This window comes from Anaerocolumna xylanovorans DSM 12503, from assembly GCF_900143645.1.
GTDB classification, from domain to species: domain Bacteria; phylum Bacillota; class Clostridia; order Lachnospirales; family Lachnospiraceae; genus Anaerocolumna; species Anaerocolumna xylanovorans.
Genome location: NZ_FRFD01000015.1, coordinates 1 through 57,671 on the forward strand (window position 1 = coordinate 1; position 57,671 = coordinate 57,671).

The following is a 57,671-nucleotide window of genomic DNA, read 5'->3' on the forward strand; positions in this document are numbered from 1 at the left end:
CACTAAGTTAAAAGCTTCCATCCGAAAACTTCTACTTTTAACTCCGTTCGACTTGCATGTGTTAAGCACGCCGCCAGCGTTCATCCTGAGCCAGGATCAAACTCTCAAATTAAAGTTTAATCATTTCAGAATTAACATTGGCTATTTAGAAGCTTTGGTTTATAACATAAACCAAGCTTTAAACAATCGTTAATTTCCGTTAGTCTGTGATGCAAATCACACACTACTTTACTGTTTTTTTAGGTCGTATCATTTCTGATACTGTTCTTTTTCAAAATTTAAAGCCGAAGCTTTCTATTTTGAATGAAATTTTAAAGAAAATTTCAGGGTTGTTTCACTGTTCAGTTATCAAGGTTCTTATGCATCAGCGCTATCAATTATGCCTCATTTTTATGTCCTTTAGCGCGTCAGCAAAATGTATTATAGCACTATTATTAACCAGTGTCAACACTTTTTTCTAGAATTTCTATTTTTTATGATACTTATTAATACTCTTTCGTTTCTGTACTTTTAACTGGCTTTTTAGCTGCCTTTTTGATTAAACCTTGTTATCATTATTGCCCGCTTTCCCTGCAAATACGTAAAAATCATAAGCTGTCCTTCGCTTTTTACTTCTGCAGAAGATGTACGGCAAAGCCTCCTATCTCATCCTTAAGGTATATGGCTGTTCTTCTATCCATCTTATCATATTTCGCTGTTGCCTCATCAAAACAAAAACCACAGCTTTCGAGATGATAGATTGCCCTTTCAAGATAATTGGTCGCAATTGCGATATGCCCATGATTTCCAAGGTAAGGTGTTTTCATGACTTCGATTCCAAGGCCGGCAAAAATCGAAGCGTCTCCCGCATTTTTAGCAAAGCCAAAAAGTTTCTCAAAGGAAGTTGCTATAGAATCAGCCTCTGTCTCATCCTTGGCATTTATACCAATATGGCGTAACTCAAAGCCCAGCATCTTCATTACTGCTTCCCTTGTAAGCTCTTTTATCTTATCAAATTCTCCATTGTGAATCAGTTCTTCCTTTACCATCCAGCTTCCCCCGCAAGCGATAATTTGGGAGAAATCCAAATAGGATAACAGGTTCTTTTCCGTTATACCTCCAGTGGGCATGAATTTTATGCTGCCATAGGGTGCTGACATGGCTTTTATCATGTTCAATCCGCCTGCTGCCTCTGCCGGGAAGAACTTTACAACCTTTAACCCTAATTCTATGGCCTGCTCAATATCACTTGGATTAGCGCAGCCCGGTACTACAGGTATTCCTTTTTCCACACAGTACCTTACTACCTTGGGGTTTAGTCCGGGGCTTACGATAAATCTGGCACCGGCATTTACCGCTCTGTCTACCTGGTCAATCGTTAATACTGTCCCTGCCCCTATTAGCATGTCAGGGAATTCAGAGGCAATAATATGTATTGCTTCCTCTGCTTCCTCTGTTCGAAAGGTCACCTCTGCACAGGGAAGCCCGCCTTCGATTAATGCCGCTGCCAGCGGTCTGGCATCCTCCAAGGATTCTATCTTTACTACAGGTACAATTCCAAGCTTTTGGATTTGCTCAAGTATTTCTTGCATCTTTTACATTGTCCTTTCTCTATGAGTTTTTTATTTTCTTACATTTTATCCTCTTTCAGGAATATCAAATCTCTGATTTGATATTCCTGAATACGTAGTTGAAAAATTTATTTTTCAACCTGTCCGCATCATAAGGATATTGTAACCTACTCCCTGTTTTATTTCTCCTACGATGCTGAACAATTTCTTGTTTTTTTGTACTTTCTTTTTCTTATGGAAAGCTGCTGTACAGATATATATTAATTACGGCAAACACATAATGGACTTTTCCAATCCTTTATATGTTTGCCGTTCTCTTTCAAATGACTGCTTTTTCTTATGCCAGCAGTATCTGTCCCAAATTCATAACAAACTTAAGAAGCATATTATTATTATACAGCACACTTAAGAAGGTATTGTTATTTATTAATTCAAAGGCGCTCTGCCCAACCTTTGTCCCCGCAAATGCCGTAAGGATAAGAAATCCTATCCATACTACCACGATTCCCTGAATAAGTCCTGCCAGCAGGCCGGCTGTTTTATTGAGACCGTTGATTACCGGAAGCTTACTTATTATATTAAGGGCTATACAGATTATACCGAGTGCTATGCTGATTATAAGAAAAACACAAATAAATACCCCCGAATTGATTATCATTCTGCTGACCGATTCGCTGACGTATTCTTTAAAATTCTTCACCGACATTGTCTTATATACTTCTTTGTTGTTATTCTCAATTAAGGATTCTCTCATAGCCTTGGGCATGGGAAGTTTATTGATAAAGCTTACCTGATCCGTCACCTTATTCCCTGTATCTTTAAAATCTATGATTTGAGAAATCTTTTTCTCAACATAGTTCATAACCTTTTCATTTTGCTGCACTTCTTTGTTTATGACAGGACTAACCCATACTGTGAGCATAATCGCAATAACGGTAGAAAAAAGGGTAAAGACTGTGCGAATAAAGCCTATCCGCCTTCCATTTACCGTAAATCCAATCAAAATAGCTGCTACTACAATTAATAGCCAGTTTGCAGATCCTCCCGCTGTAATCACTGTCATTTTAGTTTCACCTCATCAATTGTTTGTTCATTCACCATTATGTATCCGTTTCTTCCTGACTCCGGTAATATGTCTGCAATTTCTTTATCAAAATGGCAGCTCATCTTTACTTTTCCATTCATCTTATATATCAGCCAGTCACGACTGGATGCCAGTACTATTTCTTTACCGTTTAAGCGGATACTGCTATAGTCAAAATCAGTATTTTCCCTGAATTTAACTTTCCCATTTAAATCATACACTACAACCTGGTTATTGTTGCCGGCTTCTTCATTTTTCAACACAAAGCCTATGTAATTCTCACTATAGAAAACTGTCTTCACCTTGTCCTTAAAAGTATCTTCAAATACCGGTTCCGGCGTTTTTTCCATAGAATATATGCTGTATTTGTCATCTCCGAAAGCACAAACCGTGTTATTATTAATAAACTCCACATCTGGAACCAAAGTTTGTCCAAAATCATAGGCACCAACGATGTTATCCGTATAATTTTTCCCTAATCTTCCCAGATTAAAAAATGTGATTTTGTTGGACAGTTTCCCTTTGTTAAAATACACATAGCTTGTAACTAATTTCGTTCCATCCGACGATATGCTAAAATCCATGGGAAAACCATCATCCTTTTCTAAAGTTCTCCTCTCGGCCAGGCGCTTACCTTCTTTGGAATAATACCTTATATAATCTTCATTTTTTCCGCTAAGCAATACGGCCGTTGCCCCCTGGGACGCAATAACACTTTTTATTATCGGATATTCTGTCTGCAGAGAGGATTCTGCCCCCTTGGGACCGTATATTTGTAAGAGCTTACTGCCTCTGTCACTGACACATGCATACTCACCCTTAATTGCTATTTGGGGATCTTTCATCTGATAGGTGTCATTCCACACCTGGTGTCCGCTTTCATCCACCGCCATTATTCCATCCCTGCTTACACGAATATATCCTCCGCCATAGGAATAGTATTTTGCTGACCCCGTATCGCTTTTTGAAGTAGAATTAAGAACCTCATAGCCTGTATATTTTTTATTGCTTATTATATAGAATATTCCGCCAATTAATATGGCTGTAATCAGCAGAGAAAGTAACAGTAAAATAATCACCATTTTGCGGTGCTGCTGTTTTCTGATCTCATAAACTCTAAGTTCCGGTTTTTCCAATATAACTGCCATGCCCTTGTACCTTTCCCCATGCCGCTTTCTTGCTTTTGTTTGTATTATAACTTATTTTTTGAAGAATGACATCTATTTTTTTCTACTGAGGACAGGAATAGGACTAATAACTCTACGGCACTCTAAGCTTTTGACCGACCAGGATTTTGTTTTCATCTTCTATCTTATTTAATTTTTTTATTTCGTCCATATAGGTATATGTCTTGTATAATTTGTAACTGATACTTGCCAGAGAATCTCCCGCTTTGACGGTATAATATTTTACTGTTGCAGAAGCAGGTTTTGTGTCCTTCGTATCTTTAGGTGTTTCTGCTGCTTTTGTTGGCTCCGGCGTACTTTCTGCCGCTTTCGTCGGTTCCTCGCTCACTTCTGCCTCTGCCTGCTTTGTAGTCTGCGGCTCCGGTGTCACGTTTCCCTCTACCTTATCTACCGGTACAGCCTGTGAGTCTCCCCCTGTTCCATTCTCTGCCTCTTTAACATCATCTTCCTTATTTGCATCTGCCTGATTGACCGGATTTTTGCCGCTCTTATCCGTGGTACCATCCGATGCCACATCCTGATCTTTATTGTCTCCTGCCACATTAAGATTTTGTGAGATCGTACTTAGGGCCGACTCCATCTTCTTCATTTTATCGTAACTGTCAAGCATTGTGGCTGCTATCACAAGGACTATTATGGCAAGAAGGGAACTGGCGGCATATAAGAGCCTGACAACGCTCCTGTCATCTTTTACTTCTTTTTTATCCTGGATAACACTTCTGATTCTTTTTGTCGTCTGGTCATTGTAAACAGCTTCTTCCCTTACTATCTTTTCTTCTTTGTACTCTACCATGTAGTTTTGCATTTCTTCATTTTTTTCATAATACAGGTAATATCCCGGCTGCTTTATGAGCTGGCTGTTTTCACAAAAATAGAAAGCCTCTTCTCTTTCCATGCTGTCCATTTTAAGCAGGGCTTTATCGCTCCCCGAAAAGTTATCGCTATGTATTTTTCTTATCTTATCATTGCTTTCCAGATAAAACCCCGGCCCAATGAGTGCCCAGCCTACGATCTCCACATCCGTAAAATATTTCTTTATATTTTCGTAAACACTTGTCCACCCATCATCTGTCAATGTCATACTGGTGCCGAAATCAACATTCCTCATTTCTACTGCACCCTTGATGAAGATATTTTTCGCTTCTTCTGTTTTTACACTATACCCCAAAAATACAGCAACTCTTAACTCTCCCGGATCAATATCCGCCAATTGCTTCACGAAAGTCATCACATAGTCTTCTACATAAATAACCCTCCCATGATATAAAACACTTCCTACCTGTCTTATATTCTTGGGCATCTTTATGTTTACGGCGCTGCCGTTTGACTGTCCTTTTTGGTATGTATTTTCCATTATTCAATCCTCCTGACATTGGCTATTCTTTATTTTTTTACTTTTTATGGTAGCACAGGAGAATTAATAATTATGTCAAAACACACCCGGTAATTTATAAATATTACCTTTTTTATTAGTTTTATTTCTATGATTTTTTATCTCTTATCCGATTGTCCACCCAAACTTTACACATATTTGCAGCTTTTGCAAGGGGCTTGTTGAAAATTGGTCTGTTAATTATTTCTAATTCCTGACTAAATACTATTTTTACGGTAATACTTTTGTTAAGCAAGAATAAGGTATATTGTGCAAGTGACAATAGGAGGTTCGGATGAACAAAGAATTAGATATAGAGCGGAAATTATATTATTTTAACACCAAAGAACGATATTCGGTTTATGAATTCAGCAGCCGGCTGCAGAGCATGATACAGGGTAAACCCAACCAAAACCGCCCCCTGGTTTTTCTTTGTATAGGTTCCGACCGGGCAACCGGTGACTGTCTGGGGCCGATCGTAGGCTACAAGCTGTCAAAAATGAAGCAATATGACATGACATTGTATGGAACTTTGGAACAGCCTGTGCATGCAAAGAATTTAAGCGATACCATGGATCATATCCGGATTCATCATCCGAATGCTTTTGTAATTGCGGTAGATGCCTCTTTGGGAAAATCCAGCCATATCGGCTACATTACTCTTGGGGAAGGTCCTCTGCTTCCCGGTGCCGGTGTTGACAAAGAGCTTCCTCCTGTCGGTGACATTTTTATAACCGGTATCGTTAATTTTTCCGGTATGCTTGACCATATGCTGCTGCAAACAACAAGGCTTAATGTTGTTATGATGCTGGCTGACTATATCTGCTCCGGTATCAATTACTGTTTTTATCAGCTTTCAAGAAATTAAAAAAATAAGTGCAGTATAATACAAAGAAGAAATATCTTTATAATTATACTGCACTTATTTTTTATTTTGATATTAAGTTAAATCAGGATGCTGTATTTTCTGTCTGCTCTGTTTTATAGGCAGCTATTGCTTCTGATATGGTGGCTATGCTCTTATCACGCATAAGCTGTATGAGCATGTCCAATTTTTCTTTTGTCAAAAGCTCTTTTCCGATGTATGCTTCGTATTCAGAGGCTATTTCAAGAGAAAGGTTCTTAATAGTATCCTGTACTTCTTTGATATCACTATAGACTTTTGCATACTCCTTTTTAAGCTTTAACAGTTCTTCCTGATGCTGCTGGTTTATCTCTTCTCTGATTACATTACGGGTAGAATTCTCAAAGGTACTTAAGGCTTCCTTTTTCCCGGCATTTATCCCGGCAAGCTCCTGCTCAAGTTCTTCAAGTTCTCTATCAAAGTCCTCTAAGTCATAGATACTCTCATCCCGATCCTTTAAGATAGCTTTTCGGATATTTTTTACGGTTTTGCGGGTCAGTACCATCTGCCGTCTTATCTTTTGAATCTGTACAAATACTCCCTGATGCCTGTTCTTTATATTACTTTCAATCATCAGATATATCCCCCCGAATACAATTACAATAAGGGCATACATTAAAAAGAGGAATATCAGCTTTTCCTGCGGCAGAATCCTTGTATAAATCAAATAAGGAAGCACTAAAAGCAGCACGATTACCACCAATATGCTTATCAGAAAATCTACAGGCTTCCCCGGAAAGAATATTGCATAAAATAAACGGTTATGGAATATACGGGGTATATGATTAGTCTTATATAAATCCTTGATTTCAAGATTTAACAGCCGGTATTCTTCTCTGGCACCTGCTGTTTCATTTTCAATTCTTTCATTGACCTTTTCGGTTTTCGATTTCATCTTCCGGTTTTTGATTTTTTTTATCTGCTGTCTGGTAAGGTCAAGCTGTGCATCATAACTCTTCTCAATTTCTTCTTTCCGCTGTCTAAGAGCTGTTCCTATCTCATCCGCAATATCTTTTTCCTTCCCCTTGATGCTTTTTTCCAGTCTGCCTTCCTGTACCTCAAGGCTGTCATTCTGGTTCTGGCAAGAGGTCAAATCAGTTAATTTTTGTCTGACTGCTTCCAGCTCTTTAATTCCGCCGGATAATATATTGCCCTGCATCGCTTTCCCTCCCTTTGTATGGTTTCACTTATTTTTGATTTTACCCGATTACCCTACAAAGGTCAATCCTTTATAACTTAAATCGACCTACTATTACCTCCAGTTTTGTGGCCAGTTCATCCATTATCCTGCTGGAATCTGCAATTTCCTCCAAAGATGCCGTCTGCTCCTCCACCGAAGCGGAAAGTTCCTGGGTAGATGCGGAATCTTCCTCTGCGATGGCTGAAAGGTTTTCCATCGTTTCGATAATTCCCATCTTAACCTGTTCCATTTCTTCTCCGCTCTCATTAAGCTCTTCCACCGCATCATCTGCCTTTAAAATAGCTTTTGCAATTCCCTCAAAGCTCTTTTCGTTGTTATCGACACTTTCTGTCTGTTCTTTTATTGCCACTCCCATCTTTTCTATTGTCAGTACTGCTCCTTTGGTGTTCTTTTGCAGCTCATCAACTATCTTATCAATTTCGCCGGTTGAAGAAGAAGACTGCTCTGCCAGCTTTCTGATTTCCTCTGCTACGACTGCAAAGCCTTTTCCGGCTTCTCCTGCTCTTGCCGCTTCAATTGCTGCGTTGAGCGCAAGAAGATTGGTCTGTTCTGCAATTTGTGTGATAACTTCGCTGGCCTGTCCGATCATTTCAGCGCTCTTATCAGCCTTCACTATAACTTCCTTGATTTCCTCGGCGGCGGCATTATTCTCTACTGTCCTGTCCCGAAGAACCTGTATTGTTTTATTCCCATCATCCAATAGAGTTACGACTTTTTTAGTTGCCTTACTTAATATCTTAAAGCTGCTCTGATTCTTTTCAATTGTTTCACCCAGTTCCTGCGTTCTCATGCTTCCTTCCTGCGTATGTTCCGCATGGCTGGTAGCTGCCCTCGCAAGTTCTCCTATTGTAGTTGATATTTCTTCCGAAGCCGCTGCGGATTCTTCGGACATCTGGGCCATTCTGCCTGCTGTATCCGTTAATTGCCCCGAAGCATTCTGCAGTTCTGCTATGATTCCCCTGAAGCTGTTTGTTATATTCTGAAGCGCTGCCGCAAGGGTACCGATTTCGTCTTTTCGCTTAAGATATTTTTCATTTATATTGTCGGAAACATCAAGTCTTGCAATTTTTTCTGCCTGCCTGACAGTTTTTGCAATAGGGTTGGCAATGCTGTTTCCTAATGTTACCGTAACCGCTATGCCTATAAGCAAGGCAACTGCAAAGACTACTGCAATTACTGTTATAAGACTGTAAATTCTGGAAAATACCTCATTCTTATCTGCTGTCACCACATAATACCAATCCGTATTAGGAACCGGTGTAAAGCCTGAATAAAGTGTTTTTCCTTTAAAGTTATATTCATGTATTCCCTGTTTTTCCTTTAAAACCTTTGTGAAAAAACCGGCTATCGAGGTCAGGCTCTTATCTTCCCCGGACGTCTTTATTGGATTGAACATGCTTGTAACCATTGTTTTATCCGGATATGCTATTACTGTTCCTTCTCCGTTTATAATATATCCGTAACCATTCTTTCCATAGCCCATATCATTGATAGTATCGCTTAACTTATTGGCATCACTTCTTGCCAATACGAGCCCAATCAAAGTATCCTCCTTATATATGGGGGCAGCTATCATAAGAACCGGCTCATTGGTTACCTTACTGATTAACACATCCGATATAACTGTCTTTCCTGTCAATGCGGCCTTTATGTAATCCCTGTCTGCAAGATCTGCCTGTGAATCATCTGTATACTGCGTCTTTCCATCCTTATCAACAATTCCCAGTCCCAGAAGGCCGGTTTTTTTCAGATATTTTTGTAAAACAGGCTTTTGTAACTCAAATGACATGCTTTGTATGTCCGGCTGTTCAGCAATTGCCTGAACTATCAGCTTCTCATTCTCCACTCTGCTCTCAATAAGCTTGGCATCATCTGTGACCAGTGCTTTTATTTCCTGATCAGCCTGATCTTTCAAATTTGTCCTGGCAGTTAAAATTGAAGTCAAAGTCAAACTTCCTGCCATCAATATCAATATAGCAAGATAGCTTACCAATAGCTTTGTCTTAATACTTTTCATGTATTTACACCTCTTTTTATTTTATTTGGTAAATTCTAGTATATCACTTTTTTCGTCAAAAAACATCATTTTTCTTCTTTTTGGTTATAAATTACTTCTTTATTTTTTTGATTTTATTAAGAATTGTTCTAATCTCTTAAGTATTCTTCACTCATTTTTAATACTTTCTCCAAACTTAAGACACATTTATCCTTTATACTATGAAGTAGAAATCAAGGGAATCCCTCTCCCTTGTTTATATAGATAATGCTTTTTCATAAAGCCGCCGCTTGCTGTTAATCCCCTCAGACAGTAAAGGGCGGCTTCCCCCGTTTTATAAGACCTTTATTACCGTATAAAGTTTATTAATATATTGGTAAAAGCCGTAGAACTTTACCTGGAATCGTGGTAAGATATTGATACAGATTTCTTCACAAGGAGATAGAATTTATGAAAAATAAGATACTAAGCGGTCTTCTTATAGCAATTGTTTTTGCTTTGGCTGTAAGCCCTTCCTCCTTTGCTAAAGCAAAGGTACAGGAGTTCTCTGATAGTTATATGGAGTTAACTCTTCCAGACGATACCATCGTATTAACAAAGAATACCCCTGATTCGGACGAGCACTGGGCAACGGCAGGCATTGCAAATGTCAAAAGTGAAAAACAAAGCATGAAAAAAATGGGTGCAAAAGCTATTTTCTATGACCCCAACACAAAATCTCTGGTCAGACTTCTTCAAAAACAATCCAGTCAGACAAGCGATATATTCAATCTTTCTTTGCTCTCCGAGAAAGAAAAGAAAGACTTCTTTAACAGCCTCGTAGCTACAAAGGAAGAGAACACCAAGACTGCCATTGAGGAATATCCTCAAACGGAAGCCATTTTTTTCCGCTATAGCATTGAAATGACAAAAGATACCGGGAAAATGACCGAATTGATTTATGGGACAATCGTAAACGGCTATACCTTTTCCTTTGATATCTACCAAAGCACAAAATCAGTTCCCATCGACGAAACTTTCATTAAGGAGCTGGTTGATGGCACACATTTTACCACATTTCTGGACAAGGCTGAGGTAGAAAGACAAGTTAGAAATGAGGTTATCCGTTCTTTGATTGAATTTGCGGCAATCATTATCGTGATTGTAGTATGGATAATCGCCCGCAAAAAGAAAAATAAAAAGCAAAAAGTACAAAAGGATATTAAGGCAAAAGCTCTCACCGGCTTTTATGCTTCTAAAAAGCAAAGGGAAGAGCAAAACATTAAAGAAGAAATTCGGTTCACAAACCACACGAAGTATACTGATCAGATTATTAAAGACTTTTGCTATTACAACCGGTTTCTCAAACGAATTGTTACCTGGATTATCATGGCGGTGCTCTTCCTTGTTGTTCTGGTACTCATATCCCAATCAAAAGTCGGGTTTTTAGGCTGTATCGTTGCAATCATCCTGATCTTTATTTTTGTATATTATCAGGGAATCAGTACGGAGAAATTAGTTGACCGTATGATAAAGTCCTATGATAAGAGCAAAGGAACGGAAGCTTCATTTACTTTTTATGAGGATTATTTTACTGCATCCGGTATACAGTATATCTCCACTTATCCTTACTTGCAGATTACTGACATTAGACAGCATAAGGACTTTATCTATATTTACCTTGGACCTGAAAAGGCCTTTTACCTGAAGAAGGATGGCTTTGATAAAGATGCAGACGCTTTTCTGCAATTTATGAACGCCGCTCTTAAATCAGCGAAAGCAAATTAAAATATTCCTTGGGAGATTAGTTTGAAAAATATAATACATTTTTCAAATTTCTTATTTAGGCAGTATCGCAAGTAAACTTGCGATATGCATGGGGGATCAATATGAAGGTCATCAGTAAATTATTATCTCTGCTATTAGCTGTTATATTACTGTTAACAGCTTATCCCTTCAAGACTTATGCCGCTCTTAGCACAACAGCCAGGGACTGGTACTACACCAAAAGCCAGAACCATAAAACTCCTGTTGTTTCAGGAAACATTAAGGATATGCTGAAAAAATATAACGCTTACTATGTTGATGATACCAAAGAGAAAGTAATTTACCTGACCTTTGACCTTGGATATGAAAACGGATACACGGACGATATTCTTGACATATTAAAGGAACATGATATAAAAGCCGCTTTTTTTGTTTGTAAAGCCTTCATTGACCAAAACCCGGACGGTCTAAAGCGCATGCTGGAAGAAGGACATGTTGTGGGAAACCATACGGTTAACCATATTTCCTTCTATAAGCTGTCTCAAAGCAAACTGAAAAGTGAGTTAAAGGGGGTGGAGGACACCTATGAAAAGGTTACAGGAGAAAAGATGGCAAAAATCCTTCGTCCCCCTTCAGGAGGTTACAGTGAGAAATCCCTTGCCTGGACGCAAAAGCTGGGATATAAAACCTTTTTCTGGAGTATTGCCTTACCAAATGATTGGAACCTTTCAAATCAGCCAACCAAGGATGCTGCCTTGGGGCTGTTTAAAGGGCAGCACCATAAAGGGGCTATCGTACTGCTTCACGGTGTATCTCCTGCCGTAGCCAAAAGTCTGGATGCCATGCTGACACAGCTTGAGGATGCCGGTTATCACTTCGGGCTCGTTACAGATATTCCCTCCGCTGCCCCTGCTAAGAAAAAATAAGTTCATGCTTCTAAGCTTCATAAATAACAAACCAAAGGATGAAGAAGGATGCCAGGAAAACAAATTCTTGTTATTGACGATGATACGGATCTGTCCTATATTATCTGCGATATGCTCGAAAATTACGGATATAGCGTTACTTGCGCCAACGACAGTGATACTGCCTTTTCCCTGCTTACAGACCATACTTATCACGTAATTCTTATGGATATAAACCTGCCGGGTATGTCCGGTTTTGAGATTTGCAGAGAACTTCGAAAAGTGTCAAAAGTTCCGGTTCTCTTTGCCAGTGCCAGAACCAACGAAAATGACCGTATTACCGGCTTTGACATTGGAGGAGATGATTATCTTCCAAAACCCTACTCCTTAAAAGAGCTTTTAGTCCGGGTAAATGCACTCATCCGGCGTACTTATGACTACAAAGAAGAGGAAGAAATCATACGCTTTGGAAATATTGAAGTTCACACTGCTTCCAGACAGGTAAAGAAAAATGACGAAGTTATATCCCTTTCTTTAAAAGAGTTTGATCTTCTTGCCTTTCTTTTGGAGAATAAAAACGCCGCAGTATCCAAGGAACGTCTGCTGTCAGGGGTTTGGGGCGCCTTTACAGAAGTAGAGCCCTCAACCTTAACTGTCCATATCAGGTGGCTTAGAGAGAAGCTGGAAGATGACCCCAAAAATCCCCTGTTCATCAAAACCGTCTGGGGTATCGGTTATATGCTTCAAACACTCTGAAAGGAGCGAGGTTATTTACAATGAAAACAAGACTATTTGCAGCCACTGCCTGCTTTGCAGGGGTTATACTCATCCTCTCCCTGCTGTTGGCATATTCAGTAAAGCCAGAGAACGCGGCAGAGAGAAAAGCAGAACATATTGTTGCATTGAATGAAATCTCACAGATGGCACAAAAGGCCGCCTCCGGTAAGGATACTTCTTCCAAAGAACTTCTAAAAGAAAAAATAGCTGCTCTTAATACTTCCCTCCGCGAAGAGGAACATCCGGGTAATGCCCGGCTTTATCCTGCAATTCTATTTATCGGAACGATTGCTGTTATATACCTGTTTCTGATATTTCTTTATATTTACTTCTCCATCCTTCGTCCCTTTGATAAATTAAAAGGTTACGCCCAGAGTATTTCCAAAGGCGACTTTGATGTATCCCTTAATTATGAGCGTTCGAACTACTTTGGTGCCTTTACCTGGGCTTTTGACCATATGCGCAGAGAGATTACCAGAGCCCGCGCATGCGAGCAGGAGGCCATTGATAACAACAAGACTGTTATTGCAACCCTTTCCCATGATATTAAGACTCCCATTGCATCTATCCGCGCATATGCTGAAGGTCTGGAAGCTAATATGGATACTACTGCTGAGAAACGCGTCCGGTATTTAAGTGTAATTATGAAAAAATGTGATGACGTTACCAAGCTCACCAATGACCTTTTCCTTCATTCCATCTCTGATCTTGACAAGCTTAAGGTCGTTACAGAGAAAGTGGAACTGTGCGGCTATTTGTCCCCTATCCTTGAGGAAATAAATGCCGGACAGGGGGATGTAGCCTTTCAAAAGCCTTATGCCTGCCTATATGTGGATATTGATAAAAACAGATTCCAGCAGCTCGTTGAGAATCTGATTAATAATGCCAGAAAATATGCAAAAACCAAAATAGAGGTTTCGATAAAAAACGAAGACAGGTCTGTTACTATCAGCTTCCGGGATTACGGGCAGGGAGCTGCCAGTGAGGATATGCCCTTCCTTTTTGATAAATTCTACCGCGGAAAGAATTGCGGAAAGGAACAGGGTTCCGGACTTGGACTTTATATCGTCCGCTATGTTGCGGAGCAGATGAAAGGCGAGGTTCGGTTAATAAATCATACAGACGGATTAGAAGTGACTGTAAACCTCCCTCTTATCTCTTAAATCCTTTAAGGATTTCTTAATATCTCATCTGATAAAATACTTTCATAACGAAAAGAAAGGATTTGAGGATATGAAGGACATTATTCTGTCTGCCAGGGGCCTATGCAAAAGTTATGCCCATAACGGCGGACAAAACCACATATTAAACCACATTGACCTGGATATTTACAAAGGGGATTTTACCGTAGTCATGGGTGCTTCCGGCTCCGGAAAGTCAACTCTTTTGTATACCATGAGCGGCATGGACTCTGCTACGGCAGGAAAAGTAATCTATCAGGGAAATACGATAACAGAATTTAAGGAGGATAAGCTTGCTAAGTTACGGCAGGGGGATTTCGGCTTTGTCTTCCAGCAGATGCATCTGGTCAGCAACTTAAGCCTATTTGAAAACGTTGCGGTAACCGGCTATCTTAATAAAAACATACCGGGCGCAGAGGTGGGTAAGAGAGTGAAAGAACTTCTCGAGAAAATGGGCCTTACCCCTATGTCAAAACGACTTCCCTCCCAGGTCTCCGGAGGAGAACAGCAGCGGGCTGCTATTGCCAGAGCCGTTGTGAACCGCCCTGACCTTCTTTTTGCAGACGAACCCACCGGAGCGCTGAACCGAAAAAATACCATTGAGGTCTTAAATCTTTTGACAGAGCTTAACAAAGAAGGTCAAAGTATTCTTATGGTAACTCATGATATGAAAGCGGCACTTAGGGCTACCAGGCTATTGTATCTGGAAGATGGCAAGATTACCGGAGAGCTTACTCTTCCTCCCTATCAGCCGCTGGAGGAGAAGAGCCGTGAAACGCAGGTAGATGCATGGCTTTCCTCCATGGAATGGTAGGTGGACTATGGATATCTTAACCTTATTAAAAGCAAATATCAAATACAAAAAGGGTGCCTTAATCAGTGTCGCAGTTCTGATGCTGATTGTGACTGCGGCTCTCACAGCCGTAATAAGTGCCAATGATAATTTCGGCAGAAATTTAAGGGATGCTCAAAAATCTGTTGATACCGGTGACCTTGTGCTGATGATTGACGAGAAATATGCCACAGATGAACTGCTTAATAAGATAAAAACAGATCCTACCGTAGGACGGATGCGGGATGTTAAAAACCTTACTTCCTTTAGTGCAGTTACAAACGGAAAGGAAGTGACCAACCGTACAACATTTATTGCCTTTAACGAGAAGGAACGGCAATTTTTTCTTTTTAATAAAAAAGGAACCGGATTTGTTACAACGATAGAAGCTCCCGGTAAAGGTGAAATATATGTACCCTTCAGCTTTCAGCAATTATACAACTGTAAGATTGGAAATACCTTCACAATAAAAACGAATCATGGGGATGTACCCTTTCGCATTAAAGGATTTATTGAAGAGCCTTTCACAGGCGGATATTTTCTTGGAGTAAAGCAGGTCTATATCTCAACGGATGACTATAATAAGGTGCTTGCCGGGAAAGCAGATGATGTATCCGTTATCGAGCAAAAGCTTACAAGCAGTCATATGCTGCATATTTATCAAAAAACCGGGAGTACTTTATCCCCAGGCGAATTTAAACGGGAATTAAGCAAAAGCAGCGGTATCTCTGACTATGGCACGACTCTGTCAAAAGAGGATGCTATCGGATATACTTTGATTTTTAACAATATCGGAGGCGGAATACTCTATGTCTTCATCCTCCTTCTGTTCTTTATCGTATTAATCGTTATGGGGCACAGTATAAGCACCGGTATAGAAATGGACTATGTCAATCTGGGTGTTTTAAAATCCCAGGGATTTACCAGCAAAAAGCTGCGGCTTTTGTTCTTTCTCCAATATCTGCTGGCAGAGGGCCTGGGCGCTGTATTAGGCATCTTTGTTTCCATCCCTTTTGTCAGGCTGCTTGGAGGAATCTTTCAACCCATTACCGGCATTCTTGCAACTACGGAGCTTTCCCTTGTAAAATGCCTGCTTCTACTGGCAGGGATACTCTTAATTGAAAGCCTTTTCCTTCTGGTAAAAACCACACGAATCGGCAAGATATCACCGGTAAGGGCAATTTCAGGCGGTCTTGCAAGTATCTACTTTGACAGCAGATTAAAGGCCCCTATCGGAAAACGGGCATTGTCCCTTAGCCTTGCCTTAAGGCAGTTCACCTCCAATAAAAGACAATATGCCGGAACCATTGCCATTGTTTCTATCCTTGCCTATTTTATGATATCCATGACGGTCCTTGCCAACTGCATGTTACCGGAGTCTGTTCAGGAAAGCTTTGGAGGAGTCGTACATGATGTAGCCCTTGCCTTAAATGACAGCTTTCAGATGGATAAGGCCAAGGAAATTGAAAAAGAGATTGAAAAGATTTCTCCTGTCAAGGGCTCCTTGTATGCTAATTACAAATATATAGCAATAAACGGGGAAGAATATAACTGCGTGATATATGACGACCCGGAGCAGTTTAAGAGTATTCTAAAGGGAAGGGCTCCCCTTTATCAAAATGAAATTATTATTACGGAGATACTCTCAGATGAAATCGGAAAAAGCATCGGTGATACCGTAATCCTATCCTACCATGGAAAAAAGGGAGAATATCTTATAAGCGGTCTGTACCAATCCATGCGGGATTTGGGAAAATGCTTTGCCATGAGTCTTGCTGCGCAAGAGCAGCTGGCAGAAGAGCGGCTAACTGACGGCTATATTCAGCTCGCAGAAAAAGAGAAAGCAGGAGACGTGGTTTCTATGCTGAACGAAAAGTTCCCCTCCCTCTTAAAAGCCAGTGTCTCCAAGGACGAGGACGGTATCGGAGATATGATACAACTTGCCTTAAATACAATAGCAATTACTATTTATACCGTTTCCATCCTGTTTATCCTTGTTGTAGTGAATATGGTGTGCGGTAAGATGTTTTTAAAGGAAAAGAAAGATATCGGAATCTATAAGGCATTAGGCTTTACCACCAGAAGTCTCCGCCTGCAATTTGCCCTACGGTTTCTCATTTTGTCTGCCCTCGGAAGTGCCGCCGGTACTTTAATGTGCCTCCTGTTTAACAACCGGATGCTAAGTATGCTCCTTCGCACAGTAGGTATAACCAACTTTACTACAGACTTCCGTATCTCTACCATATTGGCACCGACAGCCTTAATTTGTACCTGCTTCTTCCTCTTTTCCTATCTTGCTTCAAAGAAGGTGCAAAGGGTGGAGATAAGAGAACTTATAACCGAATAGTTCGAATTATTGTGAGGGCTTAAGCAGATTCTTCGGAGCGCTTTCGAATATTGCCGCAATTAATTCCGCCAGTTCTTCCGGCGTTTCCTTCATGCCGCTCCTTAGCCATTCCCCTATAATACTTGTCTGGATTCCGGCAATAATGGCAATCATATAACGTGAGGGAATTTTAAGCTGCTCTTCCATATTATTTTGATTTATAACGCTTTTTATCGTCTCACTCAACTTATGAAGAAAACAAGGGTCTCCGTTTTCATTTATCATAAGGGAAAAGAAGCGGGAGTTGTCCCGAATATACTGGTATATCCTGATTAGGATTGAAAAGGGCCTGCTGTCGGCAAACCCTTTTCTTTTCATAATCTCAATGGGCATTTCCTTAACAATATCTTTTATTCCAAGTAAAACTTCGTCTTCAAGGGTATTCAGTAAATCGTATTTGTCAGCGTAATGCAGGTAAAAGGTATTTCTGCTTATAAATGCTTTTTGGGTTATTCCTTCTACGGTTATCTTGGTAAACCCAATCTCCTCCATCAATTCCAGGAATGCATTTTTAATCATAAATTTGGTTCTTATCACTCTTAAATCAGTTTGTTTTTTCATATATACCTCCATGCATAAACTTGTGTGCGAAAATTGTTTTTTAATTTTTACACTATCCCCCATGCATTTCGCAAGTTTACTTGCGAAACTGCTTAAATCAAAAGTGAAAAATGCTTTTTATTTTTCACACTAACCTCGTTTTATTAGATAATGGACAGAATCAAATAAAGTGACCATTGCATTATAATGTACACCTGTATTATAATTTCCACAGAAATAAAAATCAATAACTTTCGAAAAGAGGCGACTATTTATGGATATTACAGGCAGGAATATTTGCAAGAGCTTTCATCACAAACCTGTTATTAAAAATGTATCTATCTCCATTCCATCCGGCGAAATCATATGTCTGTTAGGTCCCAGCGGAGCGGGTAAAACAACCCTGATCCGGCTGCTTATCGGCGCGATACCCACAGACGAAGGCGAAATCCGCTATGGCCAGACTTTGATACCCAATCTGGCTCTTCTAAAAAAGATTGGCTTTATGCCCCAGAATGACGCTATCTACGAGGACTTATCAGGTACCGGCAACCTGTCCTTTTTTGCAGAGCTTTACGGTATGCGAAAAAAAGACTATATGGGGCGTATTGATGAAGTACTAAGACTTGTTGACTTAAAAGAAGATTCCGGCAAGCCGGTGAGAGAATATTCCGGAGGTATGAAAAAAAGATTGTCTCTTGCTGCTGCACTGCTTCATGAACCGGAAGTACTTTTACTGGATGAACCTACGGTCGGCATTGACCCGGTCTTGCGAAAAGCCATCTGGGTACAGCTAAAAAAGCTAAAGGAGCAGGGAAAAACCATTATTGTATCTACCCACGTTATGGACGAGGTAACGGAATGCGATAAAGCTGCACTTATCTATCAGGGACAGCTCATACAGTATGATACGGTCTCTAACCTTTTATCTCTTACAAAATCCAATAAAATAGAAGAGCTGTTCTTTCTGGCAGCTGACAAAAAAGGCGGTGATGCAGCATGCTAAGTCTGGCAAAAAGAGTGATACATCAAATCTTAGGGGATAAGCGTACTCTGGCATTGATGGTATTTGCCCCGCTGTTAATCCTTTCTCTTATCTATCTGCTGCTTGGAGATTCAGGGTACAAACCTTCCATAGCAATTGATGAAAGTAAGCTGCCGGAGGCCCTCGTAACTGCCCTTAAGGAACAGGAGGCAGACATTATTAATGCAGCAGCGGCAGCTTCCGACCCGGATAAGTATCTAAAAAATAACAAACAGGTGGATGCCGTATTTTCCATGTCACAATCCGCCTCCAGCATAACCATGTACGAATCCTCCAGTAAGAGCGGAGAAGCTATGAAGGCAATACGTGGAGCTTTGGAAGCTCTTAACCCTGCAATGAAAATGGACACCCGTTATGTCTATGGAGGGGAAGATGATTCCACTTTTCAGACAATGGGATACATCTTTCTTGGGGTAATTGCTTTCTTCTTCATCTTTATAATATCCGGTATGGCCCTGGTAAGAGAGCGCAACAGCGGCACGCTGGAAAGAATGCTGATGACTCCTATAAAAAGACGCAGTATTATCGGAGGATATACCATCGGATATGGTATATTTGCAATTATACAGACCATTATTCTGGTCTTATTTAACATTTATGTTCTTGGCCTTAGCAGTAAGGGAAATGTGCTTTGGGTAATCCTCATTATGCTGCTCCTTGCTATTACAGCAGTTGCCCTGGGTGAATTTATTTCTATCTTTGCCAATTCAGAATTTCAGGTAGTACAGTTTATCCCACTTATAATCATTCCCCAGATATTCTTCTCAGGGCTGATACCTCTTGATACTCTGCCATACCACCTGGGCGTTCTAAGCTATGTCATGCCAATCTATTATGGCTGTACGGCAATTAAGAAGATAATGGTGTATGGATATGGCTTTGGTGGAATCTGGTTCTTTTTACTTGCTCTTACTGTTTATATTGCTCTGCTTAGTACCTTCAATACACTGGTATTGAAAAAATATAGAAAATTGTAAACATGAAAAAACGGACCCAGTGCTTAAGTCAGTTATGACTGTGCCCGGGTCCGGCTATTTATATGTTTTCAAACTAATTCCCATGCATTTTGCAAGCTCGCTTGCGATACTGCCCAAATAGAAATTTGAAAATGCAACGCATTTTTCAAACTAATCTCCAGATCCAACAGTATAGATTAACGATGATTCCCAGTCCTTCGTAAGATAACATTCTATTTTGCCTTTCGAATATTTCGTTGTCAGCTTTGAACCATTACCAAATATCGGCTCCAGATTAAATAACCGTAGTGCTTCCCAGTCCTTCATTTGATCTCCTTCTGATTGTCCGCCTCTTATATAGGGCGCATACTCAGATGACTTAAAATATTCTTTCGTCGTCTTCGTATATACCTTGGAATTTATAGTCTTAACAGAACCTTTATTCTTCACCAGTACGAAAAACACGTCACAATAGGTATCATTATAGCGGTAAACAACCGCCACTCCCGGTTTTACTCCTGTTATGCTGCCATTCTGGACAGTTACTATGGAAGTATCTGAGGAATATATATTATTGTTTAAATCACCTGCTGATAATTTTTTTGTCTCTCCAACACTGACCACCTGCTGCTGTGTATCCTTACCGATTATCCAAGCGGGCAAGTGTGTCTTACGGTATATGGAATCCACATCCGCACCGTTAAAATCATAGTCGGACAGTAACTTGGCGGACGCTCCAAACTCAATGGAATCCACATATCCTGCGTCTTCTTCCGTTTCATCTTCATCCGTATAACTGCTCTCGTTTTTCTGATATATCTTTACAGAATTCCATGTTTCACAGCCATACTTTTTTTCAGTCCCATATCCCTCTACAATCTGGCAGTTAAATCCAAGATTGTTCAAAACAGCTCTGTTAACAATTGCAAAACCTATGGAAAGAGAGTTTTTTTCAATCAGCATCGAATGTGCCTTTTTATATTTACCTACCAGGGTAATCCCTTTCTTCCATGAAAGATAATCCAGTTCTTTATATTTTTTTTCAGAAATCTGCGTACTTCCATGGTTTACAACAGCGTTTAAGGCCGCACTGATGCGCTGGTTTGTTGTTGTATTTTTCGGATCTGCAGCTGTTTTTATGAATTTCTTAATTAAATCATTTTCCTTTTTAACATCAGCCTTTGAAATATCAGTGGACTTTTTACTTGTATAAGAAATAGAATCCATCGCGCTGTCCCCGGTCAAATCAACATAACTGCTGGGAGAATAAGTCTTATCGGCAAGTACAGTAATATGAAAGGTGTCTACAAGTTTCTTTCCATCATATACCTTTAGTGTTGCTGTTCCCGGACTTATTGCATATACTCTCATATTATAAGGCATAACAGTGCGCATGTTTCCAGCTGCATCGGGAAGCCATATTGCCGCAGCATCCAGATCCGTATTTGCCTTTAAGCCAAAGACACTGTCATCTGAAATCACATAGGTATAATTCATAAAGTCTTTATAATTCATATTAAAGGAATTCGGATAAACATCATAAAAATAATCACGTAATCCTCCAACCTGATAAGCAAATCCTCCCGTTGGATGATATTGATTTAAGACTACATCTTCATCTGCGTACACTTTTCTGGCAGATGTAATAACAAATATAACAAGTATCATACTCATCATAAAAAAGTATTTGCAATGAAGCTTGTTTCCCTTTTTTAGGTTGTTTTTCATGGTTTGAGTCCCCTTTATCCATTGTTCTGTCTAAAAATCAAGCAAAATTACTCTTTAAAAAGTCGGAATATAAGAAGCTTCATTGGTAGGCTTAGGATATACTTTGTTATATCCTACGACAGACATCCTGTAGCTTGCTGCACTATAATCCTCATCGGGTACGAATATAGTCTCTTTGCCCGTCTCTTTTGCCGATAAATCACCCCAGAAATGATTCGATATATCTACAATCTTTCCCTTTTCATCATACCAGCAAATCTGAAAATATATATGGGCAACCTCGGAAGAATTGTTTTTAAATTTAACCGAAATTTCACTGTCGGAAGGACTTAACACCCCGCCTTTTACATCCGTTACTGCCAGTTTAGAGGAGCAGTCCGTATATGTAATGTTTGACAAAAGCGCTTCTGTTTCAAAACTGCTTACTTCAAGAGTGCTTTTTGAAAAGTCACAGCCAGAATCCTCCTCCGGCATATACTTTACATAAAGTGATTTTCCCGGGAGCAAACTGTAAACACTTATCGAACCATAATCAAGGAAATCTCCGTTGGATGCTCTTAGAACTACAGCAAACCTGACTGATTCAAAAAAGCCCTCCTTTGTATTGTTTGTAACCTTAACAAGATGTTCTCCGTTTGGAAGTTTTCCGCAGAATTTTGCTGTCACATCCATTTTTTTTACAGTCAGGTTAATTTTGCGTGTATAAGCCTTGCCTTTAATCGTTAAAGTAGTCTTTCCCGGTGATTTTGCTTTTACCAATAATTCGTCATCGGAGGTTTTCGTGATTGTCGCTATCTTTTTATTGCTGTTAGTCACCTTGAGTATCTCGCCGATTTTTTGGAATGTATAATAAAATTCATATCCTACATAAAACCTATCATTCACCGTATTATCTGCCTTGACCTCCATTGCCGGAAAGCTGCCTGTCAGTATAATCAATATTAACACCAGAAGCAAGGGCCCTTTCGGTTTTTTCATATCCCACCTCAATTTATCCTTTCGTTTAATAAGAAAACATTGCAAACATATTCTATATGCTACTATTTATTTCATTTTTTGTCAATATTCGTCCTATATTTAAACGCAGGAAATGTTCAAAAAAACGCTTCTGCAAATTAGAAAAGCTTTATTAGCTTTTCAATCAATATTCTTTCTTCCTTGTACAAGGAAATCAAATCCGCTGCTATGATGTCTAATATAAGGGTTTCCTTTGATATCAGATATTTAATATGTAAATTTCTTAATACCAATGCTTTTTTCTCTATCTCCATAAACTCATCTAAAAGAAGGGAATCTTCCTTCATGCATTTGTTATCAAATAGAAACCTGATTCTCATTACCATTACCTTTTTATGTTCATAAATTAAATGCAGTATTCTAATATCGTTTAAAGCTCTGCTATCTCTCTCCAGAAAATGTCGGCTTAACTCGGGGTAAACATTCATACCAAATAGTTTTTTCCGATTGGGATTGTTAATCATCCTGAATTTTTCATCATAACTATTACCGTATAAATAGTCAACCAATGCTTCTTTTATACAGATTTTATCCAAGGTATAGGAAATGCCTTCTTTTTTCGTCAACATAAATATATGCGTAACATAATCCATACTCCCAACTCCCAGGGAATTATCCAGTAAACTGTCTATGGTAAGGAATGCTTTTTCTACCTCTTCAAAAGCGACCGTTGATAATGACAATTTGTTTTCTTTATTATATCCTAATAACTTAAATTGCCTGTGTTCTTTATCGAATCCTGTTATCAAATTATCATGAATAAAATTACGGTTGGTGTACGCCGCCTTCGTTGGAATATAGAATTCATTTAAGCAAAGCTGGGTATAACAGCCGCAGGTTATATTATTTATCAGCAAATCACAGATATTTAAATTGTTATATTTAATAAAATCCCTGTTGATCTTTTGCGTTTCAAGATAGGGGATGCCCGTATAATTTTTCTCCAGGAGCGAAAACCACATACACCCCTCCTGATCCCATTCCCACTGTATAAAATTACTGTAGAACCATGGCAAAATACTGGTATCTCCAAATATGACAGACAAAGAAAAATACTGTAATCCTACTATGGGGGATATATGATGATATACAGGGAGTTCTTTATATTGTTCAGACATGGTCATTATTCTTCCTTTCTCAAAGGCTTCCTTGGTATTTTGGCTCACTTAAAAATATTTGCCCATTATCCAGTGCAAAGACCTTGTCACATCTGGATATGGTATATATCTTATGTGTTATTACTATAATTGTAATTCTGTTTTTAAGCTTATCTAATGTTTCCAATACCTGCTTTTCCGACTCTGCATCCAATGCCGCCGTTGGTTCATCCAGTAGCATAATATGTGCTTTTTTTAATAATGCTCTTGCTATGGCAATCCTTTGGATTTGTCCGCCGGAAAGACTCGTTCCATTTCCTACTGCGGTATCATAGCCCTCTGGCAGTTCAGAAATAAATTCATGACACAAAGCATCTTTGGAAGCCTGTATGATCTGTTCCATGTCAGCAGTCCAATTGCCATATTGGATATTTTCCTTTATTGTTCCCGGGAAAAGATATGGTTCCTGCGGCACATAGGATGTCATATTTCTAAGCTGCCAAACTGAATATTCCTGTATTCCCCGTCCTTTTATTAAAATATCTCCGCTGTCATTACCATAAAACCCTAAAAGCAGTTTGATAATTGTACTTTTCCCGCTTCCGCTTGGTCCTACAATTGCCACATAATCCCCTTCTGCAATTTCGAAGTTAACATCATTTAATATATTTTTCTTTTCTTTATATCCAAAATGTACATGGTCAAACTGAATGATTTTATCCCCATAAGCAGTCTCCATACATATGGATTGTTCTTCTGAATCTTCACCAAAATTTTCTCTTTCTGCATTCCAAAACATTTCCAGCCGTTCGACAGACACCAGGGATTTCTGAACATTTGCATAAAATATTCCAATATTATCAAACATATATCCTGCATTCACCAATAAGTAAGCACTGGCAATGATTTCACCTATGGATAATATTCCTCTGCGCATAAGCATAATACCGGCAGCTAACACTACAATTTCTTTAAAATAATACATAAAGCCCGAAAACAGCACAATGATTGCCTCTAATCCCCCCTGCTTCTTGGTAAGCCCTTTCACTTTATTGCATTCCTCTGAATAGTTTTTATGAAGCAGGTTTGAAATTCCAAGAATCTTAGTATCCTCCAGTCCATTCAATAAATCCATTAATTTGCTGCTGGACTCACTTTTGGCATTCTGTAGTTTTCCGCTGATGATTTTGTTCTTTTTGGCACAGAATGTAGTAAACAGGATACTGATTATTCCAAAAAACAGAACAATAAGCCCCATAATCCAGTTTAAGCTTAGAAGTGCACCAATGGATATGGGCCCTATAAAACATACTGAGAGGAACTCTTTTATTTTTACAGAATACAAATCTTCTATTTGCTTTATATCATCTGTAAAAAGAGACATAAGATTGCCGGCATGAAATTTACTGCTTTCTTCTTTCTTTAAATAAATAACATGCTGATAAAAGCGTAACTTTATTTCTGTAATAGCTTCTTTCATATATTTATTGGAAAGATAACCTGCTATAGGGATAATCAGAAAAGCAACAAGCAATGCAACCCCAAGTATGCCAATGGCATAATATAAATAATCAATATTGTTTTTAGCTGCTGCAGTAACTGCATACTGCACAGCAAATGCAATAACTACATTCAGGCAGATAACAATAACCAGCTGTTCTATTCCAGCTGCTATAAAATATTTAAAGGCATACTTGCCCAGATTTTCTTTAATTTTTTTATATAACTCCGTGATTTTCATTTTTCAATCCAGCCTCCTGCATCATTAATTTTGAATCATATACATTGACTGGTACATAGAATTTTTCATTAACTCCTCATGGGATCCGCCTTGTACTATGCGGTGATTGTGTACCAGAATGATTTCATCAGCATTGGATGCCAATTGAATATCATGTGTAACCATTACTATCGTATGGTTCTGCTTTAAAACATTAAGAGAATTCAGTATTGTTTCAACAGATAGAGGGTCTAACCCGGAAGTGGCTTCATCTAATATAATAAGCGGTGCTTTTCTTAATATCACCCTTGCCATAGCAATCCTCTGCCTTTGCCCCTTGGACAGGTTCATTCCCCTCTCTGTCAGAATAGTTTTGGACCCATCCGGCAATTTGTTAATCACTTCATTTAAATTGGCCATTGTCATAGCTTTCGCTATCTCTTCCTCCTCATAGCTTTCCACACTGTATAATAGGTTTTTCTCAATAGATTCCGGTAATAGAAATGCAGTTTGCGTCATAACTGCGATTTGTTTTCTTAATTCTGACAAATCACTTTCGCACACCTCCCGGTTAAACACCTTAACCGAGCCCTTATAATCTTCATATAAGCCGGAAATCAGCTTTATAATTGAGCTTTTACCGCTGCCGCTTTCACCGACAATTGCAATCAGCTGATTCTTTTTTACGGAAAATGTTATACCTTCCAATACATTGACATCTGAATATGCAAAATAAACGTTTGAGAAATCTACAACGGAATCCGAATCAATTAGCGGAAGTATTCCTCCGGTTCTCTCCTCCTCCAATGAATAGAGCTCTTCAACTTTTTGCATTGGGGATAGTGTTTCTCTATATTTTGTTGAAAATCTTAACAGTGTTTCAATAGGAACAAAGATATTAACAATCAGGAGGCTGAACGCCGGAAGCAAGCCAATCGTCCCCTCTCCCCTCATAGCTAAATAGGCACAGTACAACGGTATGACGCATTGGGGAAATATCCGCAGAAAAAAGTTTAAAGGACTGGCCTTTGTTTTAATTTTTTCAATCTCCAAGCTTTTATCTTTTACTTTTATAAGCTGCTTATGGAATTTTGATGAAAACATATCAAACAGATGATATGTTTTAATTATGTCCAATCCCTCTATCGTGCATTTTAAAAGGTAATTAACTCCACCTATATTATCCTGATTATCCGCCGCTTTTTTTTCTATCGGCTTATTAATTATTCCAAAAAGAAGTGTAGGTACCGGTATTGAAATAATGCACACCAATGTAAGTTTCCAGCTATACCAGAACATAACGGCCATGGTCATCAATATAATAACCGGAGATGCTATGGCACCCGGCAGCAGTTTAATATACTCTTCTACCGACAGCATATTCTCATGTATCGTTGTATATAGCTCTCCGGCATTATACTTTTTAACCGTGTTTAAAGGCAGTTTCTGAATATGTTCCGATAACCGTACCTTTTCATTTTTTACTATTTTAGCAGAAAAATGAACGCTTCTCTTGGCTGCAAGAAATTTACCCAGACCGTATACAATAGCCAGACCTATCACAACAGGTATAAAATCCAAAAATTTATAAATGTTTTTGCTGTTATTGACATCTATGGTTGTCTTTATTATGTATGTAATTGCAATTTCAACCACTGTCACTAAAACAAAAATCATTGCTGTCAAAAATAATCCTGCCACTTCCCGAGCAGAAACGGCTGGCGGAAACATTAACCGCTTTCGTCTATGGATTTTCTTCTCTTTTTTCATCTCTCTGTCCCTTTCGAGCAATGGTGTTTTTTATCCCTTTTTTCATTACAAATCGGCATATAATGAACTGATTTTATCACAAAGGCTTATATATTCTCCTTCTTTTATATTTTTGTTTTTTAGGATAGGGTATATCTCCCCTAAAAGTACCATCACTTCTTTCTTTTTTATTAGTTTATTATCCGAAATCAATTGTTTAACTTTTAACTGAAGACTTAAATATGGATTCGCTGCATTTTCCTCATAATCTTTTTTATCAAGATTTTCATTTTTTATGCTTACAACCAGCCCCATAGACTTTTTTATTGCTTCAAACCTTCCGTGCTTTAGCAGCTCTTCAAATTGATTGACATTTTCCTGCTTATTGATTGCAAATGTACTGGCATCAGGATAATCATCAGCCACCATTTTACATAAAGTATCCCCAGGGCCTAATTCAACAAAATACCTGACCCCGCTATTATACATATAGTCGATAGATTTCTGCCAATTCACCTGGTGGATAATGTGTTTTCCCAAATAAGAGCCGAAATAATTCTGGTTTATATAAGGGAGTCCGTCCAAATTGCTTATAACCGGATACTTTAAATCCATAAATACCGTATCCCTGCAATATTTTTCAAACTCCCCGGCACATTCCTCCATTAATATGCTGTGAAAGGGTATATTTACCTTTAAAGGAATTACCGTAGCATGTAGCTTTTTTAATTTAGTTTCTGCTTTTTTAATTCCGCTATAATTACCTGATATTACTTTCTGTCTGGATGAGTTATAATTTGATATTGACACAACAGATTCCTCATCCTCCGAGACCTCTTTGCAGACGCAGTCTAATACTGCAGTGGAAACTCCGAAAACAGCGCTCATTCCTCCCCTGTTTTCACCATGCACCTTCATTAATCTGCCTCTTTCCCTGACCAACTCCAATGCCTTTGCAAAATGGATTCCTCCGGCACATGTTATAGCCGCTATTTCCCCCAAACTATGTCCTGCCAGAAATAATGGTTCTAATTCATATACTTCTTTGAAGGTCTCAAACGCAGCCATCTCATAGGTCAATAAAAGCGGCTGTACATCTTCTGTATCCATTAATCCTTCTTCCGACGCATTTCTGCATAGCTCCGGCATATTAAGATGCAATGTATCGCTTGCTTCTTCAAAAATTCTTTTGAAAGACGGGTATTTTCTTATAAAGTCCTGCTCCATTCCTTTATACTGAGAACCTTGTCCAGTAAATAAATATCCTATATTCATGTACTTAACCTCATTTAGACTATTTTGCAGTTCATAATAATATGAACCCTTAACCCTCTTGTACTTCCGTTTCTGTGTTACTTCTCATACGGAACAGGAGTTGCATCTCCATATTCCTGATATTATTGACTTCGCTGATAAGTTTTTTTATGACCAAATCATTTACCTCCCCGCTTACTTCTAAGCGGATGAAGCTATTTCTTAGTTTTTTCCACGCTTCATATACCTGTCCGGTTATTTCGGCCGATTCATCCTCCTTTTCCATGATTTTGTTTCTAAATACATCAAGTGCCTTAAAGTTTACGATATTACGAATCATATTAATCAAATTGCTAAATTCGTTATTTTCCAGTGCTTTTTTGTTGCGGATATCTCCAACAAAATCAGTTAAATATGATACGCTCTTTTCATATTCACTTAAATTTTCCGACCATAGCGCCTGATACTCTGCTTTATAGTCAGCTTCTACTTCTTCCATTATGTATCCCGAATCAAACTCAAGGATATAGTTATAGAAAATATTCTCCTGGGAAAAATGCTTCGTAAACCCTTCCAGACAGTTATCCATATCACTTTTACTTAACAAACACTGCTTATAATCCAGGTTATCTTTACCTGTATGTTCAATTACAATAAATAACTCCTCTTCTTTTTTATAATCCACTATGGCCAATGTATGTGCCAGATGCTGTTTATTGTAGGTATCCATACGTATTGCTTCATAGTAACTGTCAACCCATGCAATAATTTGCCTGTTTTGCGCTAATTCTTCAATTATGGCATTGGATGTTATTGCTGAAATTTTCTTAAATTTTACTCCCTGCCCGGCAAGTAATGTATCTTCATTTTTCTTTGAAACGGTTTCTATATCAAGAATTCCATTTTTATACTTATATATAAACATATCGTTTACATAAAATGGATGCAAGTCTTTATCATTCAGCCGCAGCAGACTAAAGAGAGAATTATAAAAGCAGCTCTTGTAAAAGATATCATTGAATATCTTTTCATCCTGCACCTTTTTCATCAAAGTTTTATGCTTTATCTTCTTTCCCTCTATGAAAGCTGCCAAATCATGTACTGTATTATAGGTATAAAAGTCCTTTTCTCCAATATAGATATTATCAGCTTCCAGTTTGAGCTGGACTTGTACAAATAGAATCGAGTTCATTCCCATGTCGCCGAATTCATGATAAACATTGATTGTTTCATATCCCAGTATATTTCCAATGATTTTCCCCAAAACATGCTCCACATCTGTGTAATTGGAGTCTTTTTTACCTTCAAGCCTTACAGATACAGGCTGTTCTGTTTTGAAAGCTTTATGGTTTCCCTGACCCAGTTCCTTAAGAATCTCATCTGAGAATTTTAATTTGGCCTTGTGCAGATTTTCTACTATTAAAGGATTACTGCTGATTTCACCTATAATGAACCGCCCTTTTAAACCGCTTTTTAATATAGCAGATAAATTCTCCAGTGCATCTTTATCATCTATCGGAAGAAACATCTGTGAATACTGCATGTTCTTTGTAGTTTTTATATTGATTGTTGATATCCATGAAGGCCAATTTATTGTTATGACTCTTTTGGCTATTTTACTTTCCTTACTGGCATAAGAATCCAGATAAGCATTTGCTGCCGCATAAGCAGAAGCACCGTAAGAACCTGTACTTGTAATAGCAGAACTAAATAATACCATAAAATCCAGTTTGTTTTCGTCCCATACTTTTTCCAGCAAAAAGAGTCCGGCTATCTTCGCCTTTGTACCATCCCAGAATTGATTGCCCTCCAGCGTCCTGACAGGCTGGGCGGAGCCTCCTACGCCTTCCGCTGCACAAAGGAACATACCATTTATTTTCCCGTACTTTTTCTTAACGGAATCCAACAGGCTTATGACATCTTTTTCATCCGAGATATCCGCCTTAAAAACCTCAATCTCATTATTTTCTTTTATTAACTTTTCCAGTTTTGTATAATCCTTTTGCTGTTCTTTGCCACAAATACAACGTCTCCCGGCCAATATGATATGAACATCCTCCGCAGCTTCTGTAAGAAATTCCGCCAGCTTGCGGCCGATATTACCTGTTCCTCCCCATATTATATATATTCCCTTATTGCATATTCCATTACTCTGGTGTATTGCTTTCTTATCTGGGTTGTATTTTGTGATAACACTCTTGTAATACCTGTCTTTCCTGATTAAAGTTATTGGATTTTCTTTTTCTGCACCTTGTATATTTTCCAGGATAAAGGCCAGATTATCCGTGTCATCCACATCATATCCAAAGCAATCCATACCGGGATACTCTGTTGATATTGTTTTTAAAACAGATAATATAACCGAATTTTCTGCCGCATCCGCTTGTTTGGAAAACACAATCAGCGGAATAGGATCTGCAACAGTGGAAGCAGCTCGTATTGTACATACCAGGCTCACAATATTTTCAAGCAAATAACTTTGAAGCATTTTAACGTCATTGAAATTATTATCTGACAGACAGCCAATGTGAATAATTCTATGAATACTGCTCCACTCAATTTTCATTATCTGCTTAAGTATGACAGTTTCAATATCCTCTGCGGCACTTTTAGGATAATTAATATACACAGGAATAACACTATAGTTTTTACTCAGCTGGGAATCGACTATTTTATTGCAGCTTTCATTATCATACATAATTACAGCCACCTTAAGCTTTTCACCTGTATGGTTTTGTAACGTATTATTTTCTATCCTTCCGTTTTCAACCCACTCTTCCTTATAATAGCCGATTTTTCGAGGAACATTAAGCCAATGCCTCTCTTTCTTAAATGGATAAACCGGTAATGATACCTTAGGTAATGCCGGCAGAAAAGAGTTCCATTCGATTTCGCAGCCCCTCACGTATAATAAAATAAGCTCTCTTAAAATCTCTGTATTATCTTTTTGTCCGTTAGAAAGCTCTTTTGTATACCCGGCTGCTTTTTCCTTCATATTATTGAGCTCTTCCTTGGTTATTTCATACTCCTCCGCTATTTTTTTTGTCGGAGCAATAATAACATGCTCTCCATAGAACATGGTCCTGCAATCAACACCCTGTTTATAATTATTTAAATTAATGCAATAGCCCTTGTCATCCTTCTTAAATATCACAGCAAGCCTATACCTGTAGTGCCCCCTGCCTGTGTTCGAGGTATAGCAAATCTTCCTTAGTTCCTCAAAATCTTCCACCGTTTGCAGTATCCTTGTATATTCAGTTAACAACCGCTTAAAAGAATACCTGCTTTTTGCCGAAACAGTTAAAATACTGTACCTTGCATTATCAAAGCATTTATCCTCTGTTACAGGAGCTTCTTCCAATACAATATGACTGTTTGTGCCGCTCATACCAAAGGAGCTTACGCCGCACCTTCTTGGCATATCTTTTTCAACAATCCAGTCCCGGTACTGCGTATTAACATACACCGGAGAATTGATAAAATCTATTTCCTCATTCGGATATTCAAAGTGGATACTTGGAATTAATTTCTTATGCTTTAAACACAATGCCGCTTTTAGAATCCCTGCTAATCCTGCCGCATTATCCAAATGTCCCATATTTGACTTAATTGTGCCAATGGCACATATCTGCTTTTTATCCGTATAACGTCTGAACGCACGGGTAATACCGTCTATTTCAATAGGATCCCCAAGCTTTGTCCCTGTTCCATGTGCCTCTAACATCGACACCGTTTCAGGATTTATCCCTGCGTTTTCCCATGCTTTTACGATAACATCTGCCTGCGCAACCGGGTTAGGTGCTGTTATACCATTTGACCGGCCATCCTGATTTAAAGCAGATCCCTTAATTACCGCATATATCCTGTCTTTACTCTCCACCGCCCCTTTTAACGGTTTTAAAAACATTGCAATGGAACCTTCCCCGCCAACGGTTCCATCGGCTTGATTGTCGAAAGTTCTTGTCTTATTATCCTTTGAACTAATTCCAATATCAATATTATAGCTTAGCGGCAAAAGCTGTATTTTTATTCCTCCGACAATTGCCTGCTCACATTCTCTTAAATACAGGCTTTGACAAGCATAATGCAAAGCCGTAAGAGATGAGGAACAGGCCGTGTCAAAATTTACGGCAGGCCCCGTGAAATTTAACATATATGAAATCCGCGAAGCTATGATTGACGGCAATGTCCCTGTCAGGGCTGTATTGATGGATTCCCGGTTATACTTATACGCCATTCTCCGGTACTCTGATTCATTACTTCCATATCCCAGAAAAACCCCTGTATTACTGCCATATAACGATTTGCCGGAATAGCCCGCGTCCTCTATGCTTTTCCAGCATGTCTGTAAAAATATCCTTTGACTCGGATCCATTAAATCTGCTTCTTTAGGAGAAAAATCAAAAAATTCCGCATCAAAGAAATCAATATTTTCCAAATATGCTCCTGCAAGATATTCCTCATCCTCAGAGCAGGTTTCATTAATATAACTGCTTACCTGTGATTTTCTTTGGTTGGGAAAATCCCCGATAAAATCATGTCCCTTTGCAAGCAGTTCCCACAATTCCTCCAGACTGTCTGCCAAAGGCATTGTGATACCAATACCAATGATGGCTATGTCTTTATCATTAGATACCTTTCTCTCACAAACCGCCTCTTTTTTATTGAAGCCGTATTCGTTATTAAATTTATATCGTACAAACTCTGAGATAGTAGGATATGCAAAGAGCTCACTTACCTTGCATTCAATCTGTAATTCCTCTGCAATCCTTGCAGACAGCTGAACAATACGCATTGAATTTCCGCCTAAGTCAAAAAAGTTATCATTCACACCTATTCTTTCCGTATTTAAAAGTTCCTTCCAGATTAAAACAAGCTTTTTTTCGATATCATTTGCAGGCAGCACATAAGTTTTTTCGCTAAGGCTGATACATTTATTTCTCAATAGCCCCTTATCTGCTTTTCCATTTGAAGTAACCGGCATTGCTTCTAACAGCTCAATGCGATCCGGCACCATATACACCGGCAGTGTCTCTTTCAGGGTATGCTTTATAGCGGTAATGTCTATTTGTTCATATGCCGTAATAAATGCACACAAGCTCCCGTTTTCATTATCCCCGCGGATTACAACGGCAGCTTCTTTCACTCCCTCCTGCTTAAGTAAAACATTTTCTATTTCTCCAAGCTCTATTCGAAAACCTCTTAGCTTGACCTGCTCATCTTTTCTCCCAAGGTATTCAATTATTTTACCAGGAATGACTTTAGCCAAATCTCCTGTTTTATAGATAATGCTGCCGCTTATATACGGATTTTCTACAAAACATCTTTTCGTTTGTTCATCCTTATTCAGATACCCTCTTGCCAAGCCCTGACCGCCTATATATATTTCCCCTGTCACTCCATAGGCTACCTGTTTCATGTCTTTATCCAGAATATATATCCTGGTATTTTTAATTGGTAAGCCGATTGGCACAACTTCCCGTTTATCCTTTTGGGGATCGAACCGGTATATCATACAGCCAACTGTTGCTTCCGTAGGACCATATTCATTATAAATTTCAATTTTCCCCCGGTACCAGTCACTGATTCTTTTGGCAGCGCTGGTTTTTAAAGCCTCACCGCCTAATACAAATTTCCGGACACTGCTTGCTTTTACATCCTCCTCGGAAAGCATATTCAAATGTGTTGGTGTCAGTTTCACTATATGAACTTCCTCATGCTTTACTACTTGCCTTACAAGGTCTATTTCATCCGATTCAAATACTATTATTTTGGCACCAGTCAATAATGGCGTAAAGATAGAGGTGATTGTTAAATCAAAGCCGACAGCACTGTACAAAGGAAAATTCAGAAGTTCATTCCCGCAATAATATTCTGCCGCCCAGGTAATATAGTTCGTCAGCCCCCTGTGCAATATTTGTACCCCTTTAGGCTTTCCTGTTGAACCAGACGTATATAATATATAAACCATATCCTCAGAACTTCGAAAACTTGTCTGATAACTAACACTATATTCTCCAAGGAGAATGTCACATACTCTAAGCTGTAAAATATCTTCGTTTCCCGGCAGCTCCTCTCTATAATCCTTCACCAGCAACAGCTTCGTACTACTATCTTCCAGCATATATGAAATTCTATTGACAGGAGCGCCTTTATCAATTAATAAAAAAACACCGCCTGCACGCAGTACCCCGAGAATCGATATAACTAATTCCTTACATCTGCCAGTTATAATTCCTACAACCTCTCCCAGTAAAATCCCCTTACCCCTTATTGCATTTGCCACCTTACCCGACTTTTCCCATAATTCCCTGTATGTCATAAATGTATTTTCATCCTGAATTGCAATACTGTCCGGAGTTTTTAATACTTGCTGTTCAACTAATTCATGTATGTTTATTAAATTGCCTTCACTCCTCCCCGAAGCCATAAGCGAAATCCTCCTTCTCCTCTTTCGTTAGCATATTTAAGTCCTTAATGCAAGAATTTGGTGATAATACTATCGAGTGAAGAATTTCCGCAAAATGCTGCATAAAATATTCTACCGTTTCTTTTTCATACACTTCTACCAGATAGCAGACAACAAGCTTTATATTCTCTTTCCATTCCATGCAAGTCATATCAATATTGGCATGTGAAACGGTATATTCCAAATCTACAGACGTTATTTCCAGATTATCCATGCTTATTTTGTCAAATCCGAAATCTTCATTGTAAAAGTTAAAGGCCGCCTCATATACATTTCCCCGGTTCACTGCGTGTACTTTACTAAGCTGCTCTACGAGTAAATCCAGCGGATAATCCTGATTATCCAATACATTTATCAATTGGGATTTTACCATTTTTAAGAACTCTAAATAACATATTTCGGAAGATACATTAATTTTAAATAATACCGTATTAAGAAGCGCTCCCATTATATAATTCATATCCTTCTGTGTTCTTGCGGCAACCGGTATTCCTATTAAAACCTCCTCTTTTCCGGTATATTTTGATAGCAGTATTAAGTAAGAGGATAACAAAACCATATATAATGTCGCATTATTTTCCTTTGCTAACAGTCTCAATGAATGGGTTGTGTCAGTATCAATTAATAAACTTAGGCTCCTGCCTATGCCGTTTGATATTGCCGGCTTATTAAAGTCTGCAGGTAATTCCAGAGAAGGGATTGCACTTGAAAACTCTTTAAGCCAGAACTCTTCCATATCATTAAAAGCTTCTGTTTTTATTTTCTCATTCTGCCACTCTGAAAAATCTCTGTACTGCATTTTTACTTCAGGCAGCGGTTCACCGTTATAGCCTTTTATGACCTCTTCTATAAAAATGCTTATCGATATCAAGTCCGTAATGATATGATGCATATCAATCAACAGATAGGATTTATGAACATTGACCATTAACAAATGTATTCTAAGTAACGGACCATGTTCCAAGTCAAATGGCTTTATACATTTCTGGCATTCTTTACTTACTTCGCCCTCTGATATCCAGCTGGATTCCAGCTTAAAGTCAATGGTATCCTTAATTTTTTGTATAATGTTATTGTCCTGCACAGCAAAAACCGTTCTTAATATTTCATGCCGCTGTATTGTGCCCTCAACTGCTTCAATCAGTTTTTCTTTTATTACTGTTCCATCCAGTCTTAGAAGCATGGGTGTATTATAAGCGATGCTGGTTTGATCCATTTTATGTGCGATATACATCCTTTTCTGTGTCGCGGACAGCTCATAGAATTCTTTCTTAGCCGACTGATGAATTTCATTTAAGGCCTCCCTCTTATTCCCCCCAACATATTCGCCAATCCACTCAATATCAGCATGTTCTAATAATATGTTCAACGGAATATCGCAATTAAACCTGTCATAAATCATCGTTGCCATTTTCATTAATTTTAAAGAGTTTCCTCCTAAAGCAAAGAAATTATCTGTTATCCCAAAATCGTCTTTGGCTAAGAGTTCCTGCCATATCAAAAATAATTCCTGCTCTGTTTCATTTTGAGGCGGCTTTACACTCTCCCCAGATATCTTTATACTTAAAAGTTTATCTTTATCTACTTTATCGTTTACATTCATCGGAATTTTTTCAACAGGTAAAATATAATTGGGAATCATGTAATATGGAAGGATACCCTCCAGCTGCTTCTTAATCCCTTTCACCGATTCCTTTTCACTTTCCAAGACCACAAAGGCAATTAGCTGCGAATTTTCTCCTTTTTCATTGACAGCAACTGCCGCATCCTTTATCCCCTCTTGCTCCTTTAATATAGTTTCAATTTCTTCAAGTTCAATACGGTACCCACGCACCTTTACCTGATTGTCAATTCTTCCCACATATTCTAAATTCCCATCTTGAAGCCATTTTCCCAAATCACCTGTACGGTATAGCATTTCATTCCGGGAAAAAGGGGATTCAATAAATCTTTTTCCGGTCTCTTCTTCACTATTTATATATCCGGCTGCTACACCAAATCCCCCGATATATATCTCACCCACTGCTCCATACGGCATTATGCCAAAGTCATTGTCTAATATATATATTTGTGTATTAAAAAAGGGGGTTCCGATAGGAGCGTTAATTGCATTTTTCAGCTTTTCCATATCCGCTATATAGCAGGTAGAAGCTACACAGGTTTCTGTAGGTCCATAAAGATTTATTATTTGAGGGGTATTCTCCGAAAACATCTCTGTAAATTCTTTCAGGAGCTTTACTCCTAAGGTTTCACCGCCTACGATAATACTTTTAAGATATAAGTCCTTTTCTTTGTACTTGTTCCCATTTATCAGCAGCCTCAAATGAGCCGGCGTCCCTGCCATTGTATTTATTCTTTTGCTTGTTATGTACTTCATAAGCATGCCGCCATCTTTAATTACCTTTTCAGGTATGATAGCCAAAGTGTATCCACACAACAATGATACAAATATCTGCATAATGCTGGGGTCAAAACTAAAGGAGGTCAGAAGTCCGATTCTTGTATCCTCTGTATAATTCCTATATATTTTTTCATATAAACTCTGTATTAAGTTCATGATACTAAGATGTCTTATTTTTACACCCTTGGGCCTGCCGGTAGAGCCGGAGGTATATAAAATATAGGCTATTTCATTTACATTGCAGGCTATATTTAAATCACTGTCAGTCTCCTGCCTGTTCATTATTTCATCCATATTGACTGCCGGTATATCCATGAACTCTCTCGAATCATTTACAATAGTAAGTTTGGCATTGCTGTTCTTTAGATAATATTCCATTCTGCTCTGCGGAATGCTGTTATCTATGGGCAGAAAAATGGCCCCTAAGCGCATAACCCCTAATAGCGCAATGATAAAATCGGCTGTTCTTGTTGTAAGAACCCCGACTACATCCCCTTCTCCCACTGCTGACTTGCTAAGATATGCCGTTACTTTTCCTGACTTGTCCCATAAATCTCCATAAGTTACTTCCCGTTCATTGTCGGCAACTGCTATACGCTCCTGCAATCTTCTGCAAACCTTCTCAATTTCCTGGTTAACACTGCTCCGGTTAATATCGAATTTATTTGCATTTACGGATTCCATAAGTTCACACATTTCATTTTTCGAAATAACTTCCAAATCACAAACAGCACTTGAACGCTTATCCACTACCTCTGCAACTGTATTATTTACAGCTTGAATCAATCTCTCAATCTTTTTTGGGTTATGATGAATACATTTATAGGTTACTTTTCCAACCACCTGCTCGTCCTCTAATGAAAAAGTAAAAATTAACGAGGCTTTATTATCTGTAACAATATCATGCAGCCCTTCCATTTGTACTACCGTATTGTATTGAAGATCAGTTATTTTCTCCTTTTCAACTTTTTCTATAGGAAAATCCTGATATTTACAGCACAAATGATAATTTTCCCGTGTAGTATTAACCACTTCCCGCACTGTGTCCTTTTCGTTGATTTTTGTCTGTAACAAAAGTATTTTATTCTCGTCATTCCGGTTATTTTCATCCTTTATTGGGGGAACACCCAGCCTGACATAGGAATTTATAGAATATTTTTTCAAGATAATATTAATTACAGATAACAATATCACAAAGGTATTCTTCTTTGAATTATTTGTTATCTCTATTATGCTTTTACATTCCCGATCAGGTATATGAAAATCAATGTTATCATACCGATCTGCCAGACCGGTTTGTGTATCTAGAGGAATGCCTTTTGTAACTTCTTGAACTTCCAATGCTTTTATCCAATACCTATAACCAGGCTCCAGAATTGAAGTCATATATACCCTCCTCATAAGCTTTGCTTTTATTAACCCTGTACTTTTTAAAACTCAAACATTTCATCTGTAATGCCTGTCTCATTGTTGAGCAATTCCGTCAATCTAACATTATGGTTTTCAATTATTTTTTCAATGATATCCATATACTTGTCTATTATTATATTTGCAGTTTCCTGCTTGAACAGCTGGGTGGAATATGAAAATGCTATTATTATTTTATTTTTTTCATGAATCACGTTAATTAAGAAATTAAATTTAGAAACCGGATACTCCGGATAAATGACTCTGGTTTCTATTCCCTCCATGTCAATTATATCAAGGCCCATAGTATACGTGAAACAGGTTTGAAAGATGCTATTTGCAGTGCCAGCTTGGTTATCCATTTTTTCTATTAGTTTTTCAAACAGATAGTCCTGGTTGTCATATGCTTCAAGGGTTCTTTGTTTTATCCTGCTGAATAAATCACTCACATTGCTTTCTTGTATATCTATTTTTACCGGCAGCATATTAACAAAATATCCAACTATATTTTGCAGGTCAAAGTGAGTTCTTGCAGCGACTGGTATACCGATTACAAACTCTGCATTATCTGTAATTGAATAAAGTAAAATTCCATATGCAGATAGCAAGAGCGTAAACAAGGTCAAGTCCTGTTCTTTTGCTATCAAGGCAAGCTTTTCTACCTGTTCTTTCGTCAGTTCTTTGTTAATCGTTTTTCCTTCAAATGTCATAAAAGCAGGATGCTTATAATCCAGAGGGATTTCCAACTTTGGTATCCCATTTTTAAACGTATCTATCCAGTAGGCTTCCTGTTTTTTCATTTTCCCTTCACTATCCATATTGTTTTGCCACTCTGAAAAGTCCCTATATTGATATTTGACTTCCGGCAGCTCCCTGCCATTGTATAATTCTGTAATTTCCTGCATAATTAGCTTAAATGATTCACCATCCGTAACAATATGATGGATATCAATTAAGAAATAACAGTGGTCTTGCAATACATATGCCAGCTGTGCTCTAATGAGCGGCCCCTTTTCTAAATCGAATGGATGGATAAAATTTTGAATTAAACTTTCAATCGACTCAAACTCCGTACAGATGTCAAAGGGAAGGATGACATCATCAAGAATCTTTTGTACCACTTCACCCTGATGCATAACAAATACGGTACGTAACGCCTCATGACGGTTAACTACCGCCTGCAATGCCTCCTTTAATTTTCTGTAATCGACCTTTCCTCTCATCTCAATAATAATAGGACAATTATTTGTTATACCCATCCGATCCATTTGCTGTGTTAAATACATTCTCTTTTGCGCAGATGATAAAGTATAATACTCTTTTTGTATGGATTTTCCGATAGAAGTATATGTACTACGTGTGACAGATTTTATATACCCCGCTATACTGCGCACATCTGCTTTCTGGTAAAATACCCCCCAGGGTATTTCACAATGAAATTCTTTTTCAACCATAGTTAATAAGGAGGTCATATTTAGTGAATGTCCTCCAACATCAAAAAAGTTGTCTGTAACTCCGACATCATCTCGTTTTAAAACCTCCTGCCAAATTTTGAGCAGCTTTATTTCCATTTCATCTTGGGAGCTTATTTGTGCTGCCGTCAATACAGGTTCACACAGTGTAAGCAACTTTTTCTTATCCACTTTACCATTTGCGGTTATCGGAATATCATCAATGGCAATAAACCTCTCCGGTATCATATAATAGGGTAATTCCTTCTTTAAATTTTCCAGAAGACCATCTATCTGATACCCTTCTTCTAAAACAACAAAGCTTACAAGCTGTTTATTTTCTTCTTCGCCATTAACTGCCACTACCGCGGTATCAACGCCCTTCTGATTGCTGATGTTACTTTCGATTTCTCCCAGTTCTACGCGAAATCCTCTTATCTTGACCTGATCATCTATTCTTCCTATATATTCAACAATTCCGTTTTCACCAAATCTTCCCAAATCTCCTGTACGGTACATTTTATACCCGGTATAGAATGAATCCTCAAGGAATCTTTTTTTATTTTCATTTTCCATATTTACATAGCCTTCAGCCACTCCGTCTCCCGATATATAAATTTCACCGGGCAATCCGACAGGAAGTAATTTCTTTTCTTTATCCAATATGTAAATTCTGGTATTCGGTAAGGGTTTTCCAATGGGCACAACCTTATTCGTAATCTGATTTATATCATCAATACGGTATATTGTTGAATCCACACAACATTCCGTAGGTCCATATACATTAAATATCACCGGCGAATTCACATTATATGTCTGCAGGAATTCCTTTACCAGATTACTCCTTAGTGCTTCTCCGCCTACAAGTAAGTACTCCGGCCCAATTTCCCTGATATTATCAATATTGCCATCGATAAGTATTCTTAAATGGGACGGCGTCATATCTAAAACATTAAATTTCTTTTCTCTTATATACTGAAGATAGCTGCGTCCATTTTTCTTTATTTCATCCGGTATAATATGCAGTGTATGCCCTAACAATAAAGCCGCATAAATTTGCTGAACAGATGCATCAAATAAAACAGAAGCTGTTAAACCTACATTCACAGATTCCGTCAAATTACAGTAAACCTCCTGGTATAGTCCATTAATTAAGTTTATGATACTGGAGTGCTTGATTTTAACTCCTTTAGGCTTGCCTGTCGAACCGGAGGTATATAAAATATATGCCAAAGAATCTCTGGTTTGCTTAATTTTAATTTCAACTCTGCCCTTATCTGATTTTAATAATGTATCCATATTCAGCTGGGGTATATCTACTTCAACCATAGCCTTATCTTCCGCAATAATACATTTCATGTTGCTGTCTTCAATAATAAACTGCCTTCGGTTTTGAGGATGAGCACTATCCAGTGACAAATAAGCTGCCCCGCTTCTTAAAATCCCTAAAAGAGAAATAATATACTTTTCATTCCGGCCGGTCATGATGCCCACTACATCTCCATTTTTTATACCCACTTCTGACAAGCTATCTGCAATTAATCCCGACCTATACCATAATTCTTCATAACTTATAACAATATCCTTGAAAACAACAGCACTCTTGTCCTTCTCTTCCAGGCAGTGTCTTTCTATTATGTCCTGGAGACTTACAAAAGCATTTTTTTCTATTTTATGATTAAATTTATTTAATATTGTTTCCTTATCATATTGACCAATTACTTCAATTTCTTTCAGCAGCGTATCAGGTGACTTGTTTAGCTCGCAAATGATTTTACAAAGATTATTATTCAGCCTGTCAATCTCCTGTTCGGAAAACGCACTTATTTTGTAATCATAAAATATGCCTATTTCATCTGTCCTGTCTAATATATGTATATTCAAATCTGATTCTGTGAAGTTGTTAAAAAACCATTGGAAATTAATATGTTTATCAATCCCTATTATTTTATCTGGCTGATAAGAAAGCAGAACATGAAAAAGTTTCGTTTCATTATATTCCTGGTTTACGTGGCTTAATAATTTTCGATATGGGTATTTTTGATGCCAAAAATACATTTTTTTGATTTTATTAATGTAATCTATATATTCAGAAATTGAATAATTATAATTTATATCAAGATTAATAGGGATTACATTAATAAACAAACCTGCCGTTTTCATATATTCTTTAGATCTGTTCAATGCTGTAGTACCAATATTAACACCGGTGCAATAATTATTGATATAACCTAAATAAAAGCCCAGAGCTGCTAAGAATACGTCATATATACTGCAGGAACACTTACTTGTCACACTTTCAATGGCTTCTTTCACATCTTGATCCATTGCAAAGCATTTTCTTTTCCCCAGAGCATCTAATACTCTGACCTTGTTTTGTGATATTTTAACAATATCCGGCTTTACTTTATAAATACTTTCCCAAAACGCCTTATCGCCCAGATACTTTTTAGAAGCCAAATATTTCTCTTCTCCCTTTACAAAAGAATAAAAGTCCTTTTTTTCTTCAATAAAGCCGCTATCAAGTATTGAAACAATGTCCTTATAGATAAGATAGGAAGACATGGCATCACATATGATATGATGTATACACGCCAGAATATAATCTTTTCCTTCTCTTGTTATTAATGCGCAGCGCCATAATTCACTATTATAAATATCAAATGGCCTGCTTAAAAATTCATTGAATTCACTTTGCTCTATCGTGTTTATATTGCATTGAGTATAAGAGTGCTCTTCCTCTATTATTTGATAATATTCGTTATCCTCTTTTATTATCCGGCTTCTGAACATGGAATTTTGGGCAAGATATATATTAATTGCTTCTTGTATATCAGATATCTCATGACTACGTTCAACTTCAAAACATATGTTACAAATTGATGTGTTTGGAAAACTCTCATGCAATTCAATAATATTACGCTGTGCGTATGTTAATTTGTTCTTTATCATTTGGACCTCTTTCCTGAACAGCAAAATTGATTGGATATTGGTTCAATAGCAGATGTAACTTTTATTCCTTGACTTAACTCCTTTTGTGGATATTATCTGGTATATTCTTCCTTCCCTTCTCTGTGATTACCAAAAAGACAGCTCTAAGCATTACCGCATCTGTCAATTAATTTGCATATATCATCTACTGTTCTGAACTTTTGATAGTCCAAATAATCATCATCAATTTTTATATTGAATCTTTTTTCTAAATTTACAATCAACGTTATAAAACTAATCGAATCAAAACCATACTTGTCCAATTCATCTGCTTCCGGAATTTCATCCATATTGCGCTCTGCACACAAATCTGCAATAATTTTTAACACTTCATTTTTATTCATTTTTCAACCTATCCCCTCTGCATATCGCAAGTTTACTTGCGATACTGCCCAAATAATAAATTTGTAAAACGCTTAATGGTAACTGAAAAAATATTGTGAGTTCTGTGATTTATAGCGGAGGAATACACCGAAAACTTTTGATATGCTATCAAAAACTATTAGAAATGAAAAAATATGACAGAAGAGTTTCTGTCGAACACCAATGTCAATAGGGCCTCTTAACAGTAATTATTTAAAAGATTGATGAATTATCTTTAATATCACCTGTAATTTCAGATTCTCAATCATTTGTTCTTCTATCTTTTCATTAGTATTTCGGCAAAATTCCCTCCTAAAATTGTTAGTGAAGTTTTTTGTTCTATTGCCCATGTCTAAAACTGCTGTCCAGATGGAATTTCAAAATATTTACACTTCTATAATTATATATTATATACATATTTATTCATTATTTTCCATGGTTATTTTTACCATATATTGAGTCCATAGTTTGTTGAATTTTTTGTTTTTTCATACTCACCTCGGCTTTTCTATTATATTCATTATATTATTATATGCAGTGCGGTACAAAAAACAGGAACCAGACTCCATCTGAATCTGATTCCTTCTGCATTTCCCTGAATAGCTAAATTTATTTTCAAGCATATCCTTATCTTTTAATATCATAGTCTTAGCCCACAAACATTTGAACCCAGTAATACTTATAACCCGTTTTATCTGTCTCATCCTTTGCAATGATACAGCCTACGATCATGGACTTGTAATCAGCATGTATCATATTCTCGTAGTGCTCGGGAGAATTCTTCCATGCCTCCATTACTGCGTCCACACTGGTATATCCTGCTGCAAGGTTTTCTCCTAGATGGCTGTACTGCATCCCGTTTTCTGCCAATAAATTAAAACACGAATCTCCATTTGGCCTGGTGTGACTATATTTTCGAACTAAATCTGTCGCTCTTGTTTCTGCTATGGAGAACAGTTTTTTATTCCATTCTAATTTATTCAAACCAAGGGAAGCTCTTAATTCGTTAACCTTCAAAAATGCATCATAGGAAGCGGCTTCGTCAAAGTATCCGAATACCGTGGCCATTTTTCCCACACCAGTAGATACGGTATACTCTTTATATTTATATGTCTTATCTTCATTGCCGGCAACCGGGCTGTTAACATCTTCACTTTTAACCATCTTTTCCGGTGTATTTACATCCAAGCCTTCAATTGTATCATCTATGAAGTCATAATAGTAATTCTCATCTTCGTATATAACTTTAAATCCTTCCTTTGTATACTTCTGAAGGATACTTTTCTCATTAAGAAGATAATAACCTTCTTCACCATCAAAATAAACCGTGATATCTTCATCGGATCTATTAATCAAATTCTTTCTGATATTACTGCTGTTACGCCCGCTTATCATCATGTCAAGTTTTTTCGATATGATGATGCTGTCAAGACTGCCGTCTATTTTAATATCATTCCAACTAGTATTGCCATGAGATCCTTCTTTCTGATCGTAGTTTATTTTTTTTACCCTTGCACCGACTACTATTGTCATCCCCTGAAGGTTTCCGGTAACAGTTATCGTATCCGTATTTCCATATTGGGTAAATTCACCCTCATACATATTTTTAATCCATATATTTTTCCAATTTGCATAGTTTTTAATGCTGGGCATGCAATTGTCTATTTCTAAAGAAGCAATTGACTGAAGGTCACCCTTTGGCAATACGATACCCTTCTGTGGATTATATATAACTAAGGCAATTTTTCCCGATCTGTGATATTTTTTAATGTTTTCTATGGCTTTCGTTGCTTGTGCGGTTGTTTTTACAATGATATTACAGCTATTAAATTTCCCGTTGTTTACTAATGTGGTCTTGTCCTGATATACTACCAGATTCTTATTATAATCCTTTTTTCCTATTTTGAATGTGGTATCCTTACCTGGTTGGATAATTATCTCTCCGACCTGTTCATTCTGTAAGGCAGATGCCAGTTCTGCCTGGGTTGTAACCGTCTTTGTTCTGCTGGCTGCGTTCATTTGCAGGGTATTAAAATTCAATACTGTTAAAGTCAATATGAGTGCTATAACAACTTTCTTATAAATGCTTTTTATCATTCGTATTTCCCCCTTTTGTCATAAGGTAACCCCTCTTATTCTCCGGCAAAGTTTTTCTTCCTTTTATTTTCTTCAAATATCCTTCCCGGAAAGAGCTCTTACTTCTTCGTATTCTCTACTATGCCTTCCGAGGATAATTCTGTTCGCCTTTTAAAAGTACGGGTCACCCTGGATATAGTAGGATATCAGACCTTAAATGTATTATAGTGACTTCACATTACAGTACAATCATTTAAACTTTTAACCCACGAACCATTTACTGAAACTGTGCAAGTATCTTACCGTCAGAATCAGCAACATACCAGGTGACACTAACACATCTGCCTCTCCATCCATAGCTGGTATCACTATAATCCATACATGTCACAGGAATCAGCAGATAATCACCATATTTTTTTACACATGCACTATAGTTAAATTTCTCTTTTTGTTTGTAAGAAAGACTTATAAACGACTTGACCAAATTATTCTTGTTGGTTCCAGATGTAAAGCGGGATACCGTAATCAATTCTTTACCGTCCGCTTTTGCACAATAGGTTTTATCTCCCAGAATATTGAAGGATTCTGTACCAGTGGTTTTGTATATATAAGAAGAGGTTTTACTGGTCTTTGTATTGTATCGATAACGTTTCTCGCTGCTATCGGTTCCGTTATAGAAGATACTGCTATCATTATGATATATCTGTTCCTCATATAACTGCTTTGCGATAATAGATTTCTTATTGGTACCGGAATCTAATTTTTTCAATGTTCCGTACCAATAGCTGCCGGAACCCTCATGTGTACCATATTGATAATAAATATCTCCGTTTATTTTAACAAGATCGGACACCGTCAGAGATGTCCGCTCCGTTCCATCCAACGCAATCTTGTCTGTGGTCAAAACAGCCAGCTTTGTCTGCTTCGGCATCAGTTTGTATAATGTTAGTTTCGAAGAGGCTTCATTAAATTGAGTAAAATACAATGTGTTATCCAAGTTTTTCACAAAGCTGAAGGTCATGTTACCGGTATAAATCAAAGTGGCTTTCTTGCTGTCATAATCTCTTTTATATAGCTTACTTTTTTCACCCTTAATAACGGTATAGTAAATACTGCTGTCGTCAAGACATATGAGGTAGCCGTTGCAAATAGTTTTTTTGTCTTTGGCATCAATGGAAACCGAATAAGTCTGATAGGCTTCTTTTTCCCGTTCATAGCTGGTATAATACAGAGTATCATTATGAAGCATCATACCTAAAATATCATTCTTTGACGATAAAATTTTGGTTTTCTTACCCGTGGCAACCTCCAGCCGGTAGATGTCATATGAATTCTTATCGCCTTCTACCGTCTGAATATAATAGATATTTCCTCTGTCTTCCAACATGGAAGAATATTCGTAAACCGTTGCGTTAGTGGCTGCACTGGTAATAAGGATATTCTGAGGCAGCAGAAAGATAGTTATGAAAAAGACTAAAATAAAGCTGAGTATTCTTTTTGTTATTGTGTCCATTGCATTCTCCTTATTTTCAAATAGTTTATATTATTAACAGATCCCGTGTTTTCCTACAATTCCACTCTGCCCTCTAATGCTCTTAACAAAGTCACCTCGTCTATATATTCCAAGTCTCCCCCAACCGGTACACCACTGGCTATACGGCTTACCTTAATGCCGGTAGGCTTAATCAGCTTACTGATGTACATAGCGGTAGTTTCCCCTTCCAGACTGGAATTGGTGGCAATAATGACCTCTTTGATGTCTCCTTCCAGTCTTACAATCAGCTCTTTGAGCTTAATTTCATCCGGACCGATGCCAAGCATAGGAGAAATTGCCCCGTGAAGGACATGGTATACTCCATCATATCTTCCGGTCTTCTCATAGGCTGCTAAGTCTCTTGGGTTTTCAACTACCATAATAGTGTGGTGATCCCTTTTCTCACTGGCACATATGGGACAGTGCTCACTGTCTGTCAGGGTATAACATTCCTTGCAATACCTTACATTGGCCTTAGCAGAGGTTATGGCCTGGGACAGGTTGTTTACCTGCTCCTGGGGCATATTTATAATGTAAAAAGCAAGCCTTTGAGCTGTTTTTGCTCCGATTCCCGGCAGCCTGGATAATTCCTCAATTAATTTGCTGATTTGACTGCTGTAATAATTCATATATCCTCTTTCTTAAGATTTCTCTTGTTCTTTTGCAATAGCTCCCATGGCATAAATCGTCTGCTTGCAGATGATTTACTGCCTCAAATCAGGGTGTGAAATGTTTTTTATTTCACACTAACACCCGTGCATTTCGCAAGTTCACTTGCGAAACTGCCCAAATAGAAAGTGAAAAATGCTTTCTATTTTTCACACTTAATCTGCATGCTATTACCATCATACTTGATTATTTTTCTGTTTTCAAGAATAACTTTAGTCGCAGTATATATCCAGCAGTATAAATCCAGCAGTATATATACTGCTGGATTTATACAAAGGAAAAGGCTGTCTTAGGGAGGCCTGGCAGGCAATACATCTGCACTGCAAGTCAATCCTTCCTGTAACAGCCGTCTTTTCTTTTATAATACTATTTTATAGTTCCATTTATCTTCCGGACAGGAAGTCTGACTTTACCACATTTCTATGTTTGCAGGCTATTTACTATTTACCCCTTAGAAAGGAAGACCTCCAAGTCCTCCTAATCCCCCTGTAATCTGTCCCATTACGGACTGGGATTCCTCTTCCATCTTGCGAAGAGCTTCGTTGGCTGCTGCCATAATAAGATCCTGAAGCATCTCAACATCATCGGGATCTACTACTTCTTTGGATAAAGTTACACCAGTGATTTCCTTTTTCCCGGATACCTTTACAGTTACCGCTCCGCCGCCGGCAGATGCTTCCCATTCTTTTTCCTCTATCTCCTTGGTCTTTTCCTCCATCTGCTTTTGCATTCTCTGAGCCTGTTTCATCAGATTATTCATATTGCCGGGCATTGCTCCTCCCGGGAATCCTCCGCGTTTTGCCATACTATCATTCTCCTTATCTTTAATCTTCATATTCTATATCAATATTTTTTATAATCCTTCGTAAGTCAAAGGTTTCTTCTGCCGTATCTTTATCAGCAGTTATCAGCTTGACCGTAACCTCTACTTCCTTGGGAACAAATCTCGCTATGGCACTTTTCAACTCCTGCATATGTGCTTCTTTCGTAAGGGCCTCAAGGTCCCATTCATCAGTCACTACTAAAAGAAGCGTATTGTTATTGCCTATACTCGGTCTTGCATTTCCCAGTGAAACCTTTGTGATACCGGTGGTTGCGGCTACTATATTACTCCAGTTCTTTGCTGCCAGTTTTAAGTCTTCGGGGACTGCTTTGGGCAGCTCTATGGGTTTTTCTTCCCTTTTTACCGGTTCTCCTTTGATGGCTGCTTTCTCACTTACCGTTACGGTAACGCCATTTTCAAGCTTTGCCTCCAGCTGCCTTATCCGCTCCAAGATATCCTCATAGCTCTTTTCCATCTGAGGTCTGCATAATTTAATCAATGCCACCTCTACCATAACTCTCTTCTGGGAAGCATAACGTATCTGATTGGATAAGTCGGAAAATATCCGAATAAAGCGTATCAGGGTATCTGTACTCCACTCCTTGGCCTGCTCTTCTAACAGGGCGAGATTTTCTGTGGATACTTCTACGGCTTCACTTGCATTCTCTGAAGTCTTTACCAAAAGAAGATTTCTTAAATACCAGGTAAAATCCACTGTGAATTGGGTAAGCTCTCTTCCGCTTATGATAAGCTCCTCCAGTATACCCATACACTCTCCTACATCATTTTGCGAGATTGCCTTTAAAAGCCTTGCAAAAACTTCAATATCAACTGCTCCAAGTACCTCTAGTACCTTATCATAAGTCAGCTGCTGCCCGTAATAAAAAGCAATGCACTGGTCTAACAGGCTTAGGGCATCTCTTAAGGAACCGTCTCCCATTCTTGCAATGTAACGGATGGCTTTCTCCTCTGCCTCCACCCCTTCTGCTTTGATAAGCTCTTTTAGCCTGTCTGAAATGGTGTCAATGGTTATTCTTTTAAAATCATATCTCTGGCATCTTGACAGAATGGTAATTGGAATCTTATGGGCTTCCGTAGTAGCCAGTATAAAGATGACATAGGATGGCGGCTCTTCCAGGGTTTTTAAAAGTGCATTGAATGCTCCTGTGGAAAGCATATGGACCTCATCTATGATATAGACCTTAAAACGCCCTTCTGTGGGTGAATACCTTACTTCCTCCACAATCTCCCTGATATTGTCCACCCCGTTATTGGAAGCCGCGTCTATTTCAATTACGTTCATAGATGCACCGCTTTGAATAGAACGACAGGTTTCGCATTCGTTGCAGGGATTACCGTCTATGGGGTGTTCACAGTTTACAGCCTTGCCAAGAATCTTTGCAATGGTTGTCTTACCGGTTCCTCTGGTTCCGCAAAATAAATAGGCATGCCCTATCCGGCCTGATTTTATCTGATTTTTCAGAGTTGTAACGATGTGATCCTGACCCTTTACATCATGAAAATCTGTGGGACGGAATTTTCTGTACAGCGCTGTATATGACATGCTTACACTTCCTCTTTTATAGGTTTCTAGCTCCTATGGCATGCCGCATCTGCTTGCAGATGTGGTACTGCTACCAATTTGCTCTTACCTTACTTCTTATCTATTTTACCAATGCTTAGAATAGTTGTCAAAGTATTCTTATTCTTTCCCGAAAGATGTGCTGTTCACAAGATAATTCTTCTCTCTTAGGACCCGCTCAATTTGATCCAGCACTTCCTCTGAATCGGCCTCAACTGTATGTAAATGGGTTCCGTTGGTCAAGTCCATCAAGGGTACGGTCTTCCTTGTTTTTACCTTCTCTATAAAGTCTGCAACATCCTTGCGGTTTTTGATGATCAGGTCAACGGATATCTCACCATATAGGTCATGCATAACGATAACATCTAATACCTTACCCCCGTTATCCACTATGGTATTAAGCTCATCCTCTATCTCCTCTGCGGTATGCCTTGTAATAAAGCACCGGTTTACCTTCTGTTTATCCTGCTTGTAGATAAGATATCCCTTCGTTGTAGATATGATGTTCTTATTAACTGCCCTTAAAAGTGCAATGTCCTGCACAATAACCTGGCGGCTGACTCCCAGCTTTTTGGACAGCTCTGTGCCGGATACCGGTTCCTTTGCTTCTTCCAGTATCCTGGTAAGCTTATTTCTTCTATCCTGCCCCTCCATATAAACACCTCTCTTTTTTATAATAATAACCCTCTTTGCCTCTTTCTATATTGTATTATAAGAAAAGGATAAAAGCAACGGCAAACACAGTGCGAAACCCAGCGGGCAGGGCTGCTGCAAAGTTATTTTAGAGCAGCCCCATTAGCCGTCACTTAGAATTCCTTTATGCTGTTTCCGCCGATTTCAGTCGGTTTATCAATTGGAATTGGATCCTGATAAGAAGGATATTCCTCTCCTTTTGGGATATTATCTATATTGTCATAACCGGGCTCCGGTATGAAGGAGGGATTAATAACCGGAAATTCTTCCCTTTTAGAAGGCATCCCCGATTCCTCTTTCTTGTCAAATTCACTCATAATAATTCTCCTTTTTATTATAGGTTTTCCTTTTTCTTTGGTTTTATGTGCCAAAAAATAAAGGATTTCAAAAATCAGACAGACATGGTATACTTGAAACTAATCTATATTTTCACACTAACAGCCATGCCTTCCTCAGTACACCTCAAGTTTGTGCCAAGGATTTCGCAGGCATAAACTTGTGTGTGAATTATGCTTTTCAATAATTCACACTAACACCCATGCATTTCGCAAGATTACTTGCGGAACTGCCTAAATCAAAAGTGAAAAATGTATTCTATTTTTCACACTACATATTCAGGAATATCATAACTTTTATCCGATATTCACGAAAGGGGTTTCTATGTTTCGTTTATGGGCAAAAATATTTAAAGAAAACCGGATGATATCTGATATGGTCATCATAAATGAAGATCTCAGCCTAAACCGTACCAGAAAGGTTTTCACTGCGGTGGATGAAATATGCCATCATTTTGATTTATCCAAACCGATATGGCTGGATTCTACAATAGCTGATTTTAAAAAGCATGATAAGGCCAGATTTTATCAGGACAATTTCATTGAACCGATTGACTTTGATTATCTTGAGATTCATGTAATAGAGGAAGATTAACAGCAAAGAGAGGAGTTATTATGCTTTCTGAAACACCTTTTAAGCTTAAGCCCATCAGAGGATGGACATCTTATATTTTTATTATTTTATTTCTTGCCCTGTTTCTTATTCTTGGCATAAAGACCTATGCAAAAAGCGGTACAGATGCTTCTGTACTGTTAAACAGAAAGTCTCTGGATGCCTTAACAGCCGGCACTGTTATCACTCCTTCCAAAGTAGAAGGCGGCTTGAATGCCTGCTTCTATGGAACGAAAATAAATACCGTAATTAAAAAAAGAATCACAGGTAAATCTTATAAGGAAAATGATAAGATCACCCTTTCCGACTTACGGTATATCAGAGTCCTGTATTATGGATTTGATAAGAAAACACATATAGGCGAATTAATTGTAAATAAGAAAATCGCAAAGGATGTTTCCTCCATCTTTAAAGATCTTTATAAAGCCAAGTATCCAATCGGTAAGATGGTATTAATTGATGAATATAATGCGGATGATGAGGCTTCTATGAAAGATAACAATACCTCCGCCTTTAATTACCGTACCATCGCAGGTTCCGATACCTTGTCAAAGCATGCAATGGGTCTGGCAATTGATGTCAATCCCCTCTATAACCCCTGCGTCGAGAAAATAAACGGTAAGGCAGTGGTTTCTCCGGCAGAGGGAAAAAAATATGCCAACAGAAGCCTTCAAAATGCTTATTATATCCGAAAAAAGGATGTCTGCTATCAGTCCTTTATAAAAAGAGGCTTTACCTGGGGCGGCTCCTGGTCCTCTCTTAAGGATTATCAGCATTTCCAGAAAAGTGTTAAGTAACGGTCAATAACTCTTACAAACTAAATAAGGTATGGCATGTGAACTGACCCCCATAAGTTGGATTTTAGTTCTAACTCAAGGGGGTCAGTTCAGTTAAACAGCATGCCATACCTTATTATTTTAACTGTAATATATTGTTATAGATTCTTAAATGCGTTTTTGTCTCTCAAGCTTACAGTCTCTTTAAGAGTTCTTCCCTTTGCTTCTCAAAGCCAGGCTTACCAAGCAAGGCAAACATGTTCTTCTTATAGCTTTCAACACCCGGTTGGTCAAAAGGATTTACTCCTAAGAGATATCCGCTGATTCCGCAGGCAAATTCAAAGAAATAGAACAGCTCTCCTAGGGATTCCTCGCTCTGTTCAGGAAGGTTCACAATTAAGTTAGGAACATTTCCATCCGTATGAGCTAAAAGGGTACCCTTCATTGCGCTCTTATTAATAAAATCAACGCTTTTTCCTGCCAGATAGTTCAGTCCGTCTAAGTCTACCTCTTCTTCCTCTAAGAAAATCTCATGGGAAGGCTTCTCCAGATTGATGATTGTTTCAAACATCGTTCTCTGTCCGTCCTGGATGAACTGGCCCATGGAATGAAGGTCCGTGGTCAAATCCACTGCTGCAGGGAAGATACCCTTCTGGTCCTTTCCTTCGCTTTCTCCAAAGAGCTGCTTCCACCATTCTGATACATAGTGCAGGAAGGGTTCATAATTGGCAAGGATTTCGACGCTCTTGCCTTTTCTAAGAAGGATATTACGGATAGCCGCATAAAGCATCGCATCATTGGAGGCAAAGGGCTGGTTTAAGCATCTTTCTCTCATGGCTGCCGCACCTTCCATAAGCTTTGCAATATCGGCACCGCTTGCGGCAATGGGTAAGAGGCCTACTGCTGTTAATACAGAAAAACGTCCTCCGATATCATCGGGAACCACAAAGCTTTCATAGCCTTCCTCAGTTGCAAGGTTCTTTAAGGCGCCTCTTGCCTTATCGGTAGTGGCATAGATACGCTTTGCTGCTTCTGCTTTTCCGTACTTCTCTATCAGAAGCTTTTTAAATACTCGGAATGCGATAGCAGGTTCTGTGGTTGTCCCGGATTTGCTGATAATATTGATGGAAAAATTCCTGTTTCCGATTACTTCAATCAGATTGCTGATATAAGTACTGCTGATATTATTTCCCACATAATAGATTTCCGGAGTTTTTCTGATTTCTTTGGATACCGAATTATAAAAGCTGTGTCTTAAAAACTCAATGGCTGCACGCGCACCAAGGTAAGAACCGCCTATGCCAATTACCAGTAAAACTTCAGAATCACTCTGGATTTTCTTTGCCGCTTCGTTGATTCTTGCAAATTCCTCTTTATCATAATTTACCGGAAGGTCAATCCAACCTAAGAAGTCATTGCCGGCGCCGGTTTTATTTAACAAGGTCTCTTTTGCACCTTCTACGGCCTTTGCAATCATTTCTATCTCCGTATCAGCGATAAAGCTCTTTGCTGCTGAATAGTTAAATGTTACTTTTCCACTCATTTTTTTCACTCCTTTTTGTAATGTTAAGGATAATATTTACCTTTTCGCTCGCTCTTATTTTATCAGAGTAAAGAGTGTTATTCAATATGCATTTTCCATAGAATAATGAGAAATCAGCAAAAAGGCACTGTTATTATTTCAGGCGAATATCAATAAACGCTTAAAATATAACAGTGCCTTTTACTTTATGCAAATAAATCTTTTAAAATATCCTCTATAATCTTTTCTTCCTCTTCCGAGGTTGGCTTTATGATTTCATATTCTTTGGCTCTATAGCTTCTTCCGTCCTCAAGAGCGGCGGCGGTCCTGTCATCCCGATAAGTGATGTCCGGCGTTGCCGTAACCTGCCTTGCTTTGATATCCCTTACCTTTGCTGTTCTGACCCCGGCAGGCTTAACCTCTGTGATATTTGTTCCAAGGGTCTTAATTACTTTGTCTTTTTCTTCCTGCACATTTACTTCCTTTACTCCCTCTAATTCCGCTGCTTTTGCCTCTTTTATCTTCTTTGGCTCTGCTGTCTTATCCGCAGATTCCTTTACTTCTTCCTTACTGGAATTATTCTCTGTTTTTACTTCTACGCCCCTTCTGCCCTGTATTTCTTTTAATAGATTCTCCTTCTTCTCCTGTGCGGTTGTCCTGGAACCATGCCCCTTCTGCTTCTTCTCCAGATTTAATACCTTCTTTATCTCTTTCTGCTGCTGCTTTTCTTCTTTTTTACGCTGCTCATTTTCTAATGCCTCTGCCTTAAGCCTGGCTGCCTCCTGCTTCTTGGCCTCCTTTTGTCTTCTGGCATTCAACTCTCTTTCTTTCTTTTCCGTCTGCTTTGCTTCCTTTAGAGCATCTCTTTGTTTCTGGGCATCTGTCCTTTTCTGCAATTTTAACAGCTTTTTATTTTCCTTCTTTTTTAGTGCTTCATCCTTTTTCCTTGCCTTCTGGCTCATCTTTTCAAGACGTTTGGCTTCTCTGCTCTTATTCTTCTTTTTCTTATGAAACGGCTTACTTATCTCCGTCTCCTTAAATTCCTTTGATACTGCCAGATAGGCGGAAGGCTGATATGCTTTTTTGTATTGTTCCATTAATTCCGGTTGACTTTCTTCCTGTACCAGTCTGACCTTTAGTACATTCTCCAGATAATCTTTCATATTAAGCCGTATCATTTCCTTTTTTCCGGCAGGATTTACAATCCCCTCAAAAAATATCAACAATCCGCAAGACAGAATACCCACAGTAAATGTGCCTAATATCTGCTCTTTTCCACATTCATAAATAAGCCCCAAAATAGTACTTATTGCACCTACCAAGAGGGACAAGACCAGGACTTGTCCACATAGGGTCTCCCATGTGGACAAAAAAATTCCACAGAATTTATAGTAAAAAAAGTGTTTATCCACAAAGATATCCACATTATTCACACCCAGCTTGAGTTTATAGTATGCTTCAAATTTTTTCTTCATATTTTTGGCCAGTTTATTTTTTGAGGTACTCATGGATTCCGAAGCCCTTAGCAGCCTGGCATATAGCACCTGCACCACAAGCTTCATTAGAATACCGCAGCCTGTCAGCGCCAGCAATATGTAAATAAAAACATGATTATCAAATAAAGTTCGAATCACAAAATTTCCCCGCCTTTCCATTTATTAACATTTATTATACTGGATAATAATTGCTTTGAAAAGGCGGGGAAGGCAGGTTTTCATTGACAAGGAAAGCCTCTCTTTGGTAAAAAGCATAAAGTTTCCCGAAAAAATTTATGGAATTCCCTTGGATTTTATTTTAATAAGGCAGTTCCTGTCATCCTTTGTATATCAAAACTGGACAAGCCTTTTTCTATAGGGCTTTCAGTAAAGTCTTCACAAGCTTTACCGTATGCTCTATGGCCTTTGCTTCAAAAGCCCCATAATCCATATGGGCACTATCATCGGCCTTATCGGAAATAGCACGGATAATCAGGAAAGGAATTTTATTCAGATGTGCTGTCTGGGCAATAGCACCTCCCTCCATCTCTGTACACAGTCCATGAAAATGCTCTTTAATCCATATTTTCTTTTCCCGATCACTGATAAACTGATCTCCGCTTACTATTCTTCCCGGGAAAACTCCGATATCAGGATTCACTTCTTTGCATACTTTTACTGCCAGAGCTGTAAGGGTATCCTCTGTCTTAAACACAGAGGTCTTCATTCTGGGTATCACGCCGTAATCATAGCCAAAGCCTGTCGCATCTACATCATGCTGGAGGGCATCCTCTGAAATTACCATATCTCCAATATTTATCTCTGCCTTTAGGGAACCGGCAACACCGGTATTAATTACTACGTCCACGCCGTAATCATCAATCAGAATCTGCGTACAAACTGCAGCATTAACCTTTCCGATACCCGAACGCACCACCACGCAGGGTCTTCCTTCAAGAGTACCTTCCAGAAATTCCATTCCTGCCTTTTCCTTTCTGCTGACTCCCTCCATCTTCTCCTTTAACTGGTTTACCTCTTCTTCCATTGCTCCGATAATGCCTGTCTTTTTCATTCCATGTACCAATCCCTTAGCTAATCCTTAGGGCATCCTTTCTATCATAGTCTTCTGTTATAAAATCTTCCAAAATAGCTCTAATTAAAATTATTATATAGGACAATACACTCTCCTGCAAGCTGTAAAGTTTTTTCCAAAGCAAATGTGCAGGAATTGTTACTTGCACTGACTTAAAAAGATGCTATAATAAGTAGGAAAAGTTATTTTATTGAAAGGATTGGTATACATATGATATATAAACCTAAAGGCGTATGTTGCAGTGAAATAGATATCGAAGTGGAAGAGGATATTATCAAAAAAGTAATATTTCACGGAGGATGTTCAGGAAATGCATCCGGCCTGTCTAAACTGATCGCAGGGATGAAGGTAGAGGATGTAATTGAAAAGCTGGAAGGAACAAAATGCGGACGTAAGGCCACCTCATGTCCCGATCAGCTGTCAAAGGCATTAAAAGAATGGAGGAAGTAGAAATGAAGCGCATTGTCTTAACCGGAGGCGGTACGGCAGGACATGTTACACCAAATATTGCTCTTATGCCGGCACTAAAAGAAGCAGGTTACGAGGTTCATTATATCGGGTCCCATCGGGGAATTGAGCGTTCTCTGATTGAGGAACTTAAGATTCCCTATTATGGAATTTCCTCCGGAAAGTTAAGACGCTATTTTGATCCAAAGAATTTCAGTGATCCCTTTAAGGTAGCAAAGGGTTACTTTGAAGCCTTAAAGCTAATGAAACAGTTAAAGCCCGATGTGGTATTTTCAAAAGGCGGCTTTGTTTCCGTTCCTGTTGTATTTGCCGCTAAGAAAAGAAAGATTCCGGTCATTATACATGAGTCTGATATTACACCGGGATTAGCCAATAAACTTAGTATTTCTTCTGCCAGTAAGGTATGTGCAAACTTTCCGGAAACAGTCAAATATCTTCCCGAGGGAAAAGCAATTCTTACCGGGACACCCATCCGCCAGGAGCTCTTTGCAGGCAATAAGCTGTTAGGCCTTGATTTCTGCGGATTCACCAGTGAAAAACCTGTTCTTTTAGTAGTCGGGGGAAGTACCGGATCCGCAGCTGTGAATGAAGCCGTACGGCAGGCCTTACCGGAGCTGTTAAAAAAATACCAGGTTATCCACCTGTGCGGTAAAGACAAAACAGATGCCGCCTTAAACGGGACAAAAGGATACATTCAATTTGA

40 protein-coding genes and 1 rRNA gene (1 of these 41 running past the window's edge) are annotated in these 57,671 nt (G+C 38.4%); 13 read left to right on the forward strand and 28 right to left on the reverse strand.

The features are described 5' to 3' along the window. From BUF11_RS21345 to BUF11_RS21365, 5 genes are all read right to left on the reverse strand, one after another. Positions 1-112: ribosomal RNA gene (locus BUF11_RS21345) — 16S ribosomal RNA — on the reverse strand; the annotation flags it as partial. A 496-nt stretch (positions 113-608) separates the two neighbouring features. After that, a complete protein-coding gene (locus BUF11_RS21350) occupies positions 609-1,571 on the reverse strand; it encodes a bifunctional 4-hydroxy-2-oxoglutarate aldolase/2-dehydro-3-deoxy-phosphogluconate aldolase (protein ID WP_073590914.1) in 963 nt (320 codons plus the stop codon). A 316-nt stretch (positions 1,572-1,887) separates the two neighbouring features. Next, complete coding sequence (locus tag BUF11_RS21355) at positions 1,888-2,613, reverse strand: CvpA family protein (RefSeq protein ID WP_073590915.1); 726 nt, start codon at positions 2,611-2,613, stop codon at positions 1,888-1,890. Continuing rightward, positions 2,610-3,782 carry a DUF5711 family protein gene (locus tag BUF11_RS21360; protein WP_073590916.1) on the reverse strand — a complete coding sequence of 391 codons (1,173 nt, stop codon included), beginning with the start codon at positions 3,780-3,782 and terminating at the stop codon, positions 2,610-2,612. The genes BUF11_RS21355 and BUF11_RS21360 overlap by 4 nt, the downstream gene beginning before the upstream one ends. A 112-nt stretch (positions 3,783-3,894) precedes the next feature. After that, a complete protein-coding gene (locus tag BUF11_RS21365; protein ID WP_073590917.1) occupies positions 3,895-5,175 on the reverse strand; it encodes a LysM peptidoglycan-binding domain-containing protein in 1,281 nt (426 codons plus the stop codon). Between the two features lie 313 nt (positions 5,176-5,488). Here BUF11_RS21365 and yyaC point away from each other — a divergent pair, with 313 nt between their 5' ends. After that, complete coding sequence (gene yyaC / locus BUF11_RS21370) at positions 5,489-6,061, forward strand: spore protease YyaC (RefSeq protein WP_073590918.1); 573 nt, start codon at positions 5,489-5,491, stop codon at positions 6,059-6,061. An 82-nt stretch (positions 6,062-6,143) separates the two neighbouring features. Here yyaC and BUF11_RS21375 read toward each other — a convergent pair whose 3' ends face one another. Both BUF11_RS21375 and BUF11_RS21380 read right to left on the reverse strand, forming a co-directional pair. Beyond that, positions 6,144-7,256 (reverse strand): hypothetical protein, encoded by a 1,113-nt coding sequence (locus BUF11_RS21375; RefSeq protein WP_073590919.1) that lies wholly within the window; start codon positions 7,254-7,256, stop codon positions 6,144-6,146. A 70-nt stretch (positions 7,257-7,326) separates the two neighbouring features. Continuing rightward, positions 7,327-9,315 (reverse strand): methyl-accepting chemotaxis protein, encoded by a 1,989-nt coding sequence (locus BUF11_RS21380; protein WP_073590920.1) that lies wholly within the window; start codon positions 9,313-9,315, stop codon positions 7,327-7,329. 429 nt (positions 9,316-9,744) lie between these two features. Here BUF11_RS21380 and BUF11_RS21385 point away from each other — a divergent pair, with 429 nt between their 5' ends. The 6 genes from BUF11_RS21385 to BUF11_RS21410 all read left to right on the forward strand — a co-directional run bounded on the left by BUF11_RS21385 (position 9,745) and on the right by BUF11_RS21410 (position 17,082). Next, positions 9,745-11,061 carry a YcxB family protein gene (locus BUF11_RS21385; protein WP_073590921.1) on the forward strand — a complete coding sequence of 439 codons (1,317 nt, stop codon included), beginning with the start codon at positions 9,745-9,747 and terminating at the stop codon, positions 11,059-11,061. 101 nt (positions 11,062-11,162) lie between these two features. After that, on the forward strand, positions 11,163-11,966 hold the full coding sequence (locus BUF11_RS21390) for a polysaccharide deacetylase family protein (protein WP_073590922.1): 804 nt from the start codon (positions 11,163-11,165) through the stop codon (positions 11,964-11,966). A 48-nt stretch (positions 11,967-12,014) separates the two neighbouring features. Next, positions 12,015-12,701 carry a response regulator transcription factor gene (locus BUF11_RS21395; RefSeq protein WP_073590923.1) on the forward strand — a complete coding sequence of 229 codons (687 nt, stop codon included), beginning with the start codon at positions 12,015-12,017 and terminating at the stop codon, positions 12,699-12,701. 20 nt (positions 12,702-12,721) lie between these two features. Beyond that, a complete protein-coding gene (locus BUF11_RS21400; RefSeq protein WP_073590924.1) occupies positions 12,722-13,885 on the forward strand; it encodes a HAMP domain-containing sensor histidine kinase in 1,164 nt (387 codons plus the stop codon). Positions 13,886-13,955: 70 nt separating this feature from the next. After that, positions 13,956-14,717 (forward strand): ABC transporter ATP-binding protein, encoded by a 762-nt coding sequence (locus BUF11_RS21405; protein WP_073590925.1) that lies wholly within the window; start codon positions 13,956-13,958, stop codon positions 14,715-14,717. Positions 14,718-14,724: 7 nt separating this feature from the next. After that, positions 14,725-17,082: an ABC transporter permease gene (locus BUF11_RS21410; RefSeq protein ID WP_073590926.1), complete on the forward strand. Its 2,358-nt coding sequence runs from the start codon at positions 14,725-14,727 to the stop codon at positions 17,080-17,082. 6 nt (positions 17,083-17,088) lie between these two features. Here the strand turns inward: BUF11_RS21410 and BUF11_RS21415 are convergent, their stop codons facing one another. Next, positions 17,089-17,682 carry a TetR/AcrR family transcriptional regulator gene (locus BUF11_RS21415; RefSeq protein ID WP_073590927.1) on the reverse strand — a complete coding sequence of 198 codons (594 nt, stop codon included), beginning with the start codon at positions 17,680-17,682 and terminating at the stop codon, positions 17,089-17,091. 253 nt (positions 17,683-17,935) lie between these two features. On the opposite strand from BUF11_RS21415, the gene BUF11_RS21420 reads away from it, so the two are divergent. Beyond that, the gene (locus BUF11_RS21420) at positions 17,936-18,667 is read left to right on the forward strand and encodes an ABC transporter ATP-binding protein (RefSeq protein ID WP_073590928.1); all 732 of its coding nucleotides are present in this window, start codon (positions 17,936-17,938) and stop codon (positions 18,665-18,667) included. Beyond that, the gene (locus BUF11_RS21425) at positions 18,661-19,683 is read left to right on the forward strand and encodes an ABC transporter permease (RefSeq protein ID WP_073590929.1); all 1,023 of its coding nucleotides are present in this window, start codon (positions 18,661-18,663) and stop codon (positions 19,681-19,683) included. Before BUF11_RS21420 ends, BUF11_RS21425 begins: the two co-directional genes overlap by 7 nt. A 150-nt stretch (positions 19,684-19,833) precedes the next feature. Here BUF11_RS21425 and BUF11_RS21430 read toward each other — a convergent pair whose 3' ends face one another. The 17 genes from BUF11_RS21430 to BUF11_RS21510 all read right to left on the reverse strand — a co-directional run bounded on the left by BUF11_RS21430 (position 19,834) and on the right by BUF11_RS21510 (position 51,003). Continuing rightward, the gene (locus tag BUF11_RS21430; protein WP_073590930.1) at positions 19,834-21,390 is read right to left on the reverse strand and encodes a hypothetical protein; all 1,557 of its coding nucleotides are present in this window, start codon (positions 21,388-21,390) and stop codon (positions 19,834-19,836) included. A 54-nt stretch (positions 21,391-21,444) separates the two neighbouring features. Beyond that, positions 21,445-22,368 (reverse strand): Ig-like domain-containing protein, encoded by a 924-nt coding sequence (locus tag BUF11_RS21435; protein ID WP_073590931.1) that lies wholly within the window; start codon positions 22,366-22,368, stop codon positions 21,445-21,447. A 137-nt stretch (positions 22,369-22,505) separates the two neighbouring features. Then, positions 22,506-23,525 carry a hypothetical protein gene (locus BUF11_RS21440; protein WP_175562122.1) on the reverse strand — a complete coding sequence of 340 codons (1,020 nt, stop codon included), beginning with the start codon at positions 23,523-23,525 and terminating at the stop codon, positions 22,506-22,508. A gap of 19 nt (positions 23,526-23,544) precedes the next feature. Next, on the reverse strand, positions 23,545-25,245 hold the full coding sequence (locus BUF11_RS21445; protein ID WP_073590933.1) for an ABC transporter ATP-binding protein: 1,701 nt from the start codon (positions 25,243-25,245) through the stop codon (positions 23,545-23,547). A gap of 24 nt (positions 25,246-25,269) precedes the next feature. Beyond that, positions 25,270-26,994, reverse strand: a complete 1,725-nt coding sequence (locus BUF11_RS21450; protein ID WP_073590934.1) for an ABC transporter ATP-binding protein — start codon at positions 26,992-26,994, stop codon at positions 25,270-25,272. 45 nt (positions 26,995-27,039) lie between these two features. After that, the gene (locus BUF11_RS21455) at positions 27,040-28,248 is read right to left on the reverse strand and encodes an ACP S-malonyltransferase (protein ID WP_073590935.1); all 1,209 of its coding nucleotides are present in this window, start codon (positions 28,246-28,248) and stop codon (positions 27,040-27,042) included. Between the two features lie 49 nt (positions 28,249-28,297). Then, positions 28,298-34,657 (reverse strand): amino acid adenylation domain-containing protein, encoded by a 6,360-nt coding sequence (locus BUF11_RS21460; protein WP_073590936.1) that lies wholly within the window; start codon positions 34,655-34,657, stop codon positions 28,298-28,300. Continuing rightward, a complete protein-coding gene (locus BUF11_RS21465) occupies positions 34,638-38,483 on the reverse strand; it encodes a non-ribosomal peptide synthetase (protein WP_073590937.1) in 3,846 nt (1,281 codons plus the stop codon). Before BUF11_RS21465 ends, BUF11_RS21460 begins: the two co-directional genes overlap by 20 nt. A gap of 44 nt (positions 38,484-38,527) precedes the next feature. Beyond that, on the reverse strand, positions 38,528-42,907 hold the full coding sequence (locus BUF11_RS21470) for a non-ribosomal peptide synthetase (protein WP_073590938.1): 4,380 nt from the start codon (positions 42,905-42,907) through the stop codon (positions 38,528-38,530). Positions 42,908-43,050: 143 nt separating this feature from the next. After that, positions 43,051-43,290 (reverse strand): acyl carrier protein, encoded by a 240-nt coding sequence (locus BUF11_RS21475; protein ID WP_073590939.1) that lies wholly within the window; start codon positions 43,288-43,290, stop codon positions 43,051-43,053. Positions 43,291-43,957: 667 nt separating this feature from the next. Next, positions 43,958-45,406 (reverse strand): CAP domain-containing protein, encoded by a 1,449-nt coding sequence (locus tag BUF11_RS21480; RefSeq protein ID WP_073590940.1) that lies wholly within the window; start codon positions 45,404-45,406, stop codon positions 43,958-43,960. Positions 45,407-45,662: 256 nt separating this feature from the next. Next, entirely contained in the window at positions 45,663-46,898 is a 1,236-nt protein-coding gene (locus BUF11_RS21485) for a DUF5050 domain-containing protein (RefSeq protein WP_073590941.1), read from the reverse strand. A gap of 53 nt (positions 46,899-46,951) precedes the next feature. Further along, positions 46,952-47,548, reverse strand: a complete 597-nt coding sequence (gene recR / locus BUF11_RS21490; RefSeq protein WP_073590942.1) for a recombination mediator RecR — start codon at positions 47,546-47,548, stop codon at positions 46,952-46,954. A 491-nt stretch (positions 47,549-48,039) separates the two neighbouring features. After that, on the reverse strand, positions 48,040-48,393 hold the full coding sequence (locus BUF11_RS21495; protein ID WP_073590943.1) for a YbaB/EbfC family nucleoid-associated protein: 354 nt from the start codon (positions 48,391-48,393) through the stop codon (positions 48,040-48,042). A 19-nt stretch (positions 48,394-48,412) separates the two neighbouring features. Then, positions 48,413-49,975 (reverse strand): DNA polymerase III subunit gamma/tau, encoded by a 1,563-nt coding sequence (gene dnaX / locus BUF11_RS21500; RefSeq protein WP_073590944.1) that lies wholly within the window; start codon positions 49,973-49,975, stop codon positions 48,413-48,415. Positions 49,976-50,113: 138 nt separating this feature from the next. Then, complete coding sequence (locus tag BUF11_RS21505; RefSeq protein WP_073590945.1) at positions 50,114-50,647, reverse strand: transcription repressor NadR; 534 nt, start codon at positions 50,645-50,647, stop codon at positions 50,114-50,116. 152 nt (positions 50,648-50,799) lie between these two features. Beyond that, a complete protein-coding gene (locus BUF11_RS21510) occupies positions 50,800-51,003 on the reverse strand; it encodes a hypothetical protein (protein ID WP_073590946.1) in 204 nt (67 codons plus the stop codon). Positions 51,004-51,346: 343 nt separating this feature from the next. On the opposite strand from BUF11_RS21510, the gene BUF11_RS21515 reads away from it, so the two are divergent. Further along, the gene (locus BUF11_RS21515) at positions 51,347-51,616 is read left to right on the forward strand and encodes a hypothetical protein (protein WP_073590947.1); all 270 of its coding nucleotides are present in this window, start codon (positions 51,347-51,349) and stop codon (positions 51,614-51,616) included. A gap of 20 nt (positions 51,617-51,636) precedes the next feature. Continuing rightward, positions 51,637-52,431, forward strand: coding sequence for a M15 family metallopeptidase (locus BUF11_RS21520; protein WP_084558811.1), 795 nt, complete (start codon positions 51,637-51,639; stop codon positions 52,429-52,431). 172 nt (positions 52,432-52,603) lie between these two features. On the opposite strand, the gene BUF11_RS21525 is transcribed toward BUF11_RS21520, so the two are convergent. The 3 genes from BUF11_RS21525 to BUF11_RS21535 form a co-directional block, all read right to left on the reverse strand. Then, on the reverse strand, positions 52,604-53,953 hold the full coding sequence (locus BUF11_RS21525) for a glucose-6-phosphate isomerase (RefSeq protein WP_073590948.1): 1,350 nt from the start codon (positions 53,951-53,953) through the stop codon (positions 52,604-52,606). Between the two features lie 185 nt (positions 53,954-54,138). Beyond that, positions 54,139-55,566: a hypothetical protein gene (locus BUF11_RS21530; protein ID WP_073590949.1), complete on the reverse strand. Its 1,428-nt coding sequence runs from the start codon at positions 55,564-55,566 to the stop codon at positions 54,139-54,141. A 214-nt stretch (positions 55,567-55,780) separates the two neighbouring features. After that, positions 55,781-56,479: a 5'-methylthioadenosine/adenosylhomocysteine nucleosidase gene (locus BUF11_RS21535; protein ID WP_073590950.1), complete on the reverse strand. Its 699-nt coding sequence runs from the start codon at positions 56,477-56,479 to the stop codon at positions 55,781-55,783. A 231-nt stretch (positions 56,480-56,710) separates the two neighbouring features. On the opposite strand from BUF11_RS21535, the gene BUF11_RS21540 reads away from it, so the two are divergent. Both BUF11_RS21540 and BUF11_RS21545 read left to right on the forward strand, forming a co-directional pair. Further along, positions 56,711-56,950: a TIGR03905 family TSCPD domain-containing protein gene (locus BUF11_RS21540; protein WP_073590951.1), complete on the forward strand. Its 240-nt coding sequence runs from the start codon at positions 56,711-56,713 to the stop codon at positions 56,948-56,950. Between the two features lie 2 nt (positions 56,951-56,952). After that, positions 56,953-57,671, forward strand: partial view of an undecaprenyldiphospho-muramoylpentapeptide beta-N-acetylglucosaminyltransferase gene (locus tag BUF11_RS21545; RefSeq protein ID WP_073590952.1) — the 5' portion only. The gene runs 346 nt beyond the window's last position; only the first 719 of its 1,065 coding nucleotides appear in the window; its start codon is at positions 56,953-56,955; the stop codon falls past the right edge of the window.

Excerpts from the sequence above, each read along its gene's own strand:
- BUF11_RS21380 (WP_073590920.1), bottom strand. The coding sequence starts at position 9,315 with ATGAAAAGTATTAAGACAAAGCTATTGGTAAGCTATCTTGCTATATTG.
- BUF11_RS21365 (WP_073590917.1), bottom strand. The coding sequence starts at position 5,175 with ATGGAAAATACATACCAAAAAGGACAGTCAAACGGCAGCGCCGTAAAC.
- BUF11_RS21535 (WP_073590950.1), bottom strand. The coding sequence starts at position 56,479 with ATGAAAAAGACAGGCATTATCGGAGCAATGGAAGAAGAGGTAAACCAG.
- BUF11_RS21415 (WP_073590927.1), bottom strand. The coding sequence starts at position 17,682 with ATGAAAAAACAAACTGATTTAAGAGTGATAAGAACCAAATTTATGATT.
- BUF11_RS21465 (WP_073590937.1), bottom strand. The coding sequence starts at position 38,483 with ATGACTTCAATTCTGGAGCCTGGTTATAGGTATTGGATAAAAGCATTG.
- BUF11_RS21350 (WP_073590914.1), bottom strand. The coding sequence starts at position 1,571 with ATGCAAGAAATACTTGAGCAAATCCAAAAGCTTGGAATTGTACCTGTA.
- BUF11_RS21430 (WP_073590930.1), bottom strand. The coding sequence starts at position 21,390 with ATGAAAAACAACCTAAAAAAGGGAAACAAGCTTCATTGCAAATACTTT.
- BUF11_RS21540 (WP_073590951.1), top strand. The coding sequence starts at position 56,711 with ATGATATATAAACCTAAAGGCGTATGTTGCAGTGAAATAGATATCGAA.
- BUF11_RS21445 (WP_073590933.1), bottom strand. The coding sequence starts at position 25,245 with ATGAAAATCACGGAGTTATATAAAAAAATTAAAGAAAATCTGGGCAAG.
- BUF11_RS21405 (WP_073590925.1), top strand. The coding sequence starts at position 13,956 with ATGAAGGACATTATTCTGTCTGCCAGGGGCCTATGCAAAAGTTATGCC.
- BUF11_RS21420 (WP_073590928.1), top strand. The coding sequence starts at position 17,936 with ATGGATATTACAGGCAGGAATATTTGCAAGAGCTTTCATCACAAACCT.
- BUF11_RS21355 (WP_073590915.1), bottom strand. The coding sequence starts at position 2,613 with ATGACAGTGATTACAGCGGGAGGATCTGCAAACTGGCTATTAATTGTA.
- BUF11_RS21480 (WP_073590940.1), bottom strand. The coding sequence starts at position 45,406 with ATGATAAAAAGCATTTATAAGAAAGTTGTTATAGCACTCATATTGACT.
- BUF11_RS21390 (WP_073590922.1), top strand. The coding sequence starts at position 11,163 with ATGAAGGTCATCAGTAAATTATTATCTCTGCTATTAGCTGTTATATTA.
- BUF11_RS21455 (WP_073590935.1), bottom strand. The coding sequence starts at position 28,248 with ATGAATATAGGATATTTATTTACTGGACAAGGTTCTCAGTATAAAGGA.
- BUF11_RS21395 (WP_073590923.1), top strand. The coding sequence starts at position 12,015 with ATGCCAGGAAAACAAATTCTTGTTATTGACGATGATACGGATCTGTCC.
- BUF11_RS21360 (WP_073590916.1), bottom strand. The coding sequence starts at position 3,782 with ATGGCAGTTATATTGGAAAAACCGGAACTTAGAGTTTATGAGATCAGA.
- BUF11_RS21515 (WP_073590947.1), top strand. The coding sequence starts at position 51,347 with ATGTTTCGTTTATGGGCAAAAATATTTAAAGAAAACCGGATGATATCT.
- BUF11_RS21505 (WP_073590945.1), bottom strand. The coding sequence starts at position 50,647 with ATGGAGGGGCAGGATAGAAGAAATAAGCTTACCAGGATACTGGAAGAA.
- BUF11_RS21410 (WP_073590926.1), top strand. The coding sequence starts at position 14,725 with ATGGATATCTTAACCTTATTAAAAGCAAATATCAAATACAAAAAGGGT.
- BUF11_RS21510 (WP_073590946.1), bottom strand. The coding sequence starts at position 51,003 with ATGAGTGAATTTGACAAGAAAGAGGAATCGGGGATGCCTTCTAAAAGG.
- BUF11_RS21385 (WP_073590921.1), top strand. The coding sequence starts at position 9,745 with ATGAAAAATAAGATACTAAGCGGTCTTCTTATAGCAATTGTTTTTGCT.
- dnaX (WP_073590944.1), bottom strand. The coding sequence starts at position 49,975 with ATGTCATATACAGCGCTGTACAGAAAATTCCGTCCCACAGATTTTCAT.
- BUF11_RS21495 (WP_073590943.1), bottom strand. The coding sequence starts at position 48,393 with ATGGCAAAACGCGGAGGATTCCCGGGAGGAGCAATGCCCGGCAATATG.
- BUF11_RS21525 (WP_073590948.1), bottom strand. The coding sequence starts at position 53,953 with ATGAGTGGAAAAGTAACATTTAACTATTCAGCAGCAAAGAGCTTTATC.
- BUF11_RS21400 (WP_073590924.1), top strand. The coding sequence starts at position 12,722 with ATGAAAACAAGACTATTTGCAGCCACTGCCTGCTTTGCAGGGGTTATA.
- BUF11_RS21440 (WP_175562122.1), bottom strand. The coding sequence starts at position 23,525 with ATGTCTGAACAATATAAAGAACTCCCTGTATATCATCATATATCCCCC.
- BUF11_RS21520 (WP_084558811.1), top strand. The coding sequence starts at position 51,637 with ATGCTTTCTGAAACACCTTTTAAGCTTAAGCCCATCAGAGGATGGACA.
- BUF11_RS21485 (WP_073590941.1), bottom strand. The coding sequence starts at position 46,898 with ATGGACACAATAACAAAAAGAATACTCAGCTTTATTTTAGTCTTTTTC.
- BUF11_RS21475 (WP_073590939.1), bottom strand. The coding sequence starts at position 43,290 with ATGAATAAAAATGAAGTGTTAAAAATTATTGCAGATTTGTGTGCAGAG.
- BUF11_RS21375 (WP_073590919.1), bottom strand. The coding sequence starts at position 7,256 with ATGCAGGGCAATATATTATCCGGCGGAATTAAAGAGCTGGAAGCAGTC.
- BUF11_RS21470 (WP_073590938.1), bottom strand. The coding sequence starts at position 42,907 with ATGATAAAGAACAAATTAACATACGCACAGCGTAATATTATTGAATTG.
- BUF11_RS21450 (WP_073590934.1), bottom strand. The coding sequence starts at position 26,994 with ATGAAAAAAGAGAAGAAAATCCATAGACGAAAGCGGTTAATGTTTCCG.
- BUF11_RS21460 (WP_073590936.1), bottom strand. The coding sequence starts at position 34,657 with ATGGCTTCGGGGAGGAGTGAAGGCAATTTAATAAACATACATGAATTA.
- BUF11_RS21425 (WP_073590929.1), top strand. The coding sequence starts at position 18,661 with ATGCTAAGTCTGGCAAAAAGAGTGATACATCAAATCTTAGGGGATAAG.
- yyaC (WP_073590918.1), top strand. The coding sequence starts at position 5,489 with ATGAACAAAGAATTAGATATAGAGCGGAAATTATATTATTTTAACACC.
- recR (WP_073590942.1), bottom strand. The coding sequence starts at position 47,548 with ATGAATTATTACAGCAGTCAAATCAGCAAATTAATTGAGGAATTATCC.
- BUF11_RS21435 (WP_073590931.1), bottom strand. The coding sequence starts at position 22,368 with ATGAAAAAACCGAAAGGGCCCTTGCTTCTGGTGTTAATATTGATTATA.